General features: G+C 42.4%; 53 protein-coding genes and 1 pseudogene (1 of these 54 running past the window's edge). 20 read left to right on the forward strand and 34 right to left on the reverse strand.

The genetic code is table 11. From position 1 onward, the window contains the following. Positions 1-446: 446 nt before the first annotated feature. On the reverse strand, positions 447-1,550 hold the full coding sequence (locus tag BTO28_RS01620) for an AbrB family transcriptional regulator (RefSeq protein ID WP_076763436.1): 1,104 nt from the start codon (positions 1,548-1,550) through the stop codon (positions 447-449). A gap of 122 nt (positions 1,551-1,672) precedes the next feature. Here BTO28_RS01620 and BTO28_RS01625 point away from each other — a divergent pair, with 122 nt between their 5' ends. After that, positions 1,673-2,545 (forward strand): LysR family transcriptional regulator, encoded by an 873-nt coding sequence (locus BTO28_RS01625; protein WP_076763439.1) that lies wholly within the window; start codon positions 1,673-1,675, stop codon positions 2,543-2,545. Positions 2,546-2,606: 61 nt separating this feature from the next. Here BTO28_RS01625 and BTO28_RS01630 read toward each other — a convergent pair whose 3' ends face one another. Next, positions 2,607-3,251, reverse strand: coding sequence for an SDR family oxidoreductase (locus BTO28_RS01630; RefSeq protein WP_076763441.1), 645 nt, complete (start codon positions 3,249-3,251; stop codon positions 2,607-2,609). A 380-nt stretch (positions 3,252-3,631) separates the two neighbouring features. On the opposite strand from BTO28_RS01630, the gene BTO28_RS01635 reads away from it, so the two are divergent. Further along, positions 3,632-4,702: a tartrate dehydrogenase gene (locus BTO28_RS01635; protein WP_076763443.1), complete on the forward strand. Its 1,071-nt coding sequence runs from the start codon at positions 3,632-3,634 to the stop codon at positions 4,700-4,702. A 102-nt stretch (positions 4,703-4,804) separates the two neighbouring features. Here the strand turns inward: BTO28_RS01635 and BTO28_RS01640 are convergent, their stop codons facing one another. The 5 genes from BTO28_RS01640 to BTO28_RS01660 form a co-directional block, all read right to left on the reverse strand. Next, positions 4,805-5,659 carry a Cof-type HAD-IIB family hydrolase gene (locus BTO28_RS01640; RefSeq protein ID WP_076763445.1) on the reverse strand — a complete coding sequence of 285 codons (855 nt, stop codon included), beginning with the start codon at positions 5,657-5,659 and terminating at the stop codon, positions 4,805-4,807. Between the two features lie 2 nt (positions 5,660-5,661). Continuing rightward, the gene (locus tag BTO28_RS01645; protein WP_076763447.1) at positions 5,662-6,414 is read right to left on the reverse strand and encodes an inositol monophosphatase family protein; all 753 of its coding nucleotides are present in this window, start codon (positions 6,412-6,414) and stop codon (positions 5,662-5,664) included. A 164-nt stretch (positions 6,415-6,578) separates the two neighbouring features. Then, complete coding sequence (locus BTO28_RS01650) at positions 6,579-8,738, reverse strand: methyl-accepting chemotaxis protein (RefSeq protein WP_076763449.1); 2,160 nt, start codon at positions 8,736-8,738, stop codon at positions 6,579-6,581. A 481-nt stretch (positions 8,739-9,219) separates the two neighbouring features. Further along, positions 9,220-10,413: a GTP-binding protein gene (locus tag BTO28_RS01655; RefSeq protein WP_076763451.1), complete on the reverse strand. Its 1,194-nt coding sequence runs from the start codon at positions 10,411-10,413 to the stop codon at positions 9,220-9,222. 37 nt (positions 10,414-10,450) lie between these two features. Beyond that, on the reverse strand, positions 10,451-11,581 hold the full coding sequence (locus tag BTO28_RS01660; RefSeq protein ID WP_076763453.1) for an FAD-dependent oxidoreductase: 1,131 nt from the start codon (positions 11,579-11,581) through the stop codon (positions 10,451-10,453). 198 nt (positions 11,582-11,779) lie between these two features. On the opposite strand from BTO28_RS01660, the gene BTO28_RS01665 reads away from it, so the two are divergent. From BTO28_RS01665 to BTO28_RS01690, 6 genes are all read left to right on the forward strand, one after another. Further along, the gene (locus BTO28_RS01665) at positions 11,780-12,775 is read left to right on the forward strand and encodes a LacI family DNA-binding transcriptional regulator (protein ID WP_076763454.1); all 996 of its coding nucleotides are present in this window, start codon (positions 11,780-11,782) and stop codon (positions 12,773-12,775) included. Between the two features lie 160 nt (positions 12,776-12,935). After that, a complete protein-coding gene (locus tag BTO28_RS01670) occupies positions 12,936-14,372 on the forward strand; it encodes a sucrose-specific PTS transporter subunit IIBC (RefSeq protein ID WP_076763456.1) in 1,437 nt (478 codons plus the stop codon). A gap of 71 nt (positions 14,373-14,443) precedes the next feature. After that, positions 14,444-15,916 carry a glycoside hydrolase family 32 protein gene (locus BTO28_RS01675; protein WP_076763458.1) on the forward strand — a complete coding sequence of 491 codons (1,473 nt, stop codon included), beginning with the start codon at positions 14,444-14,446 and terminating at the stop codon, positions 15,914-15,916. Positions 15,917-15,919: 3 nt separating this feature from the next. Further along, positions 15,920-16,891: a PfkB family carbohydrate kinase gene (locus BTO28_RS01680; protein WP_076763459.1), complete on the forward strand. Its 972-nt coding sequence runs from the start codon at positions 15,920-15,922 to the stop codon at positions 16,889-16,891. Positions 16,892-16,995: 104 nt separating this feature from the next. Beyond that, positions 16,996-17,208, forward strand: coding sequence for a helix-turn-helix transcriptional regulator (locus BTO28_RS01685; protein WP_076763659.1), 213 nt, complete (start codon positions 16,996-16,998; stop codon positions 17,206-17,208). Further along, a complete protein-coding gene (locus BTO28_RS01690) occupies positions 17,201-17,500 on the forward strand; it encodes a DUF2178 domain-containing protein (protein WP_233129800.1) in 300 nt (99 codons plus the stop codon). Before BTO28_RS01685 ends, BTO28_RS01690 begins: the two co-directional genes overlap by 8 nt. A 71-nt stretch (positions 17,501-17,571) precedes the next feature. Here BTO28_RS01690 and BTO28_RS01695 read toward each other — a convergent pair whose 3' ends face one another. The 4 genes from BTO28_RS01695 to tcuA form a co-directional block, all read right to left on the reverse strand. Continuing rightward, positions 17,572-19,098, reverse strand: a complete 1,527-nt coding sequence (locus tag BTO28_RS01695; RefSeq protein WP_076763462.1) for a tripartite tricarboxylate transporter permease — start codon at positions 19,096-19,098, stop codon at positions 17,572-17,574. Between the two features lie 15 nt (positions 19,099-19,113). Continuing rightward, a complete protein-coding gene (locus BTO28_RS01700; RefSeq protein ID WP_076763464.1) occupies positions 19,114-19,566 on the reverse strand; it encodes a tripartite tricarboxylate transporter TctB family protein in 453 nt (150 codons plus the stop codon). A 64-nt stretch (positions 19,567-19,630) separates the two neighbouring features. Then, positions 19,631-20,656: a tripartite tricarboxylate transporter substrate binding protein gene (locus BTO28_RS01705; protein ID WP_076763466.1), complete on the reverse strand. Its 1,026-nt coding sequence runs from the start codon at positions 20,654-20,656 to the stop codon at positions 19,631-19,633. A 153-nt stretch (positions 20,657-20,809) separates the two neighbouring features. After that, positions 20,810-22,324, reverse strand: a complete 1,515-nt coding sequence (tcuA, locus tag BTO28_RS01710) for an FAD-dependent tricarballylate dehydrogenase TcuA (RefSeq protein WP_076763468.1) — start codon at positions 22,322-22,324, stop codon at positions 20,810-20,812. Positions 22,325-22,544: 220 nt separating this feature from the next. Between tcuA and BTO28_RS01715 the strand changes: the two genes are divergently transcribed. Both BTO28_RS01715 and BTO28_RS01720 read left to right on the forward strand, forming a co-directional pair. After that, positions 22,545-23,414 carry a LysR family transcriptional regulator gene (locus BTO28_RS01715; protein ID WP_076763469.1) on the forward strand — a complete coding sequence of 290 codons (870 nt, stop codon included), beginning with the start codon at positions 22,545-22,547 and terminating at the stop codon, positions 23,412-23,414. Between the two features lie 15 nt (positions 23,415-23,429). Continuing rightward, positions 23,430-24,551 (forward strand): AbrB family transcriptional regulator, encoded by a 1,122-nt coding sequence (locus tag BTO28_RS01720; RefSeq protein WP_076763471.1) that lies wholly within the window; start codon positions 23,430-23,432, stop codon positions 24,549-24,551. Between the two features lie 158 nt (positions 24,552-24,709). Here BTO28_RS01720 and BTO28_RS01725 read toward each other — a convergent pair whose 3' ends face one another. The 5 genes from BTO28_RS01725 to BTO28_RS01745 all read right to left on the reverse strand — a co-directional run bounded on the left by BTO28_RS01725 (position 24,710) and on the right by BTO28_RS01745 (position 28,722). Further along, positions 24,710-25,849, reverse strand: a complete 1,140-nt coding sequence (locus BTO28_RS01725; protein ID WP_076763473.1) for a glycerate kinase — start codon at positions 25,847-25,849, stop codon at positions 24,710-24,712. Between the two features lie 171 nt (positions 25,850-26,020). Beyond that, a complete protein-coding gene (gene pdxR, locus BTO28_RS01730; RefSeq protein WP_076763475.1) occupies positions 26,021-27,460 on the reverse strand; it encodes a MocR-like pyridoxine biosynthesis transcription factor PdxR in 1,440 nt (479 codons plus the stop codon). Between the two features lie 16 nt (positions 27,461-27,476). Then, the gene (locus BTO28_RS01735) at positions 27,477-27,671 is read right to left on the reverse strand and encodes a hypothetical protein (protein WP_076763477.1); all 195 of its coding nucleotides are present in this window, start codon (positions 27,669-27,671) and stop codon (positions 27,477-27,479) included. 20 nt (positions 27,672-27,691) lie between these two features. Then, on the reverse strand, positions 27,692-28,363 hold the full coding sequence (locus BTO28_RS01740) for an LrgB family protein (RefSeq protein WP_076763479.1): 672 nt from the start codon (positions 28,361-28,363) through the stop codon (positions 27,692-27,694). Continuing rightward, positions 28,348-28,722: a CidA/LrgA family holin-like protein gene (locus BTO28_RS01745; RefSeq protein ID WP_076763481.1), complete on the reverse strand. Its 375-nt coding sequence runs from the start codon at positions 28,720-28,722 to the stop codon at positions 28,348-28,350. The genes BTO28_RS01740 and BTO28_RS01745 overlap by 16 nt, the downstream gene beginning before the upstream one ends. Positions 28,723-28,972: 250 nt before the next feature. Here BTO28_RS01745 and BTO28_RS01750 point away from each other — a divergent pair, with 250 nt between their 5' ends. Then, positions 28,973-29,281: a PadR family transcriptional regulator gene (locus tag BTO28_RS01750; RefSeq protein ID WP_076763483.1), complete on the forward strand. Its 309-nt coding sequence runs from the start codon at positions 28,973-28,975 to the stop codon at positions 29,279-29,281. 10 nt (positions 29,282-29,291) lie between these two features. Next, positions 29,292-30,473, forward strand: coding sequence for a chromate efflux transporter (gene chrA, locus BTO28_RS01755; protein ID WP_076763485.1), 1,182 nt, complete (start codon positions 29,292-29,294; stop codon positions 30,471-30,473). A gap of 37 nt (positions 30,474-30,510) precedes the next feature. On the opposite strand, the gene BTO28_RS01760 is transcribed toward chrA, so the two are convergent. From BTO28_RS01760 to BTO28_RS01780, 5 genes are read right to left on the reverse strand one after another with little or no spacing between them, the layout of a single operon-like run. Beyond that, positions 30,511-31,308, reverse strand: a complete 798-nt coding sequence (locus tag BTO28_RS01760) for a PepSY domain-containing protein (protein ID WP_076763486.1) — start codon at positions 31,306-31,308, stop codon at positions 30,511-30,513. Between the two features lies 1 nt (position 31,309). Further along, complete coding sequence (locus BTO28_RS01765; protein ID WP_076763488.1) at positions 31,310-32,659, reverse strand: sensor histidine kinase; 1,350 nt, start codon at positions 32,657-32,659, stop codon at positions 31,310-31,312. 5 nt (positions 32,660-32,664) lie between these two features. Next, positions 32,665-33,348, reverse strand: a complete 684-nt coding sequence (locus BTO28_RS01770; RefSeq protein WP_076763490.1) for a response regulator transcription factor — start codon at positions 33,346-33,348, stop codon at positions 32,665-32,667. A gap of 13 nt (positions 33,349-33,361) precedes the next feature. Beyond that, complete coding sequence (locus tag BTO28_RS01775) at positions 33,362-34,807, reverse strand: SLC13 family permease (protein ID WP_233129801.1); 1,446 nt, start codon at positions 34,805-34,807, stop codon at positions 33,362-33,364. Further along, positions 34,807-35,991: a glycerate kinase family protein gene (locus tag BTO28_RS01780; RefSeq protein ID WP_076763492.1), complete on the reverse strand. Its 1,185-nt coding sequence runs from the start codon at positions 35,989-35,991 to the stop codon at positions 34,807-34,809. The genes BTO28_RS01775 and BTO28_RS01780 overlap by 1 nt, the downstream gene beginning before the upstream one ends. 209 nt (positions 35,992-36,200) lie before the next feature. Between BTO28_RS01780 and katA the strand changes: the two genes are divergently transcribed. Beyond that, positions 36,201-37,658: a catalase KatA gene (katA, locus tag BTO28_RS01785; RefSeq protein ID WP_076763494.1), complete on the forward strand. Its 1,458-nt coding sequence runs from the start codon at positions 36,201-36,203 to the stop codon at positions 37,656-37,658. A gap of 182 nt (positions 37,659-37,840) precedes the next feature. Here the strand turns inward: katA and BTO28_RS01790 are convergent, their stop codons facing one another. The 9 genes from BTO28_RS01790 to BTO28_RS01830 all read right to left on the reverse strand — a co-directional run bounded on the left by BTO28_RS01790 (position 37,841) and on the right by BTO28_RS01830 (position 48,618). Continuing rightward, complete coding sequence (locus BTO28_RS01790) at positions 37,841-38,206, reverse strand: hypothetical protein (RefSeq protein WP_076763496.1); 366 nt, start codon at positions 38,204-38,206, stop codon at positions 37,841-37,843. A gap of 106 nt (positions 38,207-38,312) precedes the next feature. Beyond that, the gene (locus BTO28_RS01795) at positions 38,313-39,035 is read right to left on the reverse strand and encodes a glycerophosphodiester phosphodiesterase (protein ID WP_076763497.1); all 723 of its coding nucleotides are present in this window, start codon (positions 39,033-39,035) and stop codon (positions 38,313-38,315) included. A 146-nt stretch (positions 39,036-39,181) separates the two neighbouring features. Then, positions 39,182-40,378 carry a class I SAM-dependent rRNA methyltransferase gene (locus BTO28_RS01800; RefSeq protein ID WP_076763499.1) on the reverse strand — a complete coding sequence of 399 codons (1,197 nt, stop codon included), beginning with the start codon at positions 40,376-40,378 and terminating at the stop codon, positions 39,182-39,184. 117 nt (positions 40,379-40,495) lie between these two features. Beyond that, positions 40,496-42,625, reverse strand: coding sequence for a type IA DNA topoisomerase (locus BTO28_RS01805; protein WP_076763501.1), 2,130 nt, complete (start codon positions 42,623-42,625; stop codon positions 40,496-40,498). Positions 42,626-42,722: 97 nt separating this feature from the next. Beyond that, entirely contained in the window at positions 42,723-43,712 is a 990-nt protein-coding gene (locus BTO28_RS01810; protein WP_144289428.1) for a F510_1955 family glycosylhydrolase, read from the reverse strand. A 248-nt stretch (positions 43,713-43,960) separates the two neighbouring features. Next, complete coding sequence (locus BTO28_RS01815; RefSeq protein WP_076763504.1) at positions 43,961-46,381, reverse strand: heavy metal translocating P-type ATPase; 2,421 nt, start codon at positions 46,379-46,381, stop codon at positions 43,961-43,963. A gap of 81 nt (positions 46,382-46,462) precedes the next feature. Next, entirely contained in the window at positions 46,463-46,669 is a 207-nt protein-coding gene (gene copZ / locus BTO28_RS01820) for a copper chaperone CopZ (RefSeq protein ID WP_076763506.1), read from the reverse strand. A 28-nt stretch (positions 46,670-46,697) separates the two neighbouring features. Continuing rightward, a complete protein-coding gene (locus tag BTO28_RS01825) occupies positions 46,698-47,033 on the reverse strand; it encodes a metal-sensitive transcriptional regulator (protein WP_076763508.1) in 336 nt (111 codons plus the stop codon). A 193-nt stretch (positions 47,034-47,226) separates the two neighbouring features. Continuing rightward, positions 47,227-48,618 (reverse strand): N-acetylmuramoyl-L-alanine amidase, encoded by a 1,392-nt coding sequence (locus tag BTO28_RS01830; RefSeq protein ID WP_233129802.1) that lies wholly within the window; start codon positions 48,616-48,618, stop codon positions 47,227-47,229. 529 nt (positions 48,619-49,147) lie between these two features. Between BTO28_RS01830 and corA the strand changes: the two genes are divergently transcribed. Further along, positions 49,148-50,098 carry a magnesium/cobalt transporter CorA gene (corA, locus tag BTO28_RS01835; protein WP_076763510.1) on the forward strand — a complete coding sequence of 317 codons (951 nt, stop codon included), beginning with the start codon at positions 49,148-49,150 and terminating at the stop codon, positions 50,096-50,098. Here corA and BTO28_RS01840 read toward each other — a convergent pair. Next, entirely contained in the window at positions 50,095-50,541 is a 447-nt protein-coding gene (locus BTO28_RS01840) for a DUF4385 domain-containing protein (protein ID WP_076763511.1), read from the reverse strand. The genes corA and BTO28_RS01840 overlap by 4 nt on opposite strands. Positions 50,542-50,682: 141 nt before the next feature. Here BTO28_RS01840 and BTO28_RS01845 point away from each other — a divergent pair, with 141 nt between their 5' ends. After that, on the forward strand, positions 50,683-51,141 hold the full coding sequence (locus BTO28_RS01845) for a hypothetical protein (RefSeq protein WP_076763513.1): 459 nt from the start codon (positions 50,683-50,685) through the stop codon (positions 51,139-51,141). 73 nt (positions 51,142-51,214) lie between these two features. Further along, positions 51,215-51,976 carry a YqjF family protein gene (locus tag BTO28_RS01850; RefSeq protein WP_233129803.1) on the forward strand — a complete coding sequence of 254 codons (762 nt, stop codon included), beginning with the start codon at positions 51,215-51,217 and terminating at the stop codon, positions 51,974-51,976. Between the two features lie 11 nt (positions 51,977-51,987). Here the strand turns inward: BTO28_RS01850 and BTO28_RS01855 are convergent, their stop codons facing one another. Beyond that, a complete protein-coding gene (locus BTO28_RS01855; protein ID WP_076763515.1) occupies positions 51,988-52,959 on the reverse strand; it encodes a Gfo/Idh/MocA family protein in 972 nt (323 codons plus the stop codon). 166 nt (positions 52,960-53,125) lie between these two features. Between BTO28_RS01855 and BTO28_RS01860 the strand changes: the two genes are divergently transcribed. The 4 genes from BTO28_RS01860 to BTO28_RS01875 all read left to right on the forward strand — a co-directional run bounded on the left by BTO28_RS01860 (position 53,126) and on the right by BTO28_RS01875 (position 56,427). Beyond that, the gene (locus tag BTO28_RS01860) at positions 53,126-53,503 is read left to right on the forward strand and encodes a winged helix-turn-helix transcriptional regulator (protein WP_076763517.1); all 378 of its coding nucleotides are present in this window, start codon (positions 53,126-53,128) and stop codon (positions 53,501-53,503) included. A 125-nt stretch (positions 53,504-53,628) separates the two neighbouring features. Continuing rightward, positions 53,629-54,270 carry a 3-hexulose-6-phosphate synthase gene (gene hxlA / locus BTO28_RS01865; protein ID WP_076763519.1) on the forward strand — a complete coding sequence of 214 codons (642 nt, stop codon included), beginning with the start codon at positions 53,629-53,631 and terminating at the stop codon, positions 54,268-54,270. Next, positions 54,270-54,821, forward strand: coding sequence for a 6-phospho-3-hexuloisomerase (gene hxlB, locus BTO28_RS01870; RefSeq protein ID WP_076763521.1), 552 nt, complete (start codon positions 54,270-54,272; stop codon positions 54,819-54,821). The genes hxlA and hxlB overlap by 1 nt, the downstream gene beginning before the upstream one ends. 463 nt (positions 54,822-55,284) lie before the next feature. Then, positions 55,285-56,427, forward strand: coding sequence for a zinc-dependent alcohol dehydrogenase (locus tag BTO28_RS01875; RefSeq protein ID WP_076763523.1), 1,143 nt, complete (start codon positions 55,285-55,287; stop codon positions 56,425-56,427). Between the two features lie 140 nt (positions 56,428-56,567). On the opposite strand, the pseudogene BTO28_RS17825 reads toward BTO28_RS01875, so the two are convergent. Both BTO28_RS17825 and BTO28_RS01880 read right to left on the reverse strand, forming a co-directional pair. Continuing rightward, positions 56,568-56,744 (reverse strand): annotated as a pseudogene (locus BTO28_RS17825) (sensor histidine kinase); the annotation flags it as partial. A 161-nt stretch (positions 56,745-56,905) separates the two neighbouring features. Further along, positions 56,906-57,671, reverse strand: the 3' portion of a protein-coding gene (locus tag BTO28_RS01880; RefSeq protein WP_076763525.1) for a glycoside hydrolase family 13 protein. 902 nt of this gene lie beyond the right edge of the window; the window shows 766 of its 1,668 coding nt (coding positions 903-1,668); its start codon lies off the right edge, out of view; its stop codon occupies positions 56,906-56,908.

The raw sequence follows: 57,671 nt of genomic DNA on the forward strand, positions 1-57,671 counted from the left end.
AATTCAAAACGTTGACGTTTTTATTGATTTTGTTCAGTTTTCAAGGATCAATCGCTATTAAGACAGCTATAAAATATTATCATTTTTCAAGAATAAAGTCAATATAGTTTCTCGAAAAAATATTTCGCAATCAAAGGGTGTTAGCCCTTCTCAAGCAGCTGTTATTCAGCAGAATACTAATATAACATTAAATTAAAATAAAGTCAATAAGAGCAGAACAAATAATTATTCATCAATAACGTTTATCGACTTTTTTATTCCGATCTTCTTTTTAAATGCCGCCTTAATAACAAGCGACGAATGTTAATATATCATAAGATCAAACAAAAAGTCAATTTTTTTATAATCTAAGATCCATTTAAAAACAGAGAATCTGCTGCTTAAGCAAATGCTCTGTTTGTGTTTCTTCTATAATAAGTGGTTGATCGTTAAGAAGAACTGGAATGTTAAGCAGATGCATGTGAATGAATCTCTTTCCGCATTTCCCATTTATGAATCTGTTTAAAAATTGGCGGCAGGATGAGGCAGACAGAGATAATCCGCAATACCTGCACAGCAACAACAAATGTCGCGTCGGCATCTATCACAACAGCTGTCGCGGCCATTTCAGCGATGCCTCCCGGTGCAAAAGCAAGTGCGGCTGTCATAAAAGCGATGCCAGTGATAGTTGAAACAAGATAAGCACATGCAAACATGGCAGCGATTAAAAAGAGTGTGCTAATAAAAGCAACCAAAACTGTCTTCCTCAATCCCGCAAACATTTCTTTACGGAAGCGCGATCCGATGAAAGCGGCGATTAAAATTTGCGAGACGACCATGACACTATAAGGCCAAATCGCAGCCAAATCGCGCCCCACATATGCCGAGCTGAGCGATTGGACGATCGCGACAGACACCATGCTCCCTAGCAGCCACGGGGCCGGGAATTTTAACTTTTTCCCTATATGATATCCTCCATACGCACAGACGATCAGGATTCCTGTCCATAATAACTGGTTCCATTCAAATGATGGCGGCGGAGTAGATTTTATTGCCAGCTGACCGGATGGATGAAACCCGAGCACCGAAACGACGATTGGGATAATGAAAATGACAAGGAATACCCGCATCGTTTGAATGATACTAACGACTGCCGTATTAGCACCGACATCTTCCGCCATCCCTGGCATCGCCGACAAGCCTCCCGGTGCTGTGCCAAAAAAGCTCGTCATCAAATCCGTCCGGCTGAATTTCCATAGAACTAGTCCCGACAGCAGCGAAAACAAAACCGACAATAGTAGCATAATCATAATGACCGCCCATTGCTTATGAAAGATGGATAAAACAGATAAGTTTATTTTTTGACCAAGTTCGATGCCTAAAATACATTGCCCGATAGAAAGCCAGTATTTCGGTGTACCCTTTTCCCCAATAAAATTTGGCTTAGCGAAAGAAATAAGTGCAGCCATTAGCAGTGTTCCGAGCATCCAGCCGATCGATAATCCTGTCAACGACAATAACCACCCGCCCACACCGCTTAGTGCAATAAACAACCATTTATTTTCTTTCAATTGACCAATCCTTCTTTCTGTCCCTTGTATAACTTACTATAATATACATAAAGGAATAAATAAAATACTCGTTTACTATTATCAATCATAAACAAATGTTATGTCTAAATGGAGGTGTTTTGATGGATGAACGCGATTGGCTCGTTTTACAGACACTATATAAAGAAAAGAACATTACAAATGCGGCGAAAACACTATATATTTCACAACCTGCTTTGACAAACCGATTAAAACAAATCGAGAAAGTGTTTGGAGTAAAGATTGTCAATCGCGGCAGACGCGGTGTACAGTTTACACCTCAAGGTGAATATTTGGCCAAATGTGCAAACGAAATGATTCAACGCATGCAATCTATTAAGGAAAACGTGCATAATATGGAGTACAAAATGACCGGTACATTACGTCTCGGCGTATCTACTTTTTTCACCGACTATAAGCTTCCCGGACTGCTGAAATTATTTAAAGATGAGTATCCAAATATTGAGTTTAAAGTCATAACGGATTGGAGCAGCCATATCGCCCACTTAATTCATAATCAAGATGTCCACGTAGGATTTGTGAAGGGCGATTACGGCTGGAAAGATCAAAAGCGGCTATTATTTGAGGAAACAATTTGCATCGCGTCAAAAGAAGAGATCGACCTGGATCACTTACCAGACTTGCCGCGCATTGATTATCGGACTGATCAAAACTTGAAGATGCTCGTTGATAATTGGTGGGCTGCACACTATACCAAACCGCCGCTTATCAGCATCGATGTAGATAAAGCCGGAACGTGTAAAAATATGGTCGCTAATGGACTAGGCTATGCGATTTTACCCAGCATGATTTTGGACGACCTCGAAAATCTGCACAAAATTGATCTAAATACAAGCGACGGGGAACCGATCATACGAAAAAGCTGGATGTTTTATCATGAAGAATCGCTTCAGCTCAACATCGTGCGTGCGTTTGTTGAGTTTATTGAACGCGTCGACCTGGATGCAATTCATTAAGCCAAAAAGAATAAGATAAAAAGACGAGATGACCGTGATTTCCGGACATCTCGTTTCATTATTAAATAGCGTTTAATGCTTCGCTAATTGATTTCTCGCCTGTAATCAAATCAAACGAACGGTGAAATGCACGTGCTGTATCAAGTGACTCGTAAATGACAGCAGCCACATCCTCACGCGGGATTGTTCCTCGTTCTAGTTTTTCACCCGCTTCTATTTTTCCTGTACCCGCATCATTTAACAACCCACCTGGCCGAATAATCGTATAAATAAGTGAACTTTGCTCAACTGCACGGTCGGCGTAATGTTTCGCTGCGTAATAAGGCCGGATGGAATTATTCCAGTTTTCACGGTTATTAGCCTGTAAAGCACTAACCATGATAAACCTCTTTACACCAACCTGCTCGGCTGCTTCTACCGTTTTTACAGCTCCATCCAGATCAATAAGCAATGTTTTGTCCGCTCCGGTATGTCCTCCTGATCCAGCTGTAAACACAACGGCATCGCATCCATACAGCGCATCTTTCAGCTGATTCACACCGCCTTCAAGGTCCGCGATCACAGCATCAACGTCTTTTTCTTTAAAAGCGGCCGCCTGTTCTTCTTTTCTTACCATGGCACGTACTTCATGTTTAGAACTATTTTGCAGCAGCTCAATTAGTTTTTGTCCGATTTGTCCGTTTGCACCAACAACCAGCACTTTCATAAAGCACCTCTTTCCATTTTATTTCCTTTATTATTTCAAATTATAATTATAGAAGCAAATAAGAAGAAACCATTTTTCAGGTGCAAAAAAAAAACGGATACCATCCACTGAATTCACATGATTTTAAGAGAAATGAACAAGATGCAGCCTCTCACCTGTAAGCCAGCCCTAATTACTGACAAATATCAAAATTAGTCAGACACAGGCTAGAATTAATAACAGTAGCGAGACATCATATCCCTAAGAGACAATTACGTTTTCCGTTTATCAAACAAATCTGTTCATTTTCTCTGCCAATATCTATCTTGAATAAAAAATGGTAAAATAGAGCGGTAAACTGTTTACTGTTTACAATACATAAGCAGGCGGAGGAAAAAATCATGGTCAATCCATTCAAAATCGCCGTCATTCCAGGTGACGGCATTGGTCCGGAAGTTATTGCAGAAGGAGTCAAAGTATTAAAGTATATTCAAAGTGTCGATGAATCTGTTTCATTTGAGTTCGAATATTTCCCGTGGGGCTGCGAGTATTACGTTGAGCACGGAAAAATGATGGATGACGATGGAATTGAGCGCCTTAAGCAATTTGATGCGATTTATTTAGGCGCGGTCGGTTATCCGGGTGTACCTGACCATATTTCTTTATGGGATTTGCTGCTCCGTATTCGTAAATCATTTGACCAGTATGTGAATGTTCGGCCAATCAAACTGCTGAACGGTGCGCCAACTGTGCTGAAAGATGTGACACCAGAAGATATTAATATGCTTGTCATCCGCGAAAACAGTGAAGGGGAATATGCCGGAGCAGGCGACCGTCTTTTTCAAGGTAAACCGCATGAAGTTGCGCTTCAGACCGGTGTATTTTCTCGCAAAGGAACAGAACGGATTATCCGTTACGCATTTGATATTGCCCAAAAAGAAAAGCGGTCACTCACTAGCATCAGCAAAGCGAATGCACTAAACTATTCAATGGTTTTTTGGGATGAAGTATTTGAAGAGGTGAGCAAAGATTACCCTGACGTGGAAACGCATTCATATCTTGTCGATGCGGCGAGCATGTTCTTTGTCATGGATCCAAAGCGGTTCGAAGTCGTCGTTACGTCTAATTTATTCGGAGATATTATTACCGATTTAGGCGCTGGTATTACTGGCGGCATGGGGCTTGCGGCTGGCGCAAACTTAAATCCGGAACGTGACTTCCCTTCCATGTTTGAACCGATTCACGGTTCCGCGCCGGACATCGCCGGAAAACAAATCGCAAATCCTCTGGCGACATTATGGTCCGCAAGCCAGATGCTTGAGTTTTTCGGGCAGAATGAATGGGCTGAAAAAGTATTAAGCCTCATCGAAAAAATGCTCGTCGACAAAACCGTATTAACACCGGATCTCGGCGGAACGGCTTCAACAAGTGAAGTAGGGGATCATATGGTGCAATTGTTGAAACAACTATAATGTCTGAGGCTATCTCAAATAATCACTCCGCTCTTTTGACATCCAAAATGAAAAATGCCTTACCAGAAGTCTTGGACTTTTGATAAGGCTTTATTTATTTATTTATTTGATCATTTTTGCGATAATATGCGCGACACCGTGTTCGTTATTTTTTAAAGTGACGAACTTCGCCTGTTCTTTTACTCCATCAGGCGCATTTTCCATAGCAACACTCACACCCGCAATGTTGAACATTGACACATCGTTAAAATTATCACCGATTGCCATAATATCCTTCCGTCCAACGCCAAATTTCTCTGCCAATTTCATTACAGCGTTCCCTTTTGATACATCCCGGTGCATAATATCAAATACGTGACTGGCAGAAGCCGTCAGCGTTAAGTCATCGCGATCCGCATACCGGTCCCATGCTTCTTTCAGCTTTTTATCATCAAATGAAAAAGCAAGCAAATTATAATATTTGTCCGTTTCCTCTAAAATTTCTTTATAAGAAGTGACAAATTCAAAAGGCTCCTGGCTGAATTGACGCTCGGCTGCTTCATTCATTTCCACAAGGTCTGCATCCGGGTTCGCTGTTTTCACTCGGTCCAGTTCAATGTTCAAAAGCTCCCGTCCGTTTTGCGGTGAATACAGCTTGTGCTCCGAAAATACTTCATAGTAAAAACCATTCTCTGTGAAATACTTTAGGATCTCCTCGGCATCCCCCTTTCGAACAGAAATCGACTGAAGCCGCGTTCCGTCTTTGTCATGAATGGTTGAGCCATTTGCGCCAATGATCCACGTCGATAAACCGGCCTCTTTCATATGTTGAAAGGCATCAAAATAGGCTCTTCCTGTCGCAATGACGACTTCAATTCCTTTTGATTGCGCTCTCTTTACCGCTTCTATATTTTCCCGGCTGATTTCATTTCTGCTATTCAAAAGAGTCCCATCCATATCAATGGCGATTAATTTCATTCTTAACCTCCCAGTAATTGTTTCAGCCCTGCAGCTGCCTGTTTTTGCCCGAACATTGTATATGGGCCAGCTTCAGACATAACCCCTCCTGCTTCTGTTACAAGTAATTGCCCTGCCGCAATGTCATAAAAAGCAGGACTCAAATACAAAGCAGCATCCCAGCGTCCTGCAGCAATATACGCGAGTGTAACTGCCGCAGTCCCGATAATACGCACTCTATATACATCGTTCACAATTTTCCCAAGCAGTGCAAGGCGCTGCAAGTTCGCCTCTTTGTTCCCGTCTTTTGCAAAATCACTGTGCGATACGAATGATTCCGCAAGACTTACATCACGGACATGAATAGGCTCCCCATCTTTGAACGCCCCGCCGCCTTTTGATGCCCAGTATGTTTCTTTTAAACCAGGCAATGCAATAACCCCGACAACCGGATCATTTTTAAATGTCAGCGCGATGGATACACCGTACTGAGGAACCCCAATACTATAGTTAATCGTGCCATCAATCGGATCGATGACCCATTCAAAATCACTGTCTTTTTCAATCGTTCCTGCTTCTTCACTGAAAATACAGTGGTCTGGGTATTTTGCTTGAATTCTCTCGATAATCAGTGATTCCACTTTCAGATCCATTTCCGTTACAAAATCCTTCGCCGCTTTCAACGTCTGCCCACCTGCGTTTCCGGCACGCGGCAATAAAAATTCACCCGCTTCTTTTCCAAGTTCAATTGCAAATGCTAAATAATCTTTATACATGCCCCACCGCACCTTATCTAAATATTCTTTCCTCTATCTTACCGTACGATAATGAGGGAGTCTAAAACCAAACCGCACGTAGCCAAGATATGAATTCTGAGGAAAACAAACGAACCCGCAGAAAGGATTCCACGGGTTACGCAACTATTTACTGACTCGTCTTCTTAAACTCTTGAAAGTTTAAATTTATCAACCGTCCTTCTAAGTGCAGCAGCGACCAGCGAGCTTTGTTCCGAATCAAATCGAACTTCTTTTATAAGACCGGCCATTTCTCCGGTTGATCGATCCACACTTTCCACAGTCCGGGCATTTTGTTCATTAATAACGGCAATATTGCCGATAATGTCTTTCATCTGATCCGTAATATCCGGCTGCGAATCAGATGTTTTTGCCATTGATACAAGGACATCCTGGACACTGCGGACAACTTCCACACCGCTTTTTACTTCTCCACTACTTTCTTGAATCGCTGTTCGAACAAGGGTCGAACTACTTTCAATTTGATCAAGCGTGTCACTAATTTCTTTCGTCGCGAGCGTTGTCTGATCAGCCAGTTTTCGAATTTCGAGTGCCACGACACCGAACCCTTTTCCGTATTCACCCGCTCTAGCCGCTTCAATCGCTGCGTTTAACGCAAGCAAATTAGTTTGATAAGCAATCGCATTAATCGTTTCTACAATTGTACCGATATTATTTGACAGTTCTTTAAAATTGTCAGTCAGCTTCAATGCTTCATTGACTTTATTTACGATGCCATTCATTTTCGCATCAATTCCGGCGACTTCTTTTTGAGCGTGCTCGATTTGTTCCTGGGACATCTTCTCCAGACCTGTCAGTGTATGTCCGACTTGATCAACCTGCCCCATCGCCTGCTGTACATCTTTTAGCTGAAGCTGGATAGCTTCAAGCATTTCACTCATTTGCTCAATGACCTCAACCGAGTCATGTTCGGCGAGCATGGTTTTTTCACGAAGAGACTGGTTTGTTTCTTCTACATCGAGCGCTGCCGATTTCACTTTGCTCATTAACTCATCCTGGCTATCAATCAGATTATTCACCCACCGGCCAAGCGCACCTGTTTCATCGTGAAATAATAGCTGAGAATCGAGACGATTCGTTAAATCACCGCCCCCTTCAGCTATTTCCCTGGTTATATCCGTCATTTTCCGGAGCCTTTCCACAATCGGGTTCAGTCCTTTTCTGTAAAACGCAACAGCTGCTATAGCACCATAAACAAGGCCAATAATTAGCCCAGTCCAATTTGGAATTGCCGGTATCCAGGTGGTGGCCTGCTGTAGAATAATACTTATTAATAGAAAAAAGACAAATTGCTTTTGAAGTCTCCAGCTGATCGATCGAACCCGGTACACCTCTTCCAGGTCCCCTTCACACATCATGCCCCAAATATCCGGAGATCCAGGCATTTGAAACGTGACCCCTTTCCCAATAACCGGAATATGCCGATAATCTGAATAGCCGGGAAATTCTACAAACAAGTTGCTCCCGTTTTGAATCGTGTTCTCCACACCAGGATGGAGCTCATTTGTCGCCGGATCAGTAAAGCGAATTTCAAATTCGGTATGCTTCTGAATTTTCACCGTACCCCAATGCTTTGTATGAACACCATCTTTTAAATTTTCACCGAATGTAAACGTACGATCTTCAAAACGGCTTCGAGACAATGCCGTTCCCGGCGAAATGGATGAATCCATATTAGACTTTGCCATAAATAAGTAATTGTCTCCGGAATCCGGGTATATATGGCCCGCTTCCCTTTGAATCAAATCCCCTAGTACATCATTCGGTATTCTGCCGGCTGCGATCGACACAACTTGACCGCGCTCAATTACAGGCTGTAAAAATAAAAGAGTCACCTCATCGTGAAAAGACGATGAGCGGGGATCAATTTCTTCCGTTACTTCATCGATATATGGCCCATACAATAATCGTTCTTTATTGTCAAATACATAAACAGCAGCTTTTTTAACATCTTGATTTCCAGCTTCACCTATCTGTTTACCATATGTAGAATTCGTAAATAGTAGTTCCGGACTAATCACAAATAACTCCGTAAAGTAACGATTTTTTTGCATTTTCTTCTTTAAGTAATCATTTGTGTCATGATCCGGAATAAAGGAAAGTTCCTGCGCAATTTTACCTAAAAAAACCCATTGTTCATGTGCCCATTCTGACAGCAAGGTCGTTCTTGTTCGAGCAATACCTTCAAATATTTCCGCAACAGAATCGGTCATATGACGATTTAACCGGTATGACCACCAGAGAGGCAATCCCTCCCTTACATTAAGCCAACCAAAAAACCCCATTTCTCCACCATCCCTTTTCATGTAATATAAAATAACATGAATACGTTATAAAAATTATTATATTCTGAATTCTTAATAATTTCAAGATTATTCGCTACCTTTCTCCTACAAAAAAACGGACAATTCAGCTTTTCAATACTGAATTGTCCGTTTCTTTATTGTTCTATTCAATTTTCAAATGACAAATTTCCTGGTTCATCCATCACTTTTCTCTGAATCTCCATGATAGTTTTAAAAGAAAACTGATCCATCCAGGCGTGGTTGCTGGCAGATGATGAACGGCCGGATTTTGACCGATATCGGTCAAATTAATTTATAGATGGCCTAATCCATTGAAAATCCGGCTTAAACATTGAGATTTCGGCCCAATTTAAAAAAACCGGCCTATGTTCAAAAATTCCTGCCAAAAATTTTGTCCCCAGCGCCTCCTACGTCGAAACAAAAACAAAGATGCAAGTGATGATATAACGCTTTTGATTGCTCAGGAGGCGGGTTCCGCGACTAAAAACGGCGGAAGCGGGTCTTTAAATGTTGACCAGTCCATGCTCATTTCTTCGTCTGTTAATAAACATTCGTCAAGGGACGTTTCGATTGTCTCCCTGTCCATTTCAAGACCAATCATGACAATTTCAGTTATTCGGTCGCCGTATGTATCGTTCCATCTATCTAATAATTCCGGCTCATCTTGCAGCATCTGCGCCCGTTTATTCTCAGGGTAAGCAGCGATCCATTCACCGGCACCTTGAATCATGATCGACGGACCTGCCTGTGAAATCATACCAGCCATATCGTTTCGAGTCGACAGCCAAAAGAATCCTTTTGCCCGGACAACTTCCACCGGCCATTCTTTCAACCATTCCATCAACCTTTCTGCATGAAACGGACGATGGCGGCGGTATACGAACGATGAAATACCATATTCATCTGTTTCTGGAACGTGCTCTTCGTTTAACTCTTTTATCCAGCCCGCACCCTCGCTCGCCTTATCAAAATCAAATAAGTGAGTATCGAGTACACGATCAAGCGGAACGTTACTGAAAGAACTTTTCATGATCTGCGCGTCCGGATTTAATTTGAGGAGCACTCCATACAACTCCTCAATATCATCTTCTTCCAAAAGATCCGTTTTATTCAATAAAATCACATTAGCAAATTCAATTTGATCAATTAATAAATCTACGACTTCACGCGTATCGGTTTCATCATTAGCTTCTTTCCGGTCGATCAATGTATCACCCGAAGCAAAATCATGCCAGAAACGATTTCCGTCCACAACGGTTACCATTGTGTCCAAACGGCAGTATTGCGATAAATTGATACCTAGTTCTTCGTCTACGTACATAAATGTTTGTGCCACAGGAATCGGTTCCGATATTCCTGTCGATTCGATCACGATGTAGTCAATATCTCCTTTTTTGACGAGCTTGTCGACTTCTTTCATTAAATCATCCCGAAGCGTACAGCAAATGCACCCGTTTTGCATTTCAACCAATTTTTCTTCTGTCCGAGAAAACCCGCCCTGCTTTATAAGCGCTCCGTCAATATTGATTTCACTCATATCGTTGACGATGACAGCAATTCGTTTGTTTTCTTCATTTGCTAAAATGTGATTTAAAAGCGTCGTTTTTCCGGATCCTAAGTACCCGCTTAAAACAGTTACTGGTATTTGATTCATTATTCATTCTCCTTTTTGAAAATCAGTATCATTACGATTATAAACTGGCAATAATCTTTTCAGCCGCGTGCCTTGCACCCGAAATATTTCGCGCTATTGGCCCTACCTCAAGCTCCGCGAGTGGTCCTGACACAAATAAATGAGGGCACCATTCCAGTGATTCGCTGACAATTGGATAACCGCATGTCGAACAAAGTAGTTTTTGTTCCATTATCAATCTTTCAATCCATGGCTGATTTGGTCTTGCCGGCTGAAACCCTGTTGCTAAAATCACTGTATTTGCTTCAATCTTAGAGCCTTCCTTCAATCCAATCGTGTTGTTTTTCAGGAAAACCGGTTCTCCATCTACTATTTGAAGCTCCTCCTTTTTCTGAAGGCGCAGCAGCTTATGAAATAACTCCTGTGTAATGGATCCTTTATGGCGGGCTTCTTTTATGAGTTCACGTCTCTTTTTATAGTCCTTCAACTTTACAAAACCGTTTAAATTTTTCGGTCCCAGCCATCCTGGATCGCTATCAAAGAGGTGCACACGAAACGGATGACGTTTCACCATTGTTGTTTTCCCTGGAAATATTGTACTTAACTTGATCGCGGTGTGTGCAGCTGTAATCCCGCCGCCAATGACAACAGCAGGACCTTTTAATTGTTGAAAATCAGGAAAAGCTTCATCAAAAATATGATAAACCCGCTTATTTGCCCATTCCGGTTTAATCGGCTGTTCGTTGACACTGATCGCAATGACAATATTTCTAGCCTGCATCACTTCTTCTGATTGCAAGGCAACCAACCACTTTTCATGCGATCGCTCAACATGGACGACCGTCCCTTGATGCCAAGCTTTTTGTATATGAATCTGACGCAGTACATTGTCCGAGTGCTCGTTAAATAACTCCACCTGCGGGCGTTTATAGTAGCCGTAAAAATCTTTACTGTCACCAGATGTGCTGTATTGTTTCAGGCTGAGCGGATGAACGTCAATATGATGCACGACAGGTGAACGCAAGTATTCCATGCCGATCCGGTTTGTGTTCCGTTTCCATCTCGCCATCGGTTCAGAGTGAGGATCAATGATCCGAATATCATCGATCACAGATTTCCCGCTTTTCACTAAGAAGTTTGCGATTGTGCAGCCATGAATGCCGCCGCCAATAATGACCCATTCGTACAATAGTTGTGTCTCCTTTTTCAAATCGTAATTATTACGATTTGAAGTATAATGTATTTAAAACCATTTATCAAGACGTAAAGGTTGTATACTTTTTCTTACGCTCCCACTAAACTTTCCGTTCCGATTTATTATAGAAAGCTATTTTCACTCATATTATTGTATAATTTAAAATGATATAAAGTAAACGGAGATGACAGTATGCAGACGATTGCGGATATTGCTAGACTTGCCGGTGTAGCGAAAAGTACGGTATCCCGTTACTTGAACGGCGGCTCGGTGAGTGAAGAAACAAAGAAAAAGATCGAAATAGTGATTGAAAAAACCGGTTATGCGCCGAACGCGTTTGCGCAAAGCTTAAAAGCGAAAAAGACGAATATAATCGGCACAATCGTTCCCCGCCTCGATTCCTATGCGACAGCGAGAACATTGCTCGGCATAGACGAAAAGCTTCGTGAAATGAATTACCATATGCTTGTCTCAAATACAAACCAGGATTTAAATCGGGAAATCGAAAACATTTATACGCTGGCCAAACAAAAGGTAGCCGGCATTATTTTGCTTGCAACACAAATTACCGATGACCACCTGAAAGCATTTAAACAAATTAATATCCCTGTTTTATTAGTCGGTCAGCAGCACGATGATGTATACAGCCTCGTTCATGATGATGAGACAGCCGGTTATGCGATAGGAAAATATATTATTCAGAGAGGCCACAAATCCATTGCTTTTCTCGGTGTCGGTGAACATGACATTGCCGTTGGCGTAAATCGGAAAAAAGGATTCAGTCAAGCGGTTGCGGATCACCACGATATTGATGCACGCTATTTTGAAACAACGTTTAATATGAGCGACGCAGCGGTTAAAGCACAATCGATATTTGATGAATTTTCTCCTTCCGCTCTCATTTGCGCAACGGACAACATTGCCATCGGAGCGGTTAAAGCCGCCCATCAAAAACATTTACATGTTCCCAAAGACATATCAATAACCGGGTTTGGCGGCTATGAAGTGACCGCCATGATGCACCCATCATTAACAACCGTCCAAATCCATTTTGTTGATGCCGGACGAACGGCAGCCGGTCATATAGTCAAACTGGTACAGGGGGAAAATGTGCCAACGCTGACCTATTCAAATTTTGAAATCATTTTGCGGGAAAGCGTTGACAATCGATCAGATCGTCGAATATAATCAATGTGAAACCGGTTCCCAAAAACCGTTTTCATTTTTTGACCTTTATTGGAACCGGTTCCTTTTATTGCCGGGTTTTTATTTACTTTCTGGTGGAACCGGTTCCTGTTTTAGATATGTTGTTTTATGGTCATAGCTTTATTAAAAAGGAGGATAATCAATGAATTACAAAGAAATTGCCCAGGAGACATTGGAGGCAATTGGCGGGAAGGAAAATATTGCAGCTGCCGCCCACTGTGCGACGCGTCTTCGCCTTGCCTTGCATGATGAATCAATTGTCGATCAAGCCAAACTGGACGGAATGGATGCCGTAAAAGGGACATTCTCTACCGGGGGCCAGTACCAAATAATCTTTGGCTCCGGTACAGTCAACAAAGTATTTAAAGAATTTACGGACATGACCGGTACAAACGGAATGTCTACAGCGGATGTAAACAGTGCCGGCGCCAAAAAAATGAATCCCCTCCAGCGCTTTGTGAAAATGCTGTCGGATATTTTCGTTCCGATTATCCCAGCGATCGTTGCCGGTGGTTTATTAATGGGGATCAACAACCTATTAACGGCTCAGGGATTGTTCATTGATGGCAAGTCTCTTGTCGAAGCGTATCCAGACATGGCTGATCTTGCCGCACTCATTAATACGTTCGCAAATGCCGCTTTCGTTTTCCTGCCAATCTTAATTGGGTTTTCTGCCACGCAGCGGTTTGGCGGTAACCCGTATCTTGGTGCAACACTTGGTATGTTAATGGTTCACCCTGATTTACTTAACGGCTGGGGTTACGGCGGCGCACTTGTCAGCGGCGAAATTCCATACTGGTCCATTTTCGGATTTGAAATTGAAAAAGTGGGTTACCAAGGAACCGTTTTGCCGGTTTTAGCCGCTTCATTTATTCTTGCGAAAATTGAAACATCCTTGCGGAAAGTTGTTCCTTCTGCACTCGATAACTTATTGACACCACTTTTAACGATTTTCATCACAGGCATTTTGACATTTACACTTGTCGGACCGTTTACACGTGCAGCCGGCAACCTCTTGTCTGATGGAATGATTTGGTTATACGATACAACAGGCTTTATTGGAGGTGCGATTTTCGGACTTCTCTATGCACCAATCGTTATTACTGGTATGCATCACAGTTTTATCGCGGTTGAAACACAGCTGCTTGCGGATATGGCCAAAACAGGCGGTTCATTCATTTTCGTTGTGGCGACGATGTCCAACGTGGCTCAAGGTGCCGCAACACTTGCCGTCTTCATGATGACAAAAAACAACAAGTTGAAAGGTACCGCTTCTGCTGCCGGCATTTCTGCCCTGCTCGGGATAACTGAGCCTGCGATGTTCGGTGTGAACTTAAAACTTCGCTATCCGTTTATTGGCGCCATTATCGGTTCCGCTATTGCGACAGCGTTTGTCACATTCTTTAAAGTTAAAGCAATTGCACTCGGGGCTGCTGGATTACCTGGTATCATTTCCATTCACCACAGTTCCATTTTACAGTACATCATCGGGATGGTTATTTCCTTTGCAATCGCCTTTGTGGTTACAATTGTACTCGCAAAACGAGACGCAAAAAAAGGCGTTCAAGAAGCAGCTTAAAAAACAGTCAATGGTGGAGCGGTTCCTTTAATAGGACCCTCCATCTATTTTTCTTTAAAGGAGCGATCGACTTGGAATGGACAACAAAGCAGCGTTATACACGGATTGAAGAGGTGACGCCTCAAGAATTGCAGGCGCTGGAAAATCAGGTCAACGAAAGCCCTTGGCGGCAGACCTTTCATATACAGCCTGTTACCGGTCTGTTAAACGATCCGAACGGCTTCTCTTTTTATAACGGGGAATATCATTTATTTTATCAATGGTTTCCTCTCGGTCCGGTACACGGAATAAAGTATTGGTACCACACAAAGTCCAAAAATCTCACCAGCTGGGAAAATGTCGGAATTGCCATTCGGCCAAACGATGAGATCGATAGCCACGGCGCGTATTCCGGCAGTGCAATTGAATATAATAATGAACTATACTTAATGTACACTGGCAATACACGCGATGAAAATTGGGTGCGCCACCCATATCAAAATATGGCTGTTATGGACGCGGACGGTGCAATCACCAAGTGGGCTAACCCAGTCATCAATCATGTTCCGTCCGGCTATACCGACCATTTCCGTGATCCAAAAGTTTGGAAAGAACAGGACACCTTCTACGCAGTCATTGGCGCGCAGCGAACAGATGAAACAGGATGTATTGTGTTATACAGCTCCCCAAACATGAAAGACTGGACATTTGAAGGCGAAGTAAATACGAACATGGAAACGTTTGGCTACATGTGGGAGTGCCCGGATTATTTCACGATTAACGGACAGGGTATACTTGTCTTTTCACCACAGGGCCTCGCTCCGGATGGAGATAAATATCATAATATTTACCAGTCTGGCTATTGTCTCGGCAACCTTGATGTAAAGACAAAAACGATGACACATAGCGAGTTCATTGAATTAGACCGAGGGTTTGATTTTTATGCACCTCAGTCGATGGAAGCGCCTGATGGACGCCGAATTATGGTCGGATGGATGGGCCTTCCTGAAGTGGACTATCCAACAGACAAACATGGCTGGGCCCACTGTTTGACTCTTCCACGTGAGATCTCAATTGAAAAGGGGAAACTAATGCAGCGTCCAGTTCGTGAACTTGAATTAAAACGCGGCACAAAAGTGGAAGCAGAAGATGTGTTAAAAAATGAAAGTAAGTCGTTTGATGGTTTTTATGGATCATCATTTGAACTCATCGCCGAATTTATCAATGCAGATGCAGATTCATTCGGGATTGAATTTCGTGTGAGCGAACAGGAAAAAACAGTGCTTCTGTACGATGCTGCCCAGAAAAAAGTCGTTCTGGACCGGTCAAATTCCGGGGCTCCTGTCGGCACAGCGTTTGGAACGAGCCGTCAGTGTATCCTTGATGCTACAAAGTTGAAATTTCATTTATTTGTGGATACATCATCGGTTGAAATTTTTGTAAATGACGGTGAAGAAGTATTCACGAGCCGGATTTTTCCTGACAAAGAAAGCATTGGCATACGATTTTTCGCACACAGCGGGCAGGCATCATGCAAAGCTGTAAAATGGACAATTGGAGGATAAATAGTGGGTATTTTATATTCGATTGGTGAAGTATTGATTGACTTCATTCCGCTTCAAAAAGGACGGGCATTAAAAGATGTTGTCTCATTCGAACGGGCTCCAGGCGGTGCACCTGCCAATGTGGCGGCAGCTGTCGCCAAACTCGGCGGTCGTTCTGCCATGATAACGAAGCTCGGTGCTGATGCGTTTGGAGATTTTTTATTAGAAAAGCTAGAAGAAGCCGGTGTGGAAACACGGTATGTCATTCGAACAAAAGAAGCAAATACCGGGCTTGCATTTGTCTCTCTTCGTGAAGACGGCGAACGTGATTTTTCCTTTTACCGGAATCCTTCTGCGGACTTGTTGCTGACAGAGGATGAAGTGAATGAGTCGCTTTTTGAGTCAGGCGATATCCTGCATTTTTGCTCAGTCGATTTAGTCGACAGTCCGATGAAACAGGCACATGTAAAAGCCATTCAGTCGGCGAAAGAACGCGGTGCATTAATCAGCTTTGACCCGAATGTGCGCCTTCCACTTTGGGACAGCCCAGAGGCGTGCCGCGAAACCATTCTTGACTTTATTCCAACCGCGCACATCGTGAAAATTTCAGATGAAGAACTTGCGTTTGTAACCGGCATTCAAAATGAAGATGACGCAATTGACTCTCTCTTTGTTGGTGATGTGCAAGCAGTTATTTTCACAAAAGGCGCTGGCGGTGCAACTCTTTATCTAAATAACCTGTCCGTTGACGCAGGCGGTTTTTCTGTCGATGTGCAGGATACAACAGGTGCCGGAGATGCCTTTATCGGTGCTTTACTTTATCGGTTGTTAGATGCAGGTGCGGATCAACATGAGTTAAAGACTGTGCTGGAACGAGACGGTCAGTCGATACTTTCATTCGCCAACGCAGCCGGTGCCATCACAACAACTGGCAAAGGCGCTATTTCATCATTGCCATCAAAAAAACAAATTGAAGACATGATCAAAGCCCCGTAACCAATTTACGGGGTTTTTAGTGTCCTTTTCTTTAAAGGAAACTTGACAATCGCTTGTATGTAAAGTCTTTACGTAAAGCTGGCTTTACAAAAGGACTGAATCGAATGCAAAACATCATTAAAGAAAAACGCACCTCTCTACATATTACCCAAGAAGAACTTTCGCAAAAACTGAATGTATCCAGGCAGACGATTATCTCTCTTGAAAAAGGGAAATACAAACCGTCACTTGTTCTGGCGCATAAGCTTGCACAGATTTTCAGCTGTACGATTGAGGATTTATTTATTTTTGAAGGGGATGAGAACATTGATGAATAATGTAATTGCTTTATCTGGTCTGATCGGAGGATTGGTGATTGCCTCACTCGTTTTTTTGATTAATCGAAAAATCGGGACGAAAAAGCGGTGGTTTGACGAACGTTATAAGCAGGTCAGCACACTGGCACGCGCCGCCTCTTGGAATATCACATTCGCTGTCCTGCTTATCGCCTGGGCTGTCGTTATTATCGTTGACGGTATATCTTTTTCATTCTTTTTAATGACAGCGCTTTATATAGCTCATTGTATCGGATTTTTAGCCACATCTATCTATTTTTCAAGAGATCACTAAATGACAGAAACACGATGTTCTAGTGGCTAAGCTCCTGATTTCTAGTCAGGAGCTTCTCTTTCCCGTCTATTTTATCCTTCTTCATTTGTAATCACATTTTTCCCTCTCATTTTTAAGACAACAGGGATTAGTATCCATAATAGCGCAAAAATAAGAAAGATAAGTGATATTGGGCTTTGTAAGAAGATCATGAAATCCCCATCTGATCCCGTAAGTGCGCGCCGCATATTATTTTCAATCATGGGTCCTAAAACGAGTCCAAGTACAAGTGGAGCAAGTGGAAAATCGTGTTTTGCCAGAAAATAACCGGCAGCGCCGCATGCAAGAAGCAGGAGTAAGTCAAACATCGTATTCTGCACTGCATATACGCCAAAGATGGAGATGGCGATAATAATTGGCAGCAAATATTTTTTCGGTGTTTCAATAATTTTTGAAAATACTTTTACGAGCGGCATATTTAGGACAAGCAGCATAACGTTGCCGATAAACATACTCGCAATAAGACCCCATGCCACTTCCGGATGGTCGTCAAACAACAGTGGACCCGGCTGCACATCATACATAATTAATGCACCCATTAAAATAGCCGTTGTACCGGAACCCGGTATACCAAGCGTAAGCAATGGAATCAAGGCTCCTCCTGAGGCAGCGTTATTTGCAGATTCAGGCGCGGCCACCCCTTCAATGGCTCCTTGACCAAATTTCTTCGGATCTTTGCTAATTTTTTTCTCCATGATATAAGAAAAGAAAGAAGCTAATGTCGCCCCTGCACCGGGTAAAACACCGATAAAGAATCCTAACAATGATCCTCTCGTAATGGGGGCAGCGCTGTCTTTAAGGTCCTGTTTTGTCGGCAAAATTTTCTTTACCTTAATGATATCACCATCACCATTGTCTTTTTCCAAAATGGTTTTAAACACTTCACCAAGCGCAAACAAACCGACCGCTATCGTTAAAAATTCCAGACCTGAATATAGGTTAGGATTATCGTACGTAAACCGGCTGACTCCTGACACACTGTCGATTCCAATTGTCGCCATCAATAAACCTACAACAGTCATCATGAGCGCTTTCGTCATCGAACTACCGGCCAGCCCGCTGACCGCGCATAGTCCTAATAGCATTAATGAAAAATATTCCGCCGGACCGAATTCAAGCGCAATATTAGACAACGGCTCCGCGAGCAATACGAGCCCGATTAACGAAACAATGCCTGCCACAAAAGATCCGATCGCGGCAATCGATAAGGCAGCGCCCGCCCGCCCTTTTTTCGCCATCTGATAACCATCCAGCACGGTCACCACTGATGAGGATTCACCGGGCGTATTTAACAAAATGGACGTGGTTGATCCGCCGTACATCGCACCGTAGTATACCCCCGCAAGCAATATAATGGAACTTGCCGCTGCGGATTGCGGATCAAGCCCGCTCGTAATTGTTGCGGTCACCGGAATAAGCAAAGCGACCCCACTCATTGGTCCAATACCAGGAAGCACACCCACAGCCGTTCCAATCAAAACACCAAAAAAAGCAAATGCGATATTATGCCATTGAAGAGCAATAGAAAATCCATCTCCGAGAAAATGAAGTGCTTCCAATCCGCTCACCTCCAGTTAAAAAAATACAGGAAAACCTGGTAATGTCCCATCTAGCACTTTTACAAATACATAATATATTCCAAATGAAAATCCGCCTGCGATTACAAGTGATTTCAACCATTTTCCTTTTTCCATCACTTGAAACCCGATTGTTAAAAAGACAAACGTCGTAATAACATATCCGAGTTTTTCAAGGAACAGCGCATATAAAATCGCTGCAGCAAAAATAATGATGAATTTTTTGTAGTCCAGCGCCCCTGTGGCCGCTTTATCTTGAGACGTTCCTCTCGTTTCGAACAAGAGACGCAAACTAAGCAAAATTAATAGGATACCAAGACCCATCGGAAAAATATCCGGACCTACGTTGCTTCCATAAGCCGTTTCAGAAATTTTGCGGCTCTCGAAAATGAAGCATGCTCCAATAACGATAAAAATTATTGCCGCATATCGGTCAAAGCTGAAGGCCATGTGTTTGTTCACCCCCGAAATGAATGAGAGGAAAGAGAGCGTCCCTTTCCTCTTATGAATCTGTCTATTTTGCCATATCAAGTGCTTTAAGCAGTTCAGCAATTTGCTCATTCTGTTTGTCTAAAAAGGCTGTAAAGTCTTCTGAATTTTTATAATCACTTTCCCATCCGTTTGTTTTCATTGCTGTCTTCCACTCTTCTGTTTCAACCATAGCCGCAATTTTTTCATTCCAGAAGCTCAGTGCCCCTTCACTCATTTCTTTCGGTCCGAATATACCGCGCCAGATCATAAACTCCGCATCAATTCCTAATTCCTTCATCGTTGGAACATTCTCAAGCTCTCCGCCTAACCGCTCCGGCGATGCTACCGCCAGTACTTTCACCTGACCCGCTTTCACATATTCAAGTACTGATGATGCATCCGTCGCAATCGCACCCGCATTCCCTCCAAGCAAAGCTGCCATCGCTTCGCCCGTGCCATCATATGATACATATTTGATCGCTTTATGATCTGCCCCTGATTCATAAGCAGGCAAAATGGAAACGAGATGATACATCGAACCCGGGCCTGATCCCCCCGCAAATGTTATCTTCGCAGGATCCTTTTTCAACGCGTCCACTAAGGATTGAAGATCGTTATATTCTGAATCAGCACGGACAACGATTGAACCATAATCTTTGGTCAACTGCGCTAACGGCGTCGTATCCTTATATCCAAAAGGACTGTTCCCTTCTTTTTTTAAATTGTTAATGAGGACAGGCGGCGAACCTGTAAACAGTTTATAATCATTGGCAGAATCCTGCGCCACATAATCTGCTATAAAAACGGTTCCTCCCCCGCCCGGCTTGTTTTCGACTGTTATCGTTTCATCTATCAATTGTGAATCGGTCATTACCTTTGAAAAAGTCCGTGCTGTCCGATCCCATCCCCCTCCTGCTCCTGATGGTGCTACGATGGTAATTGGTTTATCAGGGTATGTGCTTTTACTTTCACCGTTTACTGAACTGCTCCCGGAACCGCTGCACCCTGCCAGCCCGACTGCTATCACACTGCCCAGTAAAAAAGCTTTCCATTTTGCCGTCTTTTGCATTGACATTACACCCCTTTGTTTTTTCACTAGACCCTTCGATAATATAACAACATTTTTGAAAGCGGATACAAAAATAGGTCTTCTGTTAGGCAACGGTTGTGGACAAAGATCACAGACTTACCGAACATTCACCGTCTGTGATCCATTCATCATTTAATTTGCAGCGGTCTCCGCACCATTCATAGAAGCGAATTGCACAGCTGATGTACCAGCTAATTTTCCATACACAGCTCCTGACATTAAACCAGAGCCGCCCGGGTAGTTTTCGTAAAAAATCCCCCCAACCATCTCCCCTGCTGCAAAAAGTCCTCTTATAGGCTGCTGCTCTTTATCAAGCACTTGTCCTTCTTTATTCACAAGCAGCCCTCCAAAAGAAAACGTGATTCCACATGTGACCGGGAACGCGTAAAAGGGGCCTTTCTCAATTCGAAGCGCCCAGTTCGATTTTGGCAGCGCGAGTCCATTTGTCCCTTTTCCATCTTTTTCAGTCGGGTTATAGTCCCCTTCCTGCACCGCGGCGTTATACTCTTCTATCGTTTTCAGGAATTGCTCCTTATTCACATCAGGCAGTAAATTCACTAGTTCCCCCAGTGTGTTTGCCTGATAACATGTTGCTTCTTCCAGGTCATACTCTTTGCGAAGCATATGGCGTACTTGTGCATCGTAAATTTGATACGCTATATGGTCAGGCTGTTTTAATATTTCACGACCATATTTTGCATATGTGTAATTCCGAAAGTCGGCCCCTTCATCTACAAATCGATGCCCATCTTTATTAATCATCACACTATAAGGATATGAATGCTTTTTGAAAATATCTCCCGGCTTTGTGAAATCGCCCACTTTTGGTGCGTTGTAATCTGTGCCGATTGAATGGCAGCCAGACCACTGTCCATATTTCTGTGCACCGACAGCCAGCGCCATAGAGATGCCATCTCCTGTATTAAATTCAGTTCCTCTCACAATCGCTGCTTCCCATTCTTCACCGATGAATTCACTTCTCATTTCCTTATTTGCTTCAAACCCCCCGCAAGCGAGAATAACGCTATGCGCATTCACAGTGACGGCACCGTTTTCTTTTTCGACAACAATCCCTGTAACTCCTTCATTCTCTGTTACGAGCTTTACCGCACGTGAACTATACCAGATATCAATGCCCAGCTTATTTACCCGGTCGAAAAGCTGCTTCATTAAACCAACACCTTTATCTACTGTTTTCACTGGAAGACCACCCCAAAAATGGCGCTTCCCCTCCTGTTCAAACGATTGGTTATCATAATTCAATTCAAATGTAATGCCTTGATCCTTCATCCATACAAGCGTTTCATACGATTTTGAAACGAGCTGCTTTGCTAATGATGGATCGCTTTTACCAGCTGTCACCCGCATTAAATCTTCATAGTAATCGCTTTCTTTATATTCCGGCATGACAATATGCTCCGCCTGTTCGTCTGTCAAATCCGTTACCACTTGACGGATTGATTGTAAATCCTCGTATGCGACGCGGATGGCACCATCTGTAAAAAATGAATTCCCTCCTCGCTTTTCAACTGGGCCCTTTTCTAACACTAGAACATTCGCCCCACCTTCTTTTGCTGCAATTGCAGCACATAAAGCCGCATTTCCTGCACCAACAACAACGACATCATAACTAGTAGAACGACTCATTCCAATCCCTCCTGCGTAATTCGTTATAACGTAATCGTAATAGAGCGTTCGCAATAAAAATAATATTGTTTTTCTATGCAAGTTCATAAAATACTTTTATAGATAGAAAATTAGACTGGATTTTATTTGAAATGAGTTGTATTATACGTATCAATCAACAAAATATAAGCTTTCTCACATTATCCATAATGATTATTTATGATGATAGGAGGACTATTGAATGGATGAAAAAGACTGGTCCATCTTAGTCACACTATACGAAGAAAGAAACATAACAAAAGCAGCGCACCGGCTTTATATTTCGCAGCCGGCTTTAACCTATCGCATTCAGCAACTAGAAAAAGAGTTTGACACAAAAATCGTCTCCAGAGGAAAGAAAGGGGTCGAATTCACAGTAAAAGGGGACTATCTTGTCCAATATGCAAAAGAGATGCAGATGCAATTAAGAAAGACAAAGGAACACCTTTTAAATATGGATAACACGGTAAAAGGGGCACTTCGTTTAGGTGCCTCAGGTATGTTTGCCCGGTACGAGCTCCCAACACTTTTAAAAGATTTCCTATCTCAATATCCTGACGTCGAGATTAACTTAAAAACCGGCTGGAGTGCTGACATTAGTCAAATGCTTCAAAAAGAAGAGGCTCACGTCGGCATTATAAGAGGAGACTATCATTGGCATGATAAAAAAGTGCTGTTTCATTCCGAAAAAATATGTCTTGCATCCAGTACTAAAGTAGACTTCAAAGACCTTCCGTCGCTCCCAAGAATTAATTATAAAACGGACCAGTCTTTACAGCATGTTATTGAACAATGGTGGCAGGAAACATATACGGTACCACCGTTGATTTCGATGGAAGTTGACCGGATCGATACGTGCAAACAACTCGTATTAAATGGGCTTGGCTACGCAATCTTGCCTGAAATATGCGTCAAAAAAGAAGATCCTTTGCAGATGATCCCGATCGTTTTGCCGGATCATCAATATTTACTTCGAAACACGTGGATTTTCTATCGGGATGTTACGTTAGAATTGGTTCATGTGAAAGCATTCATTAACTTTTTACAACAATCGAAAATGAAGAGTACTTAAAAAGAAGGGTTTAAGATGAAAAAGTGGCATGTAACTGAACAAAGCGCATCAACCCAAATAGCTGCTGCAGCTGTCATTGCCTTTATGGGCGGGGGTATTTTTTGGGCGATCCAGACGCCTATTCCGTGGCTTCTCGGTCCTATGACTGCGCTTTTACTAGCATCGCGTTTCAAAAGAATACACCTTGCCTGGTCTGCAAAGATTCGAGATACAGGATTAATTATCGCAGGATACTCCATTGGAATGTCGTTCACGAAAGAGTCTCTTTTCCAAATAACCGATCAACTCTCTGCCATGATGCTCTATACATGCCTGATTGTTGTTTTTTGCGCGCTTATCGCTTTATTTATTTCAAAGATTTCTGGCATCGATTACCCTACTGCATTAACAGCAAGTATTCCCGGGGGCTTGTCTCAAATAATTATTTTCGCAGAAGAAATGAAGGATATTGACATTACAACGGTCGCCTTTTTCCACGTAATTCGCGTGCTAATGGTCGTGTTTTTTGTACCGTTTCTCGTTTTCAGTCCTTTATTTACACCAGATAGCTCCATATCCTCATTCGCAATGCTGACTGATACCGTCCCGCAATGGGGGGATTTATTCCCAAGCATTGTAGCATTTGGACTCGTTTGTTATCTGGCTGCAAAACTTGGAGAAAAAATAAAATTACCGGCACCTTATTTTTTAGGACCTGTTATAGCGGCTTCTTCTTTGACAATCTCTGGTGTTCATGGCCCGCTCTTGCCGCCTTCTCTTCTCGACGTTTCTCAATTTATGATCGGCGGCTACATCGGATTATTATTAAAGCCCGAGCAATTAAAGGATAAAACGAAAATGATCTCTCTCTCTATTATCAGCGGACTTCTTCTCATTTGTGCGTCATTCGCTTTTAGTGTCCTGCTTTCCAAACAATATGATTTGTCTTCACTGACTAGTTTTTTAAGCTTAGCTCCTGGCGGCATGGATCAAATGAGTATTGTCGCGCATGAAGTGAATGCCGACGTTTCCACTGTAACAAGCTACCAGCTTTTTCGTATGATGTTTATTTTTTTTGCAGTACCAGCGATGCTTCGACTCGTCCTGAAAATAAGGTGGAATAAACAAGAGAAAACGTCCAGAAAAACAAGCAAATGAATGATAATGCGAAAACCCCGCTGACACTAACTTTAGCGGGGATTTTTCACGATCATACCGGGTATTCTTTATACCCTTCCTTGTTTTCTCTTTTTTCTATTTTTCTTTTTTCCTCACAAAAAAACCATCTCTTCGTTTCAAAGAGTTGGTTTTCCATTTCAACTGGTTCTTCCTATCTTAAATGCAGCTGCCACGTTTCTTGCTGTTCTTTCCACATTATTCATCGCATATTCCAATGCTTCAGATAGTGGAACAGCCCCAGGGACAATGCTGAAAACAGCATCAATTCCATAATCATAAACAACATCGCTGTCAGGCGTAACATTTCCCGCAATCGCAATAACGGGAACACCTGATTTTTTGGCTATTTTCGCCACGCCAATCGGCGTTTTTCCGTATATCGTCTGACTGTCAATCTTGCCTTCACCGGTAATCACAAGCGTTGCGCCCTTTATCTTTTCCGCCAGTCCAGCTGCCTCAATGACGATGTCCACACCACTTTTTAATTCCGCATGTAAAAAAGCAAGCAGTCCGCCTCCAAGTCCCCCGGCTGCACCCGCACCCGGGACATTTCTGATTTTTTTTTGTAAATCACGCTCAATAATTGTCGCATAATGGGCCAGACTTTTATCCAGTTCCTTCACCATATCCGGCGTTGCACCTTTTTGAGGTCCAAATATAGCAGATGCGCCTTTGCCCCCTGTTAATGGATTATCGACATCACAAGCTACGTCAATTTTTATATGATCAAGACGCGGGTCAAGATTGGATATATCAATAGAATCAAGCGTATGAAGTACTCCACCGCCTTCCCCGATTTCAAATCCTTCCGCATTTACTAGCGATGCGCCAAGTGCTTTGACCATGCCCGCCCCGCCATCGTTCGTCGCACTTCCGCCAATGCCGATGATTATATGATCGACTCCACAATCCATTGCGGCGAGAATGAGTTCTCCCGTTCCGCGTGTGGTTGTGAAAAGCGGATTTCTTTTTTCTAAAGGAACGAGATGAAGTCCGGAAGCTGCCGCCATTTCAATTACGGCGGTTTTTCCGGTGCCAGTTAATCCGAAAAAAGCGTCAACAGGCTCTCCTAAAGGTCCGGTTACCGTTTTTTCAATTATCCTTCCTCCTGTCGCATCCACTAGTGACTGAACTGTTCCTTCCCCCCCGTCTGCCATTGGGACTTTAACATAATCTATATCGGGCAAGACCGTCCGCATTCCTTTTTCCACTGCTTCAGCTACCTGCCGAGCACTTAAACTTTCTTTAAACGAATCCGGTGCAATGACAATTTTCATGAGATCCACCTCTCGTACGAATTGAAATGTCGTTTTTCACTATTATACTAGAACATGTATGAATGATATTACACCTTCCAGCTTATTAAAAACCGGAGATCATATTGATCTCCGGTTGCGTTATATAGGATGAATCTATTTGTAAAAGGGGGAAAATAAAACGAAACCGCTCTACGTTTTTACACAAACACTCAACGCTTCCGCAAACCGCGCAATCCCTTCCCCAATCACATCCGTTTCTTCTCTTCCAAATGTAAAGCGGACATACCTTTTTTGCGAGCCAAAAACACTGCCGGGCACGAACGACAGACCCCTCTTCATCGATTCCTCGAGAAGCTGCTGTTCATTGACGGCATGTTTCAACCGGCACCATATATGAATGCCGCCTTCTGGAATAAAATAGTCTACTTCTTTTTTTACGTATTGATCCAAGCTGACAACAATCTCATCCCGGCGTATCTTTAATTCACTTCGAATCATATGAATATGTTTATCGAAAGACGGTGATTTCAGAAATTCATTTGCGGCCCACTGGGGAAATATACTGTGGCCAAAATCAACCTGCTGTTTTGCGTCTGCGAGCCGCTCAATTACATTTTCCGGTCCAATCACCCATCCAATCCGCAGGCCGGAAGCCACGATTTTTGATAATGAACTGATATAAAGCACATTGCCGTTCCCATCCATCGATTTTAGTGTATCACTTACTTCGCTGTTAAAAGACGTCAGTGAATACGGATCGTCTTCAATAATCGGGATGCCCAATTCAGAAGAAATTTCAAGAATTCGTTTTCGTCGAGCCGGGCTCATCTTTAAACCGGTCGGGTTTTGAAAATCTGGATTTAAAAAAAGCATTCGAATACGATGTTTTCTATGAAGAGCGATTACATCATCTGGATTAATCCCATGCTGGTCAACAGGCAAGAGAAACGTATTTATGCCTGCTGACTGAAAAATAGGCAGCGAATAACAGTATGATGGATCCTCAATCGCAATGGAATCGCCAGGTTTCAACAGGCATTGAATAATTAAATGAAGTGCCTGCTGTGCACCGGATGTGATTAAAATAGAAGCCGGAAGCGTGTGTATCTTTTTATACTCTTTCACATGATGCGCAATCGTTTCCCGCAATGCCGCATTTCCTTGCGGGTGATCGTAGCCAAGATGGTCGAGAAACGGGTTTTCTGCCATAATTGTTTTGAATTGTTCACGAGGAAGAAGTCCTGGAGACAATTCGCCGCTGGATAAATTGATGATGTTTCTCTTTTGATTTTCTGTGCGAATGCGCTGGACGAGGGGCAGATTCGGCAAAAAGGAGCCATCTTCCATGTAACGGCCCCAATTAGGAATGCGCTTATGGGAAATCCCCCAAATATCTGTGCTGATTCGGGTGCCGCTCCCTTTTTTTCGTTCGACAATGCCCAGCGACTTCAGCTCTTCATATGCCGCTACAACGGTACTTCTGTTTACACCAAGCTCTTTAGCCAGAAGACGTTCCGATGGAAGCGCGCTTTCCGACGAATAAAGACCGGTGGAAATTCCCTGTTCAATATAATCGGCAATTTGTTTATACACCGCTTTTTTCGCGGTCCGGTCCGGCCTCCACTCCATGTTATCACCTTCCTGCTTATATCACGCTCACAATATACCAGACGACACCAATTGTCAGCCCGACAAACAAAAGGACATATATAATGGATAAGTTAATCGTATTCCTCTTCGTGGACTCCCCGTATTTCGCATCCTCGTTTTTTGTTACGAACAAAGTGCCGATAAGTGAAATGAACAAAATAATAATGATTAATGCTATAGCAATTTTCATTTTTGAATTCCCCCTTTCTTTTATAAAAAATAGCCAATTATATACGGAATGATAAAACTTGCGGTGATCCCGGTCGCAATCATTGTGACGGAACCGATGGCGGCTGCTTCCTTTTCATTTTTTAATAACTGGCTTACCCCGATTATATGTGAAGCACATCCCATTCCAACTCCTCTGCCAATTGTGCTTTTCACGCGAAGGATCCGCATGATAATCGGTCCTGCAATAGCACCGGTTATCCCCGCAATGACCACAAATGCTGCAGTAATCGCTGGAATCCCCTCTATTTTTCCGGATAATGCAAGGGCAATTGGCATCGTCGTTAACTGCGGAATGATCGATGCAATAATCGAATTACTGAGTCCGATCGATTTTCCAGCCAGAACAGCAATAAGCACAGTTAACAAAATACCGAGACATGAACCTAACAAAATAGAAAAAAAATGTGTTTTTAAAAGACGCCGCTGATTATAAAGCGGAATAGCAAGCGCCACAATAGATGCATTTAAAAATAGTGACAGCCATTTTGCTCCGCTCCCCACATATTCTTTGTGGGACGTACCAGTCAGGGAAAATAACACAACAAAAAAGGCAGTTGTTGTTAAAACCGGCAGCGTAAAAGGAGATGAAGCCTTTTCATTTATTTTCACAGCCAGAAAGTAAACAAAAACAGTGATTACGATCCATCCCATTGTTGTTCCTCTTTTCTGGCAAGCCTATCACTAACAAAGGCGGAAACAGCAAGTGTCATTAGTGTGCTGCCGATAATCACTACAACCAGTCCGATTCCCTCTTGCAAAAAGAATGCCCCATAATCGATCACTCCTGTTGTCGCCGGGATTAAAAAGAGCGGCATAAATGCAACAAGTTTCAACGCTCCCATCTCAACCCATTTTGACGGTAAAATACCCGTTGTGAGCAAGATAAACAGCAGGATCATCCCAATTAAACTACCGGGTATCGATAAATTAAGCCAATCCGCTATCTGATTTCCAACTAAACTAATTACGTAAAGAACACCCGCTTGGAGTGCCATCACCATCCACTTCATGGCTCCACCCCCATCCTTTTATCATAAAAAATATTGTTAAAAAAGAACCATCCAATTTAATAACATTTTAACCATCCAATTTAAATCCTTTTCCTTATCATAACAGGAAAAGCCTCTTTAAATATTACAAACTTCTGAACTGTTCCTCGTGAAACAAACTATGCTTATGTTGGTTGATTTGAGGTAGAAAAGAATGTAAAATCAATTACGAATATCGATATTGATTTTCGATACAAGGGGAGGTAATTCGTTGGAAGATAAGGTTCTGCGAAAGCTGTTTCTTGGATTTATTCATATTCACATTTTACACCACGCTAAAGAATATCCCATATTTGGTGCATGGATGCTCGAAGAATTGCGGGAACATGGCTATGAGATAAGCCCTGGAACGTTGTATCCGATCCTCCATACGATGGAAAAAGACGGCCTGCTGACGCGCGAAGACCGGAACGTGGCCGGGAAAATCCGAAAATATTACACGACGACAGATAAAGGAAAGAAGATATTACAAGAGGCACGAAAAAAAGCGTCTGAACTTTTCAAGGAAATAAAAGAGTGAGGGGACGATTATGCGAAAAATTAATGTTAGAACGTGGATGGAAATTTTACTTGTGTCAACTCGGCTTGGTTTAACTTCATTTGGTGGACCGGTTGCTCATTTAGGATATTTTCATGAAGAATACGTTCGCAGACGAAAATGGATGGATGAAAAAAACTACGCTGATTTAGTAGCACTCTGTCAGTTTTTGCCTGGACCGGCAAGCAGCCAGGTCGGGATTGGTGTAGGGGTTATTCGTGGCGGGGTAATTGGCGGTGTTCTTGCTTTTATTGGCTTTACAATGCCTTCCGTTCTTGCTTTGATTCTATTCGCCCTTCTTCTTCAAGGATTTGATATTGGAGATGCCGGCTGGATTCATGGGTTAAAAATCGTTGCCGTTGCTGTCGTTGCGCATGCGATACTTGGAATGGCTCAAAAATTAACGCCGGATTTAAAGCGAAAGGCAATCGCGCTAGCCGCATTGACCATTACATTGCTCTGGCAGACAGCCTTCACGCAAGTTGGTGTCATTCTTTTATCCGGTTTCATCGGGTTTCTTCTGTATAAAGAATATGCACAGGATAAATCCGAACCTTTCTCTTTCCCACTTTCACGTCGTTTCGGTGCGATTTGTCTCACGCTCTTTTTTGTATTACTTATCGCACTTCCAATCCTGCGTGAAGTGACTTCACTCAACTGGGTTGCCATGTTTGACAGCTTTTATCGCGGAGGTGCACTCGTTTTTGGCGGCGGTCATGTTGTCCTTCCTCTGCTTGAACGTGAATTTGTGCCGAATGGCTGGTTAAATGAAGAACAATTTTTAGCTGGATATGGTGCTGCACAGGCGGTCCCGGGACCATTATTCACATTCGCTGCTTATATTGGTGCGGTCATTAATGGCTGGCAGGGCGGATTGCTGGCTACATTTGCGATTTTCTTACCTGCATTTTTACTTATTCTTGGCGCCCTTCCATTCTGGGATATGGTTCGTCATAACCCAAAGATTCAAGGTGCGCTTATGGGCGTGAATGCAGCAGTTGTCGGCATTTTGATATCCGCTTTCTATACGCCAATTTGGATAAGCTCTATTCTGGCACCAATCGATTTTGCATTTGCTGCGATTTTGTTCAGCATGCTTGTTTATTGGAAGCTTCCGCCATGGATTGTTGTACTGACAGGTGCTGTCGGCGGTGCATTAATAGGCTTTATATAAAAAAGGAATGTCCCGCAATCGGCGGGACGTTCCTTTTTTAGTCGTCATCTACTTGATCATCTGAATCCGTGTCAGTATCTTCATCATCCACGTCATCATCATCTGATTCAACTGGCGGCGTATTCGTTTTTGTTTTTGGTGATTCTTTTTGAACCTTTTTAAACCAGTAAATAGATGATAATTTTGCTGTTGTTTCTTGTATGTATACATGCGCACCGTCTTTGCTGTTCTCTACCGTCACTTTATACAAGGGACCCGTTTTCGAGTTTATTTTTGATACATTGGTGACACTGCCGTTTACAGTCTTCAACGCAATTTCCCTCGCACGCTGTTCTGAAATAACATTCTCTGCTTTTTCTGCTGGGGAGTCTTTTATTTCCTTTGAAGAAACCGTCTTTTCGTTTATCAGATCATAGATAACCCGAAATTGCTTCTCTTCTTTTGACACAATCGCTTCCGCATACTGTTTCCCTTGTTCGCGCATAGCCTTAATCTCTGTGACCCGCCCATTTGATTCCGCAATTATTTTCTCTTTTGCTTCTTCAAGCGTTAACAACGCTTCCTCTTTTTCCATCATCTTAACATTATTAATCTTTTTCGTTTTCCCATCTACTGAAAGACTGTACGTCCCTTTCTCGTTTTTGATCACCATGTAATAATCGTATTTGGGCTGATCCCATTTTACTGATACAATGTTACCGCCATACATGTCAGTCACAATCTTTTCTGCCTGTTTCTGTGAAATTATTGCCGGCCGATTGTTGAACAGTCCTTCGTATAAGACGAATCCCAGTCCAATCACGATAACAGCTATAAGAAATATCTTTATTTTCATCTTACGCCTCCGATTTTGGCAGAATCACGGTAAAAACAGAGCCTGCACCTTCCACACTTTTCATTGAAATACTGCCGCCGTGCTGTTCACTGATTCTTTTCGCAATCGATAATCCTAATCCTGCCCCGCCCGTTTTTCGGCTTCTTACTTGATCTACCCGGTATAGACGATCAAATACGTATGGCTGAGCATCCTCCGGTATGCCGATTCCACGATCTTCCACCGAAAGCTTTATCCAGTTATTTTCTTCTTCAAGGGCGACATGGATGGCGTCATTGCTGTATTTCCGGGCGTTATCCAGTAATATGACGAGAAGTTGAATAAAGCTTTGTTCGTGCACATCTGCGTATAACGATCGGGAATCCGGAGAAAAGTGAATCTCCTGTGCATCCGTCATTTGCAACCGCTCTATCGTTTTATGAACAACCGGTACAATGTTCATCCGTTCCCGGTCATTTTCAATTAACTCTTCTGATACTGCCAGCTGCAAAAGCTGTTCCGTCAAATATTTCATACGCGATGACTCAGATTCAATTGCTGTCATCGCTTCTTCCATTACATCCGCACGAGTCGTTCCCCAGCGGCGAAGCAACTTCATATAGCTTGAAATGACCGTAAGCGGTGTTTTTAATTCATGGGACGCATCCGACACAAACTGCTCCTGTTTCATATAGCTGTTTTCCAGCTTAGCAATCATCCGGTTAAAGGTGGCAGCCAGTTCATTTAATTCGTCATTGTTTTTTCCGGATATCTCAATCTGCTCATACGATTCTTTTTCTTCAATTGTTTTCATTGTATAAATAAGCCGCTGAATAGGCCTGGAAATAATATTACCCAGAATCCAGCTCGCAATAAATAAAAGCGTGATGACAACAATGGATGTAAAGACGAGCACCCATTTCAAGTCCGTTACATTCTCCATCAAGCTGTCTATGTTTTCGACGATTTGCAAATTCATAACTTCGCCTTCGCTGTTAATCATCGGAATAGACACAACCGCAAATTGGGACTGCTTAAATGACAGGACCTGTTCGTATTGATCATCTTTAAATGAAGTCACAATAGACCTGTAGCGTTTATCTGTCACGAATTCATGTACCGGATGATGGTCACTGCCCACAACTTTAATCATGCCATTATTGATTAAATAAGCCCTCAGTACCTGCTCTGTTGACGATTCACTGTTTGTATTCAGCTCTTTTAAAATAGTATTTGCTGTATTTAAAAGCCGCTGTTGTTCGGACTCAATGATTGTACATTTAAATAATACGTAAATAGCCGTGTTTGCAATGATCAAAAGACAAATTAACAGCACTGTAATCGACAATTGTATGCGCGTACTAAGCCTCATCCCGCTTAATCCTTAATCATATAGCCGACACCGCGTACTGTTTGAATAAAAGGTTCCTCATCCGTGGGCTGCAGTTTTTTTCGCAAATACCGGATATACACATCGACAACATTTGTATCCCCGAAGTAGTCATATCCCCACACTTGATTTACTATTTGCCCTCGTTCCAAAGCGCGGTTTTTATTTTCTGCCAAATACATTAAAAGATCATATTCTCTTGGTGTTAAGTCTACTATCGAACCGTTCACGTAAACCTCACGGGCATCAGACCGGATCATTAAATGGCGGATCGAAATTGAGTCATCAGGTTCATCCCGTTTTCGGGGATGAAAACGTAAATGAGTCCGAATCCTGGCCAAGAGTTCCTCGATTTCAAATGGTTTAGTCATATAATCATTTGCACCCAAATCGAGACCGCTGACTTTATCGTAAACAGAGTTTCTCGCCGTCAGCATAATGACGATCGTCTCTTCATTCATTGACCGGATGCGACGCAAAACTTCCATCCCGTTTAATTCCGGAATCATGACATCGAGAATGACAAGCTGAACCGGTTCTTTCTTTAAAAGAGCCAGCCCCTCTCTACCGCTATGGACCACACTTGTTTTAAAGCCTTCATACTCAAGCTCGAGCTGTATTACCCGGGCAATATGTTCATCATCTTCAATAATTAGTATGTGATCGCTCATTTTCCCACCTCGTTTAAATAGACAAACCCGTCCATTTCCAGTATGTAAAATAAAACAGGAACATGACAAGGACGTAAAGAGGCATTAAATATATACTAATATGAAGAAGTTTTTTTGCATCATAGGTCATATTGCCCTCTTCATAAAAAAGTAGAAGGGCTTTCGAACTGACAGGCAGCGTCACACAATAATTCATACCGATTAAACTCAAAAAAACGATTCCAGCTGAATCCGCCCCGATCGTCTGTCCAAATACAATAAAAGTTGGTATTAATACAACAGCTCGCGTCGTATGTGATGTTATATATAAATGGCTTGTGACGGCAACGAATAAAATGATGAATACGATAAACCATTCGGGCGTATCTGTAAAAAAATATAAAAAACTGAACATTTCTTCCTCAATCCACTGAACCACTCCAGATTCAACAAGCTGTTCCCCAAGAGCCGACGCTGCCGCAACAAATAAAATCAAATTCCACGATACAGAGTGAATACCTTGTTTCCAGCTCATCACACCGAATTCTGGAAGGACAAACAAAAGCGCACCGAACACTGTTACGAAGGCTAAATCGTATCCATGAATACTTTCCGTTACCCAACCTAGTGCCACCGCCAGAATAAGAAAAGCGGTTTTCTTTTCTTTTTTTCTCATCGGCACTTTCTCTGTTTTTTCTATCTCGACGAGTTCCGTCCTTTGATTACTTCGTTTTGGCCAGAGCCTCCACTTCATGACATAAAGCGAAAGAAACGTCACCACCAGTGTAAAAGGGACGCTCCAGAACAGCCATTGCATAAAGGAAATGGACTGTCCCGTGGTCGTTTTTAATATCCCAATGCCTATTAAATGAGAACCGGCACCGATGAGCGTTGCAGACGTGCTCATTAAAATCATCACCGGAACGATCATTGCCAGCACTTCATTTTCCGGTTTTGAAAATAACTTGCTTAATTGCTTCATAACCGGCATCGACAAAGCGGCTCGCCCGGACGTAGATGGAATAAAAAAAGAGGATAAAAACAGAACAAACGTCAGCATTGATAAAATGCTGCTTTTTCGCTGTGTTCGCTGTACAATCATTTGGCTTATCCGGTCGGCGAGTCCTGATTGTTTAATCGCTTCTCCTATTATAAAAGAGCCGATCATCAGCCAGACGACTTCTTCTGAAAGGGAATGATACAAAATGTCCGGCTCTCCGGCTTTCAGCAGGATGACCACTAGGAGCATACACATCGCAACGAGCCCTGCCGGCACTTTCGTTAAAATCCACAATGTCATCGCGGACAAAAAAGCAAACATTGTTAGTTTTCCTGAATAGTCAAGCGAGTCTATTTTCAACAGGAGAAAAGCAAAGATAACATGAATCGCCATGATGAGAAGGTTCCGGGTCTGACACGTTTGAATGAATTCGAGAATGTCAGTCCACGCTGTTTTCAGGACCGCAGGTTTCCAGATCATCACGAAGCCCCCTTTCTTGCTCCTATTTGTTTATGCGCAATTTTCAACCCGATCGTCACTTGACGTAAAATGCACTCTACACTTTCTTCTATCCACTGCGGTGCTTTATATATCGCTTTTTCAAGCGTTGCGGGCTTTTGAATAATACTAGAGTAGGCATCAATTCCCGCAGCATAGTTCAGTTCAGCTCCCTGCCCAATCGTACCTGTAATCGCAACAACCGGGATCCCGTATTTTTTTGCAATTCTTGCGACTTCACATGGAATCTTCCCTTGCGGCGTTTGAAAATCAATGCTCCCCTCTGCCGTAATGACGAGATCCGCACCGGCTATTTTTTTCTCCATTTGAATAAACTTCATAATCAAATCAAAGCGTGGATGCAATGTCGCATTTGCAAACGCGATTAACCCTGCACCCAGTCCTCCTGACGCTCCACTCCCTGGCAAGCAGCGCACATCCATTCCAGTCATCTTTTGAATTAGTCCCGCATAGTGTTGAAGAGCAGCAGATAACGATTGTACCTGGTCAGGTGTTGCTCCCTTTTGCGGTCCGAACACCTTTGCAACTCCATTTTCACCGCATAAAACGTTATTCCAATTACACGCTACATCAATCGGTATATCTTTGAGTCTCGGATCAAGGTGAGTGAGGTCAATGGAATGCACCCGCAGCAAATCCTCTCCACCCGCTATATGTATTTCTTCTTTTCGTTCATTTAAAAAACGAACACCGAGCGCTTGAGCCATCCCGGCACCTCCATCAGACGTCCCTGAATCTCCGCAGCCAATGATCATTTGGTCAACACCTAAATGAAGAGCGTCGCGTATTAACTCACCAACACCATAAGTAGTTGTCTTTAACGGATTTCTCGCATCTCTCGGCACTAACTTTAAACCGGCCGCAGCTGCCATTTCGATCACTGCGGTCCGTTTATCTCCTTCCACGTACAACCCATAGTGGCTGATGATTTTTTTTCCTGTCGGTCCTGTAATTTTTTTATAAATCAATTCGCCTTTTTTAATTTTGACGATCGCTTTTGCAAACCCTTCTCCGCCGTCAATCATTGGCACCTGCTCTGTCTGGATAAATGGATCGTATCGTTTTGCTCCCGCTGTCATAGCAGCGACAACTTCATCAGCATCGAGGCATTCCTTAAAACCGGATGGGATCATAACAACCTTCATATTTTCTCCTCCTGACTTCTCGTTGTTATGATCAAATTACCCCCAAAAAACTAATATTCCCTGTGAAATTGATTAAAAATTGATGAGAAAATGGATTTTATGTAATAAACCATATTTGTTAATAATAATTATAAATAAATATTGACTTTTGCTTGAGAAGTGTTATCATTACATTATCAACTAAAATATTAAATTATGAGGTGATTGATTTGAGCGAAAAAAACAACCGTTTGACAACTGGCTGGGGTGCCCCGGTTGGTGATAACCAAAACTCTCAAACTGCCGGACAGCGCGGCCCTGCATTAATCCAAGACGTTCATTTACTTGAAAAACTAGCACACTTTAACCGCGAACGTGTACCTGAGCGTGTCGTACATGCAAAGGGGGCAGGTGCTCACGGGTACTTTGAAGTAACGAATGATCTTTCTCAATACACAAAAGCAGACTTCTTATCTGAAGTAGGAAAACGCACGCCAATGTTTATTCGTTTCTCAACTGTAGCCGGTGAACTTGGCTCTTCTGATACAGTACGTGACCCACGCGGTTTCGCTGTGAAATTTTACACAGAAGAAGGCAACTATGATTTAGTTGGAAACAACACGCCTGTGTTCTTTATTCGCGATGCGATTAAATTCCCAGACTTCATTCATACACAAAAACGTGATCCGAAGACACACTTAAAAAATCCGACTGCAGTATGGGATTTCTGGTCTTTATCACCTGAATCACTTCACCAAGTAACAATTTTGATGTCTGACCGTGGTATTCCAGCAACGCTTCGCCACCAGCATGGATTTGGAAGCCACACTTTCAAATGGGTGAACGATAAAGGCGAAGGCGTTTGGGTGAAATACCACTTTAAAACAGAGCAAGGCATTAAAAACCTTGATGTTGATTTAGCAGCGAAACTTGCTGGTGAAAATCCAGATTATCATACAGAAGATTTATTCAATGCCATTGAAAACGGCGACTTCCCTGCATGGAAATTGTGCGTCCAAATCATGCCTCTTGAAGATGCCAATACGTATAAATGGGATCCGTTTGATGTGACAAAAGTATGGTCGCAAAAAGATTATCCGCTAATCGAAGTTGGCCGCATGGTGCTTGACCGCAATCCTGAAAACTACTTTGCTGAAGTAGAGCAGGCAACGTTCTCACCTGGCACACTCGTACCAGGCATTGAGCCATCTCCGGACAAAATGCTGCAAGGCCGTTTGTTCGCATACTCTGATGCAGCTCGTTACCGCGTTGGAGCGAACCACCAACACTTGCCAATCAATCGTCCGAAAGTGGAAGTAAATAACCATCAGCGCGACGGTCAAATGCGCTTTGACGGCAATGGCGGCGGCTCCGTATACTATGAGCCAAACAGCTTTAACGGCCCGACAGAATCTCCAGAACACAAAGTAACACCGTATGAGGTTTCTGGACAAGTCGGTGAACATTCTTACAGCCACGATGATCATTACACACAAGCTGGCGACTTGTACCGTTTGTTGTCAGAAGACGAGCGTACACGCCTTGTGAACAACATCGTTGGTGCTATGAAACCAGTCGAAAGAGACGACATTAAACTTCGTCAAATCGGCCACTTCTACAAAGCAGATCCTGAATACGGAACACGCATTGCGGAAGGTCTTGGTCTTGCTGTACCAGTACAAAACTAAAATAAATAAAGAGGTATCCGGCGGCAGCCGGATACCTCTTTTATCTCATAAAAGGAGAATGCAACATGAGTAATAGTAAAAGTATTTGCCCGGATTGCCGGACAACACTCAAAAAATTAAAGCACAGCACCATTTGTGGGTGTGGCATTAAATTTACAACTGTTACGCGATCAAAAAAATAATCATTTCTTTATTGCGCCCATTCCCGTTAAAATTTCCTTGGCATCTTTATTCAAATAGCCATCAATATCTTCACGCATAAACAGCGCTGCTCGGTTTTTCAGGAGCATTTTAATTCCTCTTAAATCAAACTTATATGAATATTCATTAATTGCATTGATTGCGGAAAGTTCCTGTCTCGTCATCGCAGCATGACCCGAATTTATTTGATCAACTAAAAACATTAAAATTTCTCTCGCATTGCTGTTTAATAAGTGTTTATTTTGTTGAAGATCATCTATGTTTTGTTCAATGTATTTTCTGGCTGAAAAATAGTCTAGTTCTTCAACATGTTTATTAATTTTCCTAACTAACTCTTCAAATTCCATCCAAACCAACTCCTATTACCATAAATGTAAATTAGATACAAACACCTATTTGTGTATCTTAATTATAGTTCAAAAGTACTGAAATAGAAAGGAATTTGAATGATATTCATAAAAATCGTTCTGGAAAATCAGTGATAATTGCTTCAATCGGCATGCCGCTTTCTTTTACGCGCATCCATTCTCTCTTCTCATTAATCGTATAAAGACGAAGCAAAATTCCGCTATTTACCGCTGCTTTCCCGTATTCACTGAGCGCAAACGAAACTTGTGTGTGCAATGCAGTCAGGCCTAACTTCTTTGCATTCATAACTGCTTCCCTTGGGATGCGCCATACAAGTCCAGCCACTGCGATATACGGGTCAAGCTCGATCACACGCCGTACACTGTCCAAATTAAAGGAGGAGATGATCACTCTCCCTCTCATTCTATAATCCTCAATGAGTTCCAGCACTTTTTGTTCTATGCCGTGATACGGCACTTTATTCGTTTTAAGTTCAATATTAATCTGCAGTTCGTTTCCCGATGCCCAGGTGAAAAATTCATCCAGTGTCGGAACTTTTTCTCCTGCAAACGTTGTATCGAACCAGCTTCCCGCGTCAAGGCCGGCCACTTCTTTGTATGTCATCCTTTGAATGAATCCTTGTCCGTTCGTCGTCCTATTCACCGTTTCATCGTGAATAATGACAATCTCTCCATCTTTCGTTACTTGTACATCAAGTTCTATCCCGCCCGCACCTAGCTTTGCTGCCGCTTCAAACGCTGCCATCGTATTCTCCGGATGTGTCCCACTTGCGCCTCGATGAGCAAAAATAACAGGATGCTGAGTCATTTCGTCCCCTCCTTTTTGAAATAATATGCACTCACGTATGATCAGTGCGAAAAGCGATCCATGCCGTACGAACCATCGAAATGTACTTACATACTTAAAATGAAAACAGCTTTAAGCAACGACTTTCCGCTTTTCAAAGCTGCTATTCATTTACTTATCTTAATAAAGAGTACTTTTAAGTAATCCCCTTCTGGAAACTCCTTTAAGGTTCTGAAATCATCCGGCAGCGTATACTGCTCTAAAATCGTATACGACACATTCTTTTCCTTACAGGCTGTCTTAATAAAGCTTTTAAATTTTTTCAAATCAAATGCACTGCTGTTCGTGGAAGCAACAATGACACCATTGTCATTTGTTAAATCAATCGTTTCTTTCATCAGAGTCGTGTAATCTTTCGCTGCACTAAAGGTCCGCTTTTTTGTTTTCGCAAAGCTTGGCGGGTCGACAACGACAAGATCAAACGTCCGTCCTTTCCGTGCTGCGTATTTAAAGTATTGAAATACATCGTCCACCACAATCTCATGCTGAGCGGCATCCATTCCATTCACTTCAAATTGCTGAATGGTTTTTGCCCGACTTCTGTTCGCTACATCGACACTTGTTGTCTTCTTCGCTCCCCCGAGAGCCGAACAAACAGAAAATGCGCCGGTGTAGGAGAACATATTCAACATATCCGCATCTTTTGAGTACCGTTCACGAATCGCTTTCCGTACGTTCCGCTGATCCAGAAAAACTCCGGTCATGGCACCGTCATTTAAGTCAACAGCAAAATTTACGCCATTTTCTTTCACCACAATCGGAAACTCACCGCGTTCACCCGCCACAAAATCATCATCTTCTATATACTGCCCTTTTAAGTCAAAGCGTTTTTTTTCATAAATGCCTTTGTAATCCACTTTTTCTTTCATAGCCGCCAATATATCATCGCGAAACGCATAGATACCGAGACTGTACCAGTGTATGACGTAAAAGCCGTCGTAATAATCTATAATCAGTCCGCCAACACCGTCCCCTTCACCATTAAAGACCCTAAATGCCGTTGTGTTCGGATCATCAAATAGAGCCTTGCGCAGGTGTAATGCGGTTTTAATTTTTTTCACAAAGAAATCTTTATCAATGCTTACTTCCGGTTCACAGGTAATGATCCAGCCCAGCCCTTTGTTTTGTACCCCGTAATAGCCCGTTCCAATGTAATTTTTCTTATCATCCAGAACACGGATTATGGTTCCTTCTTCTTTCAACATTTTACTGTTTTCCACCGCATCTTTTTCAATAAGAGGAAAACCATTTTTTAGTTTTACCGCAGCTTTTTTATTCACTTTCACGTTTATAATTGTTTTCATCGAGGCCCTCACAAGCTTTTTTCTTTATCTTATCAAAGTCCATTTAAAAACGGCATCTATTCGGCTCGTGGTACAATGAAAATAAATGGTGAAAGAGTCTTTTTTCTATTTTCCAGTTTATTTTTTATTTTTAAATTCAAACTGAACGCTTCCATCATTTCTGTCTTTCCACACAATATATGCATCAAACGGGCTTTTCCCTTTAAAACCTTTAATCAAATTTGTTTTTCCTTTTTCAAGCAGCTTTTTTATATTCGCTGCACTGATCGTTTTGCCGAGCATTTTTTTACTGATCATAAAGCTGCACTTCGTCGTTGAATACATTGTGCAGCCATATAGCTTTCCTTTATCAACCACTGCCGCTCCGCATTTTGGACAGCCGCCTAGATGTTTTTCTTCACTCTTCTTCTGTACTTGGGACTCAAATTGCCATGATGAGGAATGGTTAATTGCATCATGCACAATTTTCTGTGCCAATTTTTTTGACTGATCGATAAACACATTTGCCGGCGCTTCGCCTTTTCCAATCTCTTTTAAACGTTTTTCCCATCGCCCTGTTAGTTCAGGGGAGGCAAGAAGTGTATGTTCAACAGCATCCATTAAGATAAATGCTTTTTGCGTAGGAGCTAAACGGTGCTGTTCAATCTCCATATATTCGAGCTGCTTTAGCCGTTCAATAATATTCGAGCGCGTACTTTCCTCGCCCAGACCTGATACCGACTTCAGTACTTGTCCGAGCTCCTTATCGTCAACGGACTGTCCAACATTTTTCATAGCCGTGATCAATTCGCCCTCTGTATACCGTTTCGGAGGCACCGTCTTCCCTTCTGTTACTTTCACCTCTTCTGCCTCGCCTTGCTGCCCTTCTTTCACAGATGGAAGAATCACATCCTCTTTCTCGGATTCAAACAACACCGGACGCCAGCCAGGAAAAAGGAGCTGTTTTCCGTTCGTTATGAACACGTGCGATTCAATGCTGGTCTGAATGCTGGAATGGGCAAAAACCGCCGGATCATAGTGAGCGGCAATAAGCGAACGGGCGATCATATCATAGATTTTCTTTTCATCGCCGCTTAATGAATTCAGTGACGGCACGTTTTCAGTCGGGATGATCGCATAGTGGTCGCTGACCATTTTCTCGTTCACGTATCGCTTGTCCGATAGGATATTTCGTGTCGTATTAGCCGTCAGCGTCTTATAGGGTTCCAGCGACGATAACTTATTCAAAATATTTGGAAATGCTGCTGCTTCTTCTTTTGTCACGTGGTTGCTGTCCGTTCGTGGATACGTTACAAATGATTTTTCATATAATGACTGCGTCAATTCCAACGTTTTTTTCGGTGAAAAGCGAAACCGCTTATTCGCCAGTGCCTGTAAAGTCGACAAACTGTGCAAAGCAGGGGGCGGGACGCTCTTTCTCTCTGTTTTTACTTTTTGAACGATTGCTTCTTTCCCCTGACACTGTTTTTGAATGGCTTCCGCTTCTTCTTTTTTCTCAAAGCGGGTGCCAGTTTCCATTGAATATTTCCCTTCATAAACAGATCCGTCTATATTAAACTGTGCAATCACTTCAAAAAATGGTTTTGAAACAAACTGTAAGATTTCACGTTCACGCTTTACAACAAGCGCAAGTGTCGGGGTTTGCACGCGTCCTACTGAAAAAACAGACCTCCCGGCGCCCTTTGACTGAATGAGCAGGGTATACGCACGGCTTGCATTCATGCCAATCAGCCAATCCGCATAGCTGCGCGCCATCGCTTCATGATAAAGCGGCTTCGTCTGCTCAATATCAAGTAAATTCGAAAAAGCATGCTCTACTGCGTTTGGTGTTAAACTGCTCACCCACAGCCTCTTCATCGGCTTATTGACGCCTGACATGCGGACGACGAGCTGGACAATAAGCTCACCTTCACGTGCCGGGTCTCCTGCAGCGATAATTTCTGTCACATTTGGATTTGTCAATATGTCTTTCACCGCTTTAAAACGGCTTGCCTTTGACGGAATGATTTTATATTTAAACGATTCCGGAATCATTGGGAGCGTATCCATCTGCCACTTTTTGAGCGCTGGATTCATTTCATGCGGCGGTGCGATTTCAAACAAATGGCCGCTGCACCATGTTAAAAGAGCACCGTTTCGAAACATTTCACATGGCTTGATTTCTATATGCGATCCTTTTTTCACATGACGAAATGGAGCTGCCAGCGCCTGAGCCTGCAGCGCTTTTTCCGCAACAATTGCCTGCATTTTTGTTCCTCCTTTCTAAATAAAAAACACACGTTCGATTACTAGTAAGTATAATCGACCGTGTGTTTTTTGAAAAGAGTCCGTTTTAGTCCAGAAATTATTTATTTTCTACACCTTTTCCTTTCACCGCAATAGGATCCCAGCTTTCCCCAGAATCATTGCTCACGTAAATGTTATTTTCACTTGTTGAATAAGCAATGACATCTTTGTTTTTCGGATTCGCCGCAATATATGTTATAAATTCCTCTTCATTTATCGAAGGGATCTCTACCTCTTTCACTTCAAGAGATTCTAAATCCAATATGCTTAATTCAGCTGTCCCGCGCATTGAACCGACGAGCAATTTCTCATCGAATGTGTAGGAAAGTGCTGAAACAGGCGCGTCTGATAAAACTTGTTCAAATTGATTCCCATTGTCTATAGAAAGAAAGGCTCCTTTGTCAGTACCTATTGCCGCCGATTTTTCATTTTTCGGATGAACAGCTAAAGAGGCTGCTTGTCCATCTACATTTTTCGCGCTGCTATTGGTCCAGTTCGCCGCTTCATCTGTTGAAAAAAAGAGACCGGGCCGATCCATAATGGAATTAGGCTGCGGATTCATAACATAAATGGCATTTGAATAATAACCAGCAGCCATGCCATGAAAATCAACTTCCCCATACAACGTCAGCGTTTGGATCTCTGCACCAAGTTCATCACTTTTTACAATACCAAGCGGATTTTTCAAATCACTATCCGGGGCGGGATGTCCACTGCTGAAAAATCCTTCATCCGTTATGGAAAACCCCATATAGTCATGCTGGGCGTTTTCGGATTTTTTCCATCTCTCATCCTCAAAAATTCTTAAACCGTCATGTGCAGGAACAATAAGACGGTTCCCATCATTTGTGTATCCCAACCCATGAATATGGTCGAAGGAAATGTTTGTCGTTACGTGTTTGTGCTCACTTGTACGTTTTGGTGTGCCCTCATTGGCGTTTTCATTTACACGCTCATTTTTATTATTGAAAACCATAGCCGCTGCACTTATCACAAAAATCATTAGTACGGCAGAAACGATGATCTTCCCTTTTTTCGTTTTTTTCATCATATGACCCTTCCTTTTTTAATCGACAAAATATCTATTTTCATTATAAAGAGAAAATATGCAGACTTTATGGAGTACAGAAAAAACGAAACACAGTAATTAGGATAAATAAAGGCATGATGATTTTAGCCACCATGCCCTGTTAACATTTGAGGATGATTCTGTTAAGTGAAACTATTGTAAACCGCTATAACAACGAGTAAATAAGCAACAGCCGCAAACGCCCAATTTTTCATGCAACCACACCCTTATAATTTCACTTTTTGCAGTCGAAGCGCGTTAATCACAACCGAAACCGAGCTGAATGCCATAGCAGCTCCTGCCAGCCACGGTGCCAGGAATCCTAACGCAGCAATGGGAATGCCTAATGTGTTATAACCGAACGCCCAGAACAAGTTTTGTTTTACATTGCGGATCGTCGCCTTACTCATAAAGATCGCATCCGCAATACTGTTGAGATCTCCACGAATTAACGTGATATCCGCAGCTTCCAGCGCGACATCTGTTCCTGTCCCGATCGCCATTCCAATATCCGCCGTTGCAAGTGCAGGCGCATCATTGATGCCGTCACCAACCATAGCGACTTTTTTCCCCTTCTCCTGAAGTTTCTTTACCTCATCCGCTTTTCCTTCCGGGAGAACTTCCGCAATAACATGATCGATGCCGACCTGTCCGGCAATGGATACTGCAGTCTGCTTGTTGTCACCTGTCATCATAATGATTTCAAGACCCATCTCTTTCAAGCGCGCTATCGCCGCTTTTGATGTTTCTTTAATGGTGTCGGCAACCGCAATGATCCCCGCATACTGGCCATCAATTGCAACCAGCATAGCCGTTTTCCCTTCTTTCTCCATTGACTCCATTTGGCCGTTAGCGTCCGAAATCGATACGTTATGCTGCATCATCAGTTTACGTGTTCCAATGAGCAGCTCTTTTCCTTCTACCTCTGCTTTAATCCCAAAACCAGGAATGGCTTCAAATTGATCTGTTTCTTTTAAAGAAATCCCTTTTTCTTTAATCCCCTGCACAATAGCCGTAGCCAGCGGGTGCTCCGATTGTCTTTCCGCTGATCCAACCAAAGCAAGAAATTCTTCTTCATGAATGGATCCTTGCACCAACACATCCGTCAATACAGGTGTACCGTTTGTGATCGTTCCTGTTTTATCAAGGACAACAGTTGTAATCCGATGAGTGGTTTCAAGATGTTCTCCGCCTTTAAACAGAACGCCGTACTCTGCTGCTCTCCCTGACCCCGCCATGATAGATGTTGGTGTTGCAAGTCCGAGCGCACATGGGCAGGCGATAACTAAAACAGCAATCAGTTTTTCTAACGCGCCCCCAAAGTTTCCTGGATCCGCCCAGATAAACCAGACGAGAAACGTAACCACTGCAATCCCTATCACAATAGGGACAAAAATACCCGATATTTGATCGGCTAAACGCTGAATAGGTGCTTTTGACCCCTGCGCTTCTTCCACCACTTTAATAATTTGTGCCAGTGCCGTATTTTTGCCGACTTTTGTTGCTTTGATTTTCAAAAATCCGTTTTTGTTCATGGTGGCACCGATCACGTCATCCCCGGACTGTTTATCCACAGGAACACTTTCTCCAGTCAGCATCGATTCGTCAATAGCAGATCGCCCTTCTACAATCACGCCGTCAACAGGCACCTTTTCGCCTGGTTTAACATGAAGGATATCACCCACCAGCACTTCTTCAAGGGAGATTTCCATTTCCTGTCCGTCTCTTTCGACGATGGCGGTTTTCGCTTGCAGACCCATTAGTTTTTTAATGGCTTCAGAAGAACGTCCTTTTGCTTTAGCTTCAAACAGTTTCCCTAAAATAATCAACGTAATTAGGATCGCGCTTGTTTCAAAGTAGAGCCCGACCATATGGCCTGGTTGTCCGATCGATTCAATAGACAAGTACACGCTGTAAAAATATGCGGCAGATGTACCTAGAGCAACTAGCACATCCATATTGGCGCTTTTATTTTTCAACGCTTTATAGGCGCCTGCGTAAAACTGCTTGCCAATAATAAACTGGACTGGAGTTGCCAAAGCCAACTGAACCCATGGATTCATGAACATATGTGGTACATACAGTCCAGATGTGAACTCAAAGTGACCGACCATTGCCCATAACAGCGGCAGTGAGAGAATGGCTGAAAAGATAAACTTTCCAGTCTGCCGCTCAATTTCTTTTTGCCGGTGGTCAATGCTATCCTGTCCACCATCCTGATCCTTTACAGCAGCTCCATACCCAAGCGATTCAACTTTTTTTATTACTTCAGCTTGAGAAAGTGCCGAAGGGTTATATTCAACACTCGCCCGTTCAAGTGCTAAATTTACGTTAGCGCTTGTCACGCCTTCGAGTTTATTTAACCCTTTCTGAATCCGTGTGGCACAGGCGGCACACGTCATCCCTGTAATATTGAACTCTTTCTTTTCCATGACGACGCCATATCCTAAATCCTCTATTTTCTTTTGGATGGCTTTCTCGTTCGTTATTACAGGATCGTATTTAACCTTGGATTTTTCCAATGCTAAGTTAACCGATGCATCTTCTACCCCATCAAGTTTGTTTAACCCCTTTTCGATTCGTACTGCGCAGGCCGCACAGGTCATCCCCGAAATGTGCAAGCTTGTTTCTTTTGTAGTCTCGTTCAAGGCTGCTCACTCCTTATACCCACTTGGGGTATATTTTATTCCGAAAAGAACGTGCTAGTGGTTAGCACGTTTCTTTACTATTTAAACTACGTCATATCCTTGATCGTCGATCGTTTCTTTAATTTTCTCAATAGAAACTTGATTCGTGTCATATTCAACATCGACTTTGTTTGCTTGTAAATCAACCTGTACAGAATGAACACCTTCCAGCTTGCCCACACTGCCTTCGATTGCTTTAACGCAGTGTCCGCATGACATTCCTTGTACTTGTAATGTTGTTTGTTCCATATTTCCTTACTCCCTTCAATAAGCAAAATTATTTTTTCATTAATTTTTGAATCGTAACGAGCAGTTCATCTACTACATCAGCGTCTCCCTCTTGAATACGTTCTAACACACAGCTTTTCATGTGCCCTTCAAGAAGAATTTTCGCTACGCTGTTAAGCGCTGCCTGGGTTGCGGCAATTTGTGTAATGACATCATCACAGTAAACATCCCTTTCGATCAGCCCTTTAATTCCCCGGATCTGACCTTCAACCCTGTTTAATCTTGTCACCAAATTCTTTTTTGTTTTTTCAGAATGGTGGCTTTTACGGCCAGATTCATTTGCACAGTATGGATCTTCACTGGTTAGACATTCAAGATTATCCAATCCGACGCCTCCCTCAACATTAATTTACCATACCCCCCTAATGTATGTAAAGCGATGCGTTTTATTTTTTATTATTTTCTTTGCTCTCGCCCTTATACAGGTGATTCCTTTTCATGCAGTGTGACAATACAGCAATACATATTTAATGCAAAAAAAATCGTCTCCTATAAAAAGGAGACAATTTTCATAAAACTTATTTATAAAGCGAATTTACATTGTACCCTTTCGCTTTGTAGTAATCGAGAATGCCATTGTAAATTGCTTTTGACATAGTATTCATCCAATAATCCGATGCCATTTTTGATGCGTCACCTGCATTTGATATAAAGCCAAGCTCCAAGAGTGCAGCCGGCATATTATTCTCACGAAGAACGGAGAAATTGCCATTCTTCACGCCTCGATCCCTAAGATTCCATGCTGTAAGCATTCGTGCTTGAATTTTGGACGCCAGCAATTTACTGTCAGCTACATGTGGATTTCCAGCTGAATAATAATACGTTTCCGTACCAGTCGCACTTGGTGTGGCAGCGTTCGCATGGATGCTGACGAAAATATCCCCGTCATTGTTTTTTGCAAAAGCAGACCTGTCTTTTAATTCAATAAACGTATCATTCGAACGCGTCATTTTTACATTAAACGGCGTTTGTTTCAACAAGTTGTTCACTTGAAGTCCCGTCTTAAGCACGACTTCTTTTTCTTTTAGTCCATTTCCGACAGCCCCTGAATCCTTGCCTCCATGACCTGGATCAAGAATAATCGTTTGACTGGAAAGTTTTGAATCATTGTTTTCTGTCAAAGTAGGCGGCACAGTATTCCCTGTTGATGCAGTGCGTAAATAATACGTGCTAATGTAGCCGACTTTACCCTCTGTTTTTACATACGTCCATCCCCCAATGGAATGGGCCCCTGTTACCGGCGTGTTTGCTGCAATCTTTCCTACCGACCGGTATGAAGTGGACGGACCTGAGCGGATGTTTAAGTTTCCAGTTGTAGAAACTAGATTTTTCATAAATTTTGCGGACTGCTTTAAACGAAATTCAGGATTAATGGCTCTTGCCAAGAACACAGCAAAGTCTGCGCGGGTAATGGTCTGATTGGAACCAAATGTGCCATTGGATAAACCACTGGCGATGCCTAAATTCATCAATGCTTTTTCAGCACCTGCACTGGATGAATAACCAAATGCTTTTGCGATCATAACCGCCATTTCGCCGCGTGTTACAACTTTATATGGACGAAAACTGCTCCCATATCCAGACATAATCCCTTTGTCTGCTGCCGATTGTATATATCCGGATGCAAAGCTGCCAGAACCAACATCTTTAAAACTCGTAGCACGCTGTTTCCCATTCAGCTGAAGAGCGCGTCCGATAAAAACGGCTGCCTCTGACCGGGTAATCGTTTTATAAGGAGTAAATGTCGTCGGGGTAGAGCCGCTTACGACTTGCCCTTCTACTAAATAGTTAACTTCCTTTAAGGCACGCGAAGGTACGTCAACGAAGCCCGCAGCATGGGTCTTTGTATTTATACTAAATAGAGAAACAATCATAAGAAATGCTAGAGCCGCTATCAAAATCCTCTTCACTGTTTTTCCTCCATTCGGGAAATATTCCACTTTACTAACATTCAGTATATATGAATCTTCTACTTTTTTTATAATTTTTTTGTTTATTCTTCATTTTTTTCTGTGATTGACCCTTTGCAGACCGCTTATATGGGACGGCTAGCATCACAGGTAAGTGAATATGCCATTTTGTCTGGTACAATCGTCAGATCAAATACACTATTTTTAAATTTGTAATCGTTAGGGTTCACACGTAATTTTCATGCATGGATTTGGTTAATTGTCGGAAAAGCGGACAATTGTCATACTCAAAAAAGCCTTGAATGACCATTATAATCACTCAAGGCTTCTTATTTCAGTTAGTAGTTTTAGGAAAGCCGTAGTAGGATACGTGAATACGGATCATTCCTTTAAGTTAGTCGAATAACTGAATAACGTATCATTTCTAATTAAATCAAGAATTATTTACCTTTTATTATCTTTTTCATTAACGTTTCCTAACCATCTTGTTTATAATAGGAAAAGGTTTGAAAACAAAGAAGGTGATTTCATGATTAGAACAGCTGCGATGACGATTGATCAGAGAATTTTGCAAGATGTTCCGCTTGAGGAGCTGCGCAGTGAGAATATTTTATGGTATTGGGTTGATTTCAACGTGCCGACTGAGGAAGAAACGCATGTGCTGCATGACTTTTTTGCTTTTCACCCGCTCGCCATTGAAGACTGCCTTCATTTTATTCAGCGACCAAAGCTTGATTATTACGATGATCACAACTTTTTGATCATTCAAATGGTAAATCAAAAAACACTGTCGCCGGAAGAACTTGATATCTTCTGGTGTTCGGATTACATTGTGACGTTCCATCGGAAATCATCGGTTGAGGTGGATACCGTTTGGGAGCGTTTACTTGATTCAAAAAAAAATAAAAACTTAAATCCCGTTCAAGTGTTGTATCATCTCGTCGATAAAGTCGTCGATCAATTTTTTCCGAGTGTTTATCAAATCGAAGACAGCCTCATCCACTTAGAGGCTGATGAAACAGATCATGATAAAACGAATGACCTTTTTGAGATTCGAAAAGAATTATTAAAGCTGCGCCGCATTATTTTTCCGATGCGAGAGCTTTTGTACCGCATACTGAATTCAGAGCGCATCCATATGTCGAAGAAAAACAAAGTGTATTTCAAAGATATTTATGACCATTTGTTAATGCTGACGGAGATCGTTGAGTCGAACCGTGAACTGACGAAAGACATGCGCGACAGCTACTTGTCCGTCAACTCGAACCGGATGAACAGCATTATGATGACACTGACGGTTATTACAACGATTTTTATGCCGCTCACATTCATCGCAGGTATTTATGGCATGAACTTTGAATACATGCCTGAGTTAACGTGGCGCTACGGTTATTTTATGGCCCTTGGCTTAATGGCCGGCATTGCACTCACAATGTTTGCATTTTTCCGTCGAAAGGGATGGTTTAAAAACGACGATTAACCATACTTCTTCTGATGGGCTTTTTTCAGTATTAGATATTGTTTATCTTCGCGTGCCATTTTCCACTTTTCTTGGAAAATGGCTGCCGACTTTGCTTTTACTTCATCTTTTTGGCGCTCTTTCAGCTTGCCGTCCTCATCGTACTTTCTACCTCCTTTATAATTCGTATAGCGGCGTGCTCTCGTATACCCCATCTGCAAAAATTTCCGAGCCATATCCATTCCAACAAAGTCATCATTCTTTTTGTATTCAAGAAACATGTCATAAATTTTCTCTGACGATTCAGCCGCTATATCGGGTGTTTTGAATCTCCAATGCGGAAGTATTTCACTTTTATACGGTTCGACCAGTAATACCCCCTGTTCTCCCCTGCCTACCTGGTACTTATCTGGATTTTTTCGAAAATCAATCGTATCAAAATCAATGGAGTAGTTAAAAGTCATGATCTTCATTCCCTTTTTTCGCTATTTCTACCCGTGAAAACGCCACACAAAACAACGAAACGGATTCTAACTGATTAAAATACGTTTACTATCTCTTTTTTTAGTAAATAGTAGAAATAAACGGTATAGGAGGAGAAGCTGATGAAGAAATTCCAAATTGTGTTAGCGTCATTTCTTCTTATGATGCTGCTGGCAGCAGGCTGCGGTCAGGACGAAAGCGAACAGTCTGTTAAAAACAATGAAACCGATACAACCAATGAAGAATGGAAGGACATGGCGAGCGAACTTGATAATGTAACCGGCACTCTGACTGAGTTGAAAGCAAATATAGAAGATCCGGAAAATATTGAGCAAATACACGCAACAGGCAAAAGTCTTGAGGAGCATTGGGACACCATTGAAGGCCAGGTAGAAGAACAATATCCGGACGATTATACAACGATTGAAGAGAGCCTTTACCCGCTCATAAATGAAACAAAAAAGGAACAGCCTGACGCTGAAAAAATATCCAGTCTTATTGATGAAACAAACGCAAAACTAACTGAATTCCTAAAAAAGGCAGAAACGCCGAAAAGGGATGAGAACGGTATAGATAATTGATTTTGCATACAGACTGCTCCCGTAATTCATGGGAATAGTCTGGTTCATCATTTTCCAGGAAATAAACAGGCAATTGAAAGGACTGTTAGCGTTGACGGTAGACTTTGTTGAAGTGGAACAGCGTCCATTTCCGTTGCCTTCCACCCCCTGGGTTATGACGCAAACGTGGGATAATATGCTGTTTGCCCATTGGCCGGTTCCGGCTCATTTTTTAAAGGCGTACATTCCCGGGACGCTTGATATTGATACATTCGATGGCACGGCTTGGCTCGGTGTCATTCCTTTCCATGCACATCACACAAAACTGCGTGGAATGCCGCCATTCCCGCTATACCATTCTTATCTGGAGTTAAACGTCCGCACATACGTTACCCACAAAGGCATCCCAGGTGTGTATTTCTTTAGTATGGATGCAAACAAGTGGCCGGTGGTTTTAGGGGCAAAAATGGGGACTTCTCTTCCGTATAAACATGCTCATATGGGCATACGGGTTAAGGATCCGGTGGTACATTACAAAAGCCGGCGAAAACATCCAGACAGTCCGAAAGAATCCTTTCACGTGAGTTATAAGCAGTCATCCAGTATTTACTTGCCCGCTGAGGACAGCCTTGAATACTGGCTGCTTGAGCGTTATTGTTTATGGACCATAAAAGACAGTGCCCTTTTTCGCGGGGACATACATCACGACCGCTGGAGAATCACCAAGGCAGAAGCCACATTTCATGACAATACGATGGCTTCTTTCTTGCCCAGATATTATTTCAAAAGCAAACCCATTCTTCACTTTTCAGGAAATAAAAATGTGTTTATCTGGCCTTTAAAAAAGACAAGATAAACACATTTTTTTTACTTCTCTACATCGAAAAGAATACCGTTTTGTCTACGGGCTTCTTCTGTAATCTGAATAACTGTCTCACTTATGCTGCGGAAGCGTTGATATGTTTTCTGATCATTGGATGCGATGGCTTCAGCGATGGCTTCGGCTTCATACACCATGTCGTTTTCCTCCTCCAAGACGGCAAGCTGTTCCTTCTCACTGGTACGTCGATTCGTAAATTCAATATTTGATATCGGCGCCACATGATCAATAACAATCGTACCGTCCTCCCCGCTGATTTCTCCCGGCAAGCAGGAATCGGTTATTTTAGAAAACATTGCCGTGCACGTATGCGTTCCGTAATCGAGAATGACCGATCCGCTTCCATCTACGCCGGTCGGCAGCATGGCAACGTGACAGGAAACTCGGTTCGGCTTGCCGAATAACGACACGGCCAGACTGATCGGGTAGACGCCTAAATCAACAAGTGCGCCGCCGGAAAATTTTGCTGAAAAAATATTTGGTTCTTCCCCTGCCAGCACATTATCGTAGCGTGATGAATATTTCATATACTGGAAAAAGGAATGGCGCACCTTCCCTGCTTTCTCCACAGATCTTTTTAAACGATCATGGTTTGGTGTGTACAAATTTCGGAATGCTTCGAACAAAAACACGCCATTTTCATCTGCCGCATTAAACGCTTCGGCAAGCTCTTTGGACGTTGAAAACATCGGCTTTTCACATATAATGTGTTTTTTATTTTTCATTAATAAAAGAGCCTGTTCAAAATGAAGAGAATTCGGTGACGCGATGTATACGACGTCAATTTCTTTGCTTTTTGCCAGCTCCTCCAGATCGGTAAATACTTGGGGCGCTCCAAGTTTTTCCGCTTTTTCCGCTGAACGTGAATACGCAGCCGCGAATGTCAGCTTGCCGCTTTTTTTCACTGCATCCACAAACCGTTCTGTAATGGTACTCGTTCCAATTGTCGCTAAGTTCATGTGATGATTCCTCTCTTTATAAAAGTGAACAACATACTGCCGCTATTGCGGTAAACTTTTCATTCAATTTACCACTATTGACGGTTAGTGAAAAGCAAAAGCAGTTCTTTTTGCATTTATACATACAAAATGTATACTGTAGAAAAAATACAGGAGGTTGAACACTATGGGACGTATCTGTGCACGGGATTTTAACTGCGAAAAAGAATTAACGCTAGCCGTTATCGGCGGCAAGTGGAAAATGTTAATACTATGGTATTTAGGAAAAGAAGGGACAAAGCGGTTTAACGAGCTGAAATCACTGATGCCTGGCATTACACAACGCATGCTTGTCAATCAGCTGCGTGAGCTTGAATCGGATTTCATTGTACACCGTAAAGTGTATCCGGTTGTGCCGCCGAAAGTGGAATATACTTTAACGGAACAGGGTAAAACATTAATGCCGATCCTTGAATCAATGTACGACTGGGGGAAAAATTATAAGGTATTTATTGATGAGCAGTTTGAAGACCCTGCTGCCTGCAAGGTCGGCAATGACAAATAAATAATCGACACCTTTTTTCTCCCACAGTATACTTTTTAGCACTATATGAGTTTAAAGTGCGTACTTCTTTTTTTGTACTCCAGGCGTTAGACTCAACTTACTACAAAGAAAAGGGAGAGAAAAAAATGAAATTACAATTAGCACTTGATTTAGTAAACATTCCAGAAGGCATCGAGCTTGTGAAAGAAGTACAGGAGCACATCGATGTTGTTGAAATTGGCACACCTGTTGTCATTAATGAAGGCCTTCGCGCCGTAAAAGAAATGAAAGAAGCATTCCCGGACTTGACAGTACTTGCCGACTTGAAAATTATGGACGCTGCTGGCTACGAAGTGATGAAAGCATCGGAAGCAGGTGCCGATATTATCACCATTCTCGGCGCTGCAGAAGATGCGTCAATTAAAGGGGCAGTAGAAGAAGCGAAAAAACAAGGCAAGCAAATCCTTGTTGATATGATTGCGGTAAAAGACATTAAAACACGCGCACAAGAGCTTGATGCGCTTGGCGTTGATTACATTTGCGTTCACACTGGCTACGACTTACAAGCAGTGGGCCAAAACTCATTTGAAGATTTGCACACAATCAAAAGCGTCGTAAAAAATGCGAAGACAGCCATCGCTGGCGGCATTAAACTTGAGACACTGCCTGAGGTGATTAAAGAACAGCCAGACCTCGTTATTGTCGGAGGCGGCATCACGAGCAAAGACGACAAAAAAGCGGCGGCAGCTGAAATGCAAAAAATGATCAAAGAAGCAGCAAAAGCATAATGACACAATATATGGAACGCATTTTACAAGAGCTTCAAACAACGGCTTCGCTCATCCGCGATGAAAATGCCGAACAGCTTGTAAACGGCATTCTTGAAGCAAAAAAAGTGTTCGTTGCAGGTGCCGGCCGGTCCGGTTTTATGGCTAAATCATTCGCCATGCGCATGATGCATGTCGGGCTCGATCCTTACGTTGTCGGGGAGACTGTCACACCGAATTTAGAGGCAGGCGATATTTTTATCATCGGCTCCGGTTCCGGTGAAACAAAAAGTCTTATCGCAATGGCGGAAAAAGCGAAATCCATCGGTGCGGTTGTGGCTGCTGTGACCATTGTCCCTGCGTCTACAATCGGAAAAATTGCTGATATTGTCGTGGAAATTCCCGCGCAGACAAAGTCCGGTGAAGATACAGGAAACAAAACCATTCAGCCAATGGGTTCATTATTTGAACAAAGCTTATTGCTTTTTTATGACTCAGTCATTTTGCGTTTTATGGAAAAAAAAGGCATGGATTCAGGCAAAATGTACGGACGGCATGCGAATTTAGAATAGGACCATGTTTCAAACGGCAACCGAGTGGCTATATAATCTGTACTTGTGTGTTTGAAAGGATGTATACAGATGAGAGGTCTTTTATTGATCATTGCCGGAATCGTTATCGTACTATTCGCTTATACGGTGCTTAAAAACCTGAAGCGCCGCAAATAAAAAAAGCACGGCTGCCGGTATGGCAGCTGTGCTTTTTTTATTTGGAACGTATTATTTATTTCCATAAAAAAAATAAAATCGGACAGCATATCAGGCCCTGCTTCTCATATAACCGCCATATTTCCCTAATGAGATGTACAGTGATTCACCATATGCATGACAATCTCCATTAATGTGCTATTCATTGTTTCTATTATTCGCCTTTATTAGAAATTTAGCAAAAATGATCAGAAAGACCTGTCTTTTTTTGAATAATTACCCTCCCATTAGGGAAAAGCAAAATATCCCAAAAATAAGGAGAGTGCACATGAAAGCCGTTACGTATCAAGGTGCGAAAAATATTCAGGTGAAAAATGTAGCTGACCCGATCATACAGAAGAAGGAAGATATTATCGTCCGTATTACTTCAACTGCCATCTGCGGCTCTGACCTTCATATTTATCAAGGCGCTTTGCCGCCAGCAGAAGAAGATTATGTGATCGGACACGAGCCTATGGGCATTGTGGAAGAAGTTGGTTCAGAGGTCACAAAAGTAAAAAAAGGCGATCGCGTTGTGCTCCCTTTTAATGTTTCTTGCGGCCACTGCTTTTACTGTCAGCACGATCTTGAGAGTCAGTGCGACAATTCGAATGCAAATCCTCATTTAGATACCGGCGGTTACTTCGGGTTTACAGAACGGTACGGAAATTTTCCGGGGGGACAGGCTGAATTTTTGCGGGTTCCATATGGAAACTTTATGCCGTTTGTCATTCCGGAGTCATGCGAATTAGAAGATGAATCACTCCTGTTTTTGTCAGATGTTCTGCCGACTGCTTACTGGAGTATCGAAAATTCCGGGGTCAAAGCGGGAGATACTGTCATTGTCCTCGGTTCCGGTCCAATCGGATTAATGACACAAAAGTTTGCGTGGATGAAAGGGGCAAAACGTGTCATAGCCGTTGATCACTTGCCATACCGTTTGCAGCACGCAAAGAGAATGAATAATGTTGAAACGTTTAATTTTGCGGAATATAAAGATATGGGCAGTCATTTAAAAGAAATCACAAATGGCGGTGCAGATGTGGTCATTGATTGTGTAGGAATGGATGGCAAAAAGTCCGCTATTGAAGCAATTGAGCAAAAACTGAAATTGCAGGGCGGAACACTTAGCGCAATTCAAATTGCGACAAAAGCCGTCCGTAAATTTGGTACTGTACAGCTGACTGGTGTATACGGTTCAATGTATAACATGTTCCCGCTCGGCAGCTTTTTTGAGCGGAATATCACGCTGAAAATGGGACAGGCACCTGTTATTCACTACATGCCTGAGCTGTTCAATAAAATCACAGCCGGAGAATTTGATCCGACTGAAATCGTTACACATAAAGTGCCGCTCGACCAAGCGAGTGAAGCATATAAAACGTTTAATGATCATGAAGATGAGTGTATTAAATTCGTTTTAAAACCATAAACAAAAAGGACTGCTCCCCTCGTTGTGCAGTCCTTCTGTTTTTAAGATAAAATTTGCTTCGTGTAAAAGTAGCGGACGATAAAAAAGTATACGAAATCACGTCTGACAAATTGAGCTATTTTACAAAAAAATCACACAAATGTCCGAAACCGCGCGATGTAAAGAATGGTATTTACCCCGGCACGCATCTGTTCAGTTTCTTCCCGAGCGCTTGCAATTACGGCTCATCCAGATTTTGCATTGTCAATTAAGATTACCGAGATCGATGTTTTCATTTGGTGCACCCATTGATTCATAAATGTCAAATGTTCATTTTGCTGGTATTGCATAGCCACCCCAACTTTCTCATCGTGGAAAAATTCTAGTTATTAATAAAGATAAACCCATATATTTTACTTTTTTTCCAAAGTTTACTCTAATATGAATAAATACATTCTTTGACGTCTAAACAAAAAAAGCTGCCAACACGGCAGCTTTTTCAACTCAACTTGTACACTCTTGTTTCATATGGACTCAATATAAGTCCGCCGGGGGGATTTTCTTCCGGCACTGGATAATTGTTTAACATCAAATGCTTATAATGAAAGGTGATCCCTTCCATTTTCCGAACCGGCACCGGCCGATCCGTCAGATTGGCAATTACGATTGCTTTTTCTTCGTTCAGCGTTCTCGTATAGGCGTATACGCGAGTATCCTCTTCCAGTAATAACTGGTAGGTTCCGTATGTGAAAACATCATTTTTTTTCTTCATTTGAATCATTTTTTTATAAAAATGCAAAATCGAATTTTCATCCAGCAGCTGTGATTCGACATTAATGTTTTTGTAATTTTCATTTACTTTTATCCAAGGTGTCCCTGTCGTGAATCCGCCATTTTCTCCTGCTGACCAGTGCATGGGTGTCCTTGAATTGTCACGGCTTGAAGCCCAGATAATCTCCATCATTTCATCATGATGAATCCCTGCGGCGGTACCAAGACGGTACATATTTTTTGTTCGAATATCATTGTAGTCATCAATTGAGTCATATTGAACATTTGTCATGCCGATTTCCTGTCCTTGATAAATAAAAGGGGTGCCTTGCATAAGAAAATATACTGCAGCAAATGCCGTCGCGCTTTCACGCCAGTACTCTTTATCATTTCCCCAAGTTGACACAATACGGGCTTTGTCATGATTTTCAATGAATAAGGCATTCCACCCTTTTCCTTCAAGCACTTTTTGCCAGCGCGTCATAATTTCTTTA

Source organism: Domibacillus epiphyticus, from assembly GCF_001975785.1.
GTDB classification, from domain to species: Bacteria; Bacillota; Bacilli; order Bacillales; family Domibacillaceae; genus Domibacillus; species Domibacillus epiphyticus.

Bases quoted from the DNA above. Each gene is read 5' to 3' on its own strand.
- BTO28_RS01655 (WP_076763451.1), bottom strand. From the start codon at position 10,413: ATGAATCAAATACCAGTAACTGTTTTAAGCGGGTACTTAGGATCCGGA.
- BTO28_RS01720 (WP_076763471.1), top strand. From the start codon at position 23,430: ATGAAAAAGTGGCATGTAACTGAACAAAGCGCATCAACCCAAATAGCT.
- BTO28_RS01640 (WP_076763445.1), bottom strand. From the start codon at position 5,659: ATGAAATTAATCGCCATTGATATGGATGGGACTCTTTTGAATAGCAGA.
- BTO28_RS01840 (WP_076763511.1), bottom strand. From the start codon at position 50,541: ATGACTTTTAACTACTCCATTGATTTTGATACGATTGATTTTCGAAAA.
- tcuA (WP_076763468.1), bottom strand. From the start codon at position 22,324: ATGAGTCGTTCTACTAGTTATGATGTCGTTGTTGTTGGTGCAGGAAAT.
- hxlA (WP_076763519.1), top strand. From the start codon at position 53,629: ATGAAATTACAATTAGCACTTGATTTAGTAAACATTCCAGAAGGCATC.
- BTO28_RS01645 (WP_076763447.1), bottom strand. From the start codon at position 6,414: ATGTATAAAGATTATTTAGCATTTGCAATTGAACTTGGAAAAGAAGCG.
- BTO28_RS01690 (WP_233129800.1), top strand. From the start codon at position 17,201: ATGAATAATGTAATTGCTTTATCTGGTCTGATCGGAGGATTGGTGATT.
- hxlB (WP_076763521.1), top strand. From the start codon at position 54,270: ATGACACAATATATGGAACGCATTTTACAAGAGCTTCAAACAACGGCT.
- BTO28_RS01780 (WP_076763492.1), bottom strand. From the start codon at position 35,991: ATGAAGGTTGTTATGATCCCATCCGGTTTTAAGGAATGCCTCGATGCT.
- copZ (WP_076763506.1), bottom strand. From the start codon at position 46,669: ATGGAACAAACAACATTACAAGTACAAGGAATGTCATGCGGACACTGC.
- BTO28_RS01860 (WP_076763517.1), top strand. From the start codon at position 53,126: ATGGGACGTATCTGTGCACGGGATTTTAACTGCGAAAAAGAATTAACG.
- BTO28_RS01745 (WP_076763481.1), bottom strand. From the start codon at position 28,722: ATGAAGTGGATGGTGATGGCACTCCAAGCGGGTGTTCTTTACGTAATT.
- BTO28_RS01875 (WP_076763523.1), top strand. From the start codon at position 55,285: ATGAAAGCCGTTACGTATCAAGGTGCGAAAAATATTCAGGTGAAAAAT.
- BTO28_RS01630 (WP_076763441.1), bottom strand. From the start codon at position 3,251: ATGAAAGTGCTGGTTGTTGGTGCAAACGGACAAATCGGACAAAAACTA.
- BTO28_RS01715 (WP_076763469.1), top strand. From the start codon at position 22,545: ATGGATGAAAAAGACTGGTCCATCTTAGTCACACTATACGAAGAAAGA.
- BTO28_RS01665 (WP_076763454.1), top strand. From the start codon at position 11,780: ATGCAGACGATTGCGGATATTGCTAGACTTGCCGGTGTAGCGAAAAGT.
- BTO28_RS01770 (WP_076763490.1), bottom strand. From the start codon at position 33,348: ATGAGCGATCACATACTAATTATTGAAGATGATGAACATATTGCCCGG.
- BTO28_RS01790 (WP_076763496.1), bottom strand. From the start codon at position 38,206: ATGGAATTTGAAGAGTTAGTTAGGAAAATTAATAAACATGTTGAAGAA.
- BTO28_RS01775 (WP_233129801.1), bottom strand. From the start codon at position 34,807: ATGATCTGGAAACCTGCGGTCCTGAAAACAGCGTGGACTGACATTCTC.
- BTO28_RS01735 (WP_076763477.1), bottom strand. From the start codon at position 27,671: ATGAAAATTGCTATAGCATTAATCATTATTATTTTGTTCATTTCACTT.
- BTO28_RS01795 (WP_076763497.1), bottom strand. From the start codon at position 39,035: ATGACTCAGCATCCTGTTATTTTTGCTCATCGAGGCGCAAGTGGGACA.
- BTO28_RS01800 (WP_076763499.1), bottom strand. From the start codon at position 40,378: ATGAAAACAATTATAAACGTGAAAGTGAATAAAAAAGCTGCGGTAAAA.
- BTO28_RS01670 (WP_076763456.1), top strand. From the start codon at position 12,936: ATGAATTACAAAGAAATTGCCCAGGAGACATTGGAGGCAATTGGCGGG.
- pdxR (WP_076763475.1), bottom strand. From the start codon at position 27,460: ATGGAGTGGAGGCCGGACCGGACCGCGAAAAAAGCGGTGTATAAACAA.
- chrA (WP_076763485.1), top strand. From the start codon at position 29,292: ATGCGAAAAATTAATGTTAGAACGTGGATGGAAATTTTACTTGTGTCA.
- BTO28_RS01855 (WP_076763515.1), bottom strand. From the start codon at position 52,959: ATGAACTTAGCGACAATTGGAACGAGTACCATTACAGAACGGTTTGTG.
- BTO28_RS01650 (WP_076763449.1), bottom strand. From the start codon at position 8,738: ATGGGGTTTTTTGGTTGGCTTAATGTAAGGGAGGGATTGCCTCTCTGG.
- BTO28_RS01685 (WP_076763659.1), top strand. From the start codon at position 16,996: ATGCAAAACATCATTAAAGAAAAACGCACCTCTCTACATATTACCCAA.
- BTO28_RS01760 (WP_076763486.1), bottom strand. From the start codon at position 31,308: ATGAAAATAAAGATATTTCTTATAGCTGTTATCGTGATTGGACTGGGA.
- BTO28_RS01810 (WP_144289428.1), bottom strand. From the start codon at position 43,712: ATGAAAAAAACGAAAAAAGGGAAGATCATCGTTTCTGCCGTACTAATG.
- BTO28_RS01625 (WP_076763439.1), top strand. From the start codon at position 1,673: ATGGATGAACGCGATTGGCTCGTTTTACAGACACTATATAAAGAAAAG.
- BTO28_RS01740 (WP_076763479.1), bottom strand. From the start codon at position 28,363: ATGGGATGGATCGTAATCACTGTTTTTGTTTACTTTCTGGCTGTGAAA.
- corA (WP_076763510.1), top strand. From the start codon at position 49,148: ATGATTAGAACAGCTGCGATGACGATTGATCAGAGAATTTTGCAAGAT.
- BTO28_RS01705 (WP_076763466.1), bottom strand. From the start codon at position 20,656: ATGCAAAAGACGGCAAAATGGAAAGCTTTTTTACTGGGCAGTGTGATA.
- BTO28_RS01765 (WP_076763488.1), bottom strand. From the start codon at position 32,659: ATGAGGCTTAGTACGCGCATACAATTGTCGATTACAGTGCTGTTAATT.
- BTO28_RS01805 (WP_076763501.1), bottom strand. From the start codon at position 42,625: ATGCAGGCAATTGTTGCGGAAAAAGCGCTGCAGGCTCAGGCGCTGGCA.
- BTO28_RS01725 (WP_076763473.1), bottom strand. From the start codon at position 25,849: ATGAAAATTGTCATTGCACCGGATTCGTTTAAAGAAAGTTTAAGTGCT.
- BTO28_RS01845 (WP_076763513.1), top strand. From the start codon at position 50,683: ATGAAGAAATTCCAAATTGTGTTAGCGTCATTTCTTCTTATGATGCTG.
- BTO28_RS01635 (WP_076763443.1), top strand. From the start codon at position 3,632: ATGGTCAATCCATTCAAAATCGCCGTCATTCCAGGTGACGGCATTGGT.
- BTO28_RS01700 (WP_076763464.1), bottom strand. From the start codon at position 19,566: ATGGCCTTCAGCTTTGACCGATATGCGGCAATAATTTTTATCGTTATT.